The organism is Streptoalloteichus tenebrarius (assembly GCF_024171885.1).
GTDB classification, from domain to species: domain Bacteria; phylum Actinomycetota; class Actinomycetes; order Mycobacteriales; family Pseudonocardiaceae; genus Streptoalloteichus; species Streptoalloteichus tenebrarius.
In genome coordinates, this window is record NZ_JAMTCP010000035.1 from 1 (window position 1) to 55,638 (window position 55,638).

Here is a 55,638-nt window from a genome sequence, read left to right on the forward strand (position 1 = left end):
GCCTCGTCCAGGTAGTGGGTCGTGTACACGATCGTCTTGCCGCGCTGCTGGATCACCCGCAGCACGTCCCACAGGTTGCGGCGCGACTGCGGGTCGAGCGCGGCCGTGGGCTCGTCGAGGAACACGATGTCCGGGTCGTGGGCCAACGCGCAGGCGATCGACAACCGCTGGCGCTGACCACCGGAGAGCTTGTCCTCCCGGGTGTCGGCCTTGTCGGCCAGCCCGACCACGTCGAGCATGTCGGCGGCGTCGCCGCGCGAGACGCCGTAGAGCGCGGCGAAGGTCTCCAACTGCTCCCGGGCGGTCAGCTTGTCGAAGAACGAGGACGCCTGGAGCTGCACCCCGATACGGGGCAACAGCCGGGGGTTACGCGGCCAGGGCTTCTCCCCGAGCAGCAGCACGCTGCCGGAGTCGGGCTCGCGCAGCCCCTCGACGATCTCCAGCGTGGTGGTCTTGCCGGCCCCGTTCGGGCCGAGGATGCCGAAGAACTCCCCCTCGGCGACGGTGAACGAGACCCCGTCCACCGCCTGGAGCTCCCCGTAACGCTTGCGCAGATCGGTCACCACGATGGTGCCGTCCGCTCCCCCATTCGACGACATGCGACGCACCGTAGTCGAATGGGGGAACGTAAATCCGCTGCTCAGGGGAAAATCAGGGTGAACCCTGAGTCCGTTTCCCCCGAAACGTCACCACACGTCGTTACCGGTCGCCGTCGTGCCCCGAAACGGTGTCCGCGCGCGCGTCGCCCGCACCGGCAGTGCCGTCACCGCCCTCACCGCCGCCGGCGGCGCCCGTCGGGTCGTTCTCGGTGTCCCAGTTCCACGGTTCGTCGAACTCGCCGTCCTTGGCCCCCTCGACGAAGGCGTCCCACTCGGCGTGGGTGAACACCAGCACCGGGCCGTCCGGGTCCTTGCCGTCCCGCATGACCACCACGTCCTCGACGAAGGCGATCTCCACTCCCGGCGTGCCGTCCTCGGTGGTCTCGATCCACTCCGCGTGGGTCAGGTCCGGCACCGGCTTGATCTGCGACGGGTCCGTCGGCTGGTCAGTCACGCCGTGACCTTATACCAGGAGTCACGAAGCAATCACTCTTCTCGACGGGAGAACGCGCCCGTCGACCACGAACGGGCAGGCCGCGCCCCGGGCGGCCGGAGCGGGCGCGACGACTTCCACCCGTCTGAGTGATTGGGGCGGACAGGGCCCCCGCCCTCGCCGCGCTGGCGCTGGCGCTGGTCAGCACGCGGCGCGGCGCGCGTCTCCCGCACCGACCGACGGTCGGCCCGTCCGCGCCGACCACGGCGGGGCCGCCGTCCACGTAGGATCGGACAGCGCCGAACCCTGGAAGGGGCTGTTACCCATGGCAACCGGCGTGCCGAAGCCGGTCCCGATGCGCCTGGACCACATCGCGGGCGTGCTGGAGCTGGGCCACCGCGTGTTCGACGTCTCGGCCATGCCCTACACCTCCTGGTCGCTGTCCAGCCTGGCCGTCCACCTCGACGCCCAGCCGGACGCGTGCTGGGTGGTGGAGGAGGGGGACCGCGTGGTCGCCTTCGTCCTCGGCTCGCTGTCCTACGACGAGCGGGAGGACTGGGGCTACCTGGAGTGGATCGCGGTGGACCCCGACCACCAGGGCCGAGGACTGGCCCGCGCGCTGCTGGAGGCGTGCTGCGAGGCGCTGTTCGCGGCCGGGGCGACCCGCGTCGTCACCGACGTCGAGCAGGGCAACGTCGCCTCCGCGCGGCTGATGCAGAACAACGGGTTCACCGACAGCGTCACGGTGACCCTGTTCGTCCGGCACGCGCCCGAGGCCAGGGCGGCCAGGGCGCCCCGCGCGGGCGGGCCGGCCAGGGACCCGGCCAAGGCCCGGCTCCAGGCCGCGACCCGCAAGACGACCGGCGCCAGGACCGGCTGACCGCTCAGCCGGCGCCGCCGGCGGCCGCCTCGGGCAGGCGCCTCGGCCGCTCCAGGTACTGGTCATTGGGCGGGGCGAACCCGAACTTCGCGTACAGGCCGTGCGCGTCGTTGGTGTGCAGCATCCACCGCAGGGTGGCGCCAGGCCCCTCGTCGACCATGGCGCGCACGAGCGCGACGCCCAACCCGTGTCCCCGGTGCTCCGGCAGCACGTACACGTCGGCGAGGTAGGCCACCGAGACGCCGTCCCCGGCGGCCCTGGCGAAGCCCACCATGCGGCCGGTCGCCCGTTCGTACACGCCGACGACCCGCCACGCCGCGTCGAGCTGTCGCTCCACGACGGCCCGGTCGCGCCACCGAGCCCAGTACGCCTGCTCGGACAGGAACGCCCACAGGGCGTCGCGGTCCACCCTCGCCGGATCGTCGTCCAGCTCGTAGTCCGGGGGAACGGTCGCGGGCTCGGTCATGCCCTCATGGTCACGGTCCCGCGTCGCCCGGGACAAGGGGTCGGGGACGACGCGGGACCGCTGCTCCCCAGGAAGGACCGGGGGACCGCCGGGTCAGGCGGTGGCGACGGAGAAGACGTGCAGGCTCCCGCCGCGAACGGACTTCGGCAGGGTCACGCTCCTGACCTGCTTGCCCTGCTGGAGCGCGATCGGCGCGGTGGCGAAGACGTAGACCTCCAACCGTTGGGAGTTGCCCCCGGTGGTGTTGCGGTACGGCATCTTCGCGGCGACCCGGTTGTCGAACGCGACGGGCTCACCTGTCCCCCCGAGGGCCCAGTCCGAGAAGCCGATGTCGACGTTCTGGGTGGTGCCGTCGGTGTAGGTGATGGTGAGCGTCCCGCTGGCCTTGCCGTCGGTGGCCGAGCCGAGCAGCGAGAGCCGTGTCGCCCCGGGGGCGGGCTGGACCAGCACCGTCTCGCCGTTCGACAGGACGTTGTCCGGCTCGCCCACGGCGACGGTGGGCCACCGGTGCGACACACCGTCCACAGTGACCGTCCCTCCTGGACGAATGCCCGCCGCCTCCAGCGCGTTGCGGGAGTAGCTGTACCCGAAACCGTCGTAGTTCGCGGATGCCTGCCGGTCGTCCGGGCTCGCCCCAACGTTGTTGTACGCCGAGCGCAGGCTCCCCGGCTCGGCGACCATCACCTGGAGCGAGGTGGCGGGCAGCGCCCGACCGTCCGCCGCGGTGAAGGACACCGGGATCCGTTGCGTCCCCTCGCCCGTGTTGGCCGCGACGGAGACGCCGACCTCCTGGGTCGCGCGCCCGCCGGCCGGCACGGTGATCTCCCCGGACGCAGGGTTCAGCGTGATGCCCTGCGGCGCGGTGGCGGTCCACCGGACCTTGGTCCCCCGGCCCGAGAAGTCCTGCGCGCCCACGGTGGCCTTGCCCGCGCCACCGGCCGGAACCACGACGCGGCCGGGTTCGACGTAGCCGCGTTGGCCGACCTCGCCCTCGCGGAACGACGGCGGCGCGTCCGCCGGTTCGCTGCCCCACCGGGGGTCGGCGGAGTTGGACAGGACGAAGTCGACCACGCCTCCCCGCTCCACAAAGGACTCCGGCAACCAGGTCCTGGTCGTCGGAGCGCCGTCGATCGAGAGACCGCTGACGTACGGCCTGTCCGCCGCCGCGCCCCGCGCCCGCACCACGATCCGCTGCCCGCCGGGCCGGGTGACCACGACCTCCTCGAACAACGGGCTGTTGAGGACCAGCTCCGCGCGGCCGGGGATGGCCGGGTACATGCCCATCGCGGCCCAGACGTACCAGGACGACATCTGACCGAGGTCGTCGTTGCCCATCAACCCGTTCGGGCCGGGGCCGAACAGCTCGTTGACGGCGCGGCGGGTCACCGCCTGCGCCTTGTAGGGCGCGCCCGCGTAGGCGTAGATCCACGGCGTGTGCATGATCGGCTCGTTGCCGAGGAACGCGTAGGGCTCCCTCGGCCCGGCGTTGAGCTTGGTGAAGAGGGTGTCGAGCCGCTTCACCACCTCCGCGTCCCCGCCGAGCGCGGTGATCAGACCCCGCACGTTGTGCGGCACCATCCACGTGTACTGGGCGGCGTTGCCCTCGACCCAGTTGCTCGGGCTGCCCGGGTCGAACGGCTCGGCGAACGATCCGTCGCGGTTGCGGGCCTGGAGGTGTCCGGTCGCCGGGTTGTACAGGTTCTGCCAGTACTGGGAGCGCTCGGAGAAGACCCGCCACGTCGCGGAGTCCCCGAGCCGGCGGGCCAGCTCGGCGATGGCGAAGTCCGCGGTGGTGTACTCCAACGTCGTCGCCGGCGGACCCCAGACGCCCTCCGCGCCGAGCGGCACGTAGCCCAGCTTCTGGTAGTCCTCCAGTCCGGGCCGCTCCCGGTAACCCTGCGTGGGCACGGTCGCGCCCCGCACCATGCTGCGCAACGCCGCCCTGGCGTCGAAGTCCTTCGCACCGAAGGCGTAGGCGCTGGTCACCATGACGTGGTAGGGATCGCCCACCATGACCCCGGTGTAGTCGTTGGCCACGGTCCAGCGGTCCCACGCCCCGCCCTGGTCGGCGAACGCGGCCAACGAGCGGATCATGTCCGACGTCTCGCGCGGCGCCAGCAGCGCGAGGAGCTGGATCTCCGAACGGTAGACGTCCCATCCGGAGAAGTTGCTGTAGGCGGCATGGCCCTTCTCGGCCCGGTGGATCCGCCCGTCGAATCCGGCGTACTGGCCGTCCACGTCGGAGAAGACGTTGGGCTGGAGCAGGGAGTGGTACAGCGCGGTGTAGAAGGTCGTGCGTTGCGCGTCGGTCCCGCCGCGCACGCGCACCTGGTTGAGGCGCTCGTTCCACGCCCCCCGCGCGGCGGCGTGCACGTCCTCGAAGCTCCGGTTGTCGTTCTCGGCGCGGAGGTTGCGCCTGGCTCCGTCGATGGACACGAACGAGATGGCCACCCTGGCCGTGACCGTCCGCTCCCGCGCGGTGTCGAAGGTGACGTACGCGCCGGTCCCCGGTCCGGAGACGGTGGTCTCCTGACGTCCCGAGGTCCCCGCGCCCGGCTGCGCCTCCTCGGCGCGGGCCTGCGCGGCGCGCGCGTTCTTCGGCGGCTGGCTCCGCTCCAGGTCGATCTTGGGTTCCGCGCCGCCCCGCTCGGTGGTGGCTCCCGGGGTGACCGCGCCGTTCTTCCAGGTCCCGACGGAGGCGAACGGCTGGTCGAAGGTGACGTGGAAGTACAGGCGGTACCGGTGGTTCACGCCGCAGAACCGGCCGCTGGTGACCCAGCCGCTCATCGAGTCCCTGCCGACGGTGACCTCGGCGTCGTCCGCGCCGGCGATCGAGCCGGAGACGTTGACGAGCAGGGTGGCCGGTCGTCCCTCGGGGTAGGTGAACCGGCCGACACCGGTGCGCTGGGTGGAGGTCAGCTCGACGTTGGCGCCGTTGTCCAGCGCCACGGAGTAGTAGCCGGCCGTGGCCTTCTCCCTGGCGTGGGAGAAGGTCGAGACGTACCGGCCGGGGTCGGTCGCGGGCGAGGTGGTCACCTCGCCGACGAACGGCATGATCGGGACGTCCTGGTAGGTGGAGCAGCCGGGGCCGGACAGGTGGGTGAGGCTGAATCCCCTGATCCGGTTGTCCGGGTAGTAGTAGCCGCCGTGCTGGTGGGTCACGGTGTCGGGGCTCCACTGGAGCAGTCCGAAGGGGACGGTGGGCCCGGGGAAGGTGTTGCCGGCGCCGCCGCCGGTCCCGTGGTCGGGGCCGCCCGGCTCGGTGCCGACGAACGGGTTCACCCAGCGGGCGAGGTCCTCCGGGGCGGCCGACGCGTCCTGTCCCCGCTGCGCCAGCGCCGGCGGGCTCGGGGCCAGGGCGGCCACGACGACGGCGGCCAGCGCGGCGCCGAGCGCGCCCGTGATCCGGTGACGGGTGGAGCGGGGGCGGTGGGCTCTGGGTCGCGGATGGGGTCTTGATCCGGTCATGCGCTGCCTCCCAGCGCGGCGCCGCGCTGCGCGGCTGGCGACGCCGCGCGGGGCCGCTTCCTGACAACCTTGTCGGGGGTTCACCGGTTGTGCACGTCACAGTGCGGAGGGTGGCGAGGAGGCGTCAAGTCCTGATCGGGCGAGATGCCCCGATTCCGCAGGGAGATCCCCCGTAAGCAGGAACGACACGTCGGGGATCGGTCGGAGATCACCCGAGCCGGGCATGAGATCACACTGACCGTGATCGAATGATGACCTGGACGGTGTTGACACCGGTCACAGTCGCGGGGTCGAATTCCGCCGCTATGACAACGTTGTCGGGAGCCGGCCCCCGCCAGGTGAAGCGAGCCACGATGAGCGACGTGGCGCGCCTCGCCGGCGTGAGCATCAAGACCGTCTCCCGCGTCGTCAACGACGAGCCCGGGGTGCACCCCGGCACCGCCGAGCGCGTGCTCGCGGCCATCGAGCAGCTCGGCTTCCGCCGCAACGTGGGCGCGCGCAACCTGCGCAGGGGCTCCTCCACCGGCACGGTGGGGCTGATCCTGGAGGACGTCGCCAACCCCTTCTACTCCCTGCTCACCAGGGCGGTGGAGGAGGTGGCGCGCCAGCACGGCCGGCTGGTGCTCACCGGGTCCTCCGACGAGGAGCCGGCCAGGGAACGCGACCTGGCGCTGGAGTTCTGCGCCCGCAGGGTGGACGGCCTGCTGATCGTCCCCGCCGGGTTGCAGCACGGCTACCTCGTGCCCGAGATGCGGGCCGGCACGCCCGTGGTGTTCCTCGACCGGCCCGCCGGGGACGTCGTCGCCGACACGGTGCTGGTCGACAACATCGGCGGCACGGCGGAGGCGGTGCGACACCTCGCCTCCTTCGGGCACCGCCGCGTCGCGTTCCTCGGCGACTCCCCCGGCATCTACACGGCGGTGGAACGGCTGCGCGGCTTCCGCGAGGGCTGCGCCAGGGCCGGCCTGCGGTACGACGACGACCTCGTCGTCATGGGGCCGCCCGACGAGCGCGGCGTCGCCGCCGCGCTGCGCCGCCTGCTCTCCGGCCCCGACCCGGCCACGGCCGTGGTGGCCGGCAACAACCGGATCACCGTCCACGCGGTGCGGGCCCTCGCCCACCGGCCCGACCGGCCCGCGTTGGTGGGCTTCGACGACTTCGAGCTGGCCGACCTGCTGGACCCCCCGGTGACCGTGGTGGCACACGACACCGCCGCCCTCGGTCGGGTGGCCGCCGAGCTGCTGTTCGGCCGGCTCGACGGTGACAGCTCACCGCCGCGCCGGGTCGTGCTCCCGGTCCGGCTGGTGGCCCGTGGTTCCGGAGAGGTGAGGCTTTCGTGAGACCCGTCCGGCTCGCCGCCAACCAGCCGCCGCGGTTCTACCGCGGCGGCGCGGCCATCGCCGACCTGCGTGACGCGCCGAGCGCCGTCGAGTTCGGCCCCGAGGACTGGGTGGCCTCCACCACCACCCTGTTCGGGATGCCCGAGGAGGGGCTGTCCCGGTTGCCCGACGGGCGGTGGCTGCGGGACGCGGTGCGCGCGGACCCCACGGCCTGGCTGGGCGAGGAGCACGTGGCGACCCACGCCGACGACCCCGCCCTGCTGGTGAAGCTGCTCGACGCCGGCCAGCGGCTGCCGGTGCACTGCCACCCGTCGGACGCCTTCGCCCGGGCCCACCTGGGCTGTCGGTTCGGCAAGACCGAGGCGTGGGTCGTCGTCGGCACGTCGGGGCCGGACCCGCTGGTGCACGTCGGGTTCCGCGAGGACGTGGACGCGGGCACGGTCCGCGCCTGGGTGTCCACACAGGACACGGCGGCGATGTTGGGCGCGCTGAACGCGGTGCGCGTGCGGCCCGGCGACACCGTCTTCGTGCCGGCCGGGTTGCCGCACGCGATCGGCGAGGGCGTGTTCATCGTGGAGCTCCAGCAGCCGACCGACCTCTCCGTGATGCTGGAGTGGCGGGGGTTCGCCGAGGACGAGAGCGCGGGACACCTGGGGCTGGGCTACGAGACGGCACTGGCCTGTGTGGACACCTCGGGTTGGTCGGCGGAACGGCTGGCCGGCCTGGTGCGCGGCACCGGCGACCGGCGAGCCCCGGCCGTGCCCCTGCTGCCGCCCGAGGCGGACGAGTTCTTCCGCGCGGACCGGCTGCACCCCGACCCGGTGGTGGAGCTGGAGCCGTCGTTCGCCGTGCTGGTCGTCCTGGAGGGCGCGGGCGTGCTGCGCGCCGACTCGGGGGACCTCGCGGTGCGCCGGGGAGACACGGTCGTGGTCCCGCACGGCGCGGGCGCGGCGCGGTTGGAAGGCGACGTGGTCGCGGTGCGGTGCCGGCCGCCGGCACCGGGGAGGAAGTGATGAGCGCGCTGCTGGAAGCACGCAACCTGGTCAAGCGCTACGGCTCGGTCGAGGCGCTGCGGGGCGCCTCGTTCGAGGTGCGGGCCGGCGAGGTGGTCGCGTTGATCGGCGACAACGGCGCCGGCAAGTCGACGCTGGTGAAGTGCCTGTCCGGGGCCGAGCGGCCGGACTCCGGCGAGATCCTGCTGGAGGGCCGGCCGGTGGTGCTGGACTCGCCGACCACGGCCCGCCAGCTCGGGATCGAGACGGTGTACCAGGACCTGGCGGTCGCGCCGGAGCTGGACCCCGCCGCGAACCTGTACCTGGGCAGGGAGCTGCGCAGGGGCGGGCTGCTCGGCCGGCTGGGCATGCTGGACAAGGCGGAGATGCGGCGCAGGGCCGCCGAGCACTTCCGGACGCTGGGCGTCCAGGTGCAGAGCCTGGACGTGCCGATCGGCGCGTTGTCCGGGGGGCAGCGGCAGGGTGTGGCGGTCGCGCGGGCGGTGGTCTGGGCCAACAAGGTCGTCTTCATGGACGAGCCGACCGCCGCGCTCGGCGTGGTGCAGCGGGAGCGCGTGCTCGACGTGATCCGGCGGGTCCGCGACACCGGGGTGGCCGTGGTGCTGATCAGCCACAACATGCCCGAGGTGCAGGCGGTGGCCGACCGGGTCGAGGTGCTGCGGCTGGGTCGCAGGGTGGCCCGGTTCACCGCGGCCGACGTCTCGCTGGAACAGCTCGTCGGGGCGATGACGGGCGCGCTGTCGCAGGAGGACGCGGCATGAGCGGCGACGCGGAGACGACGAACGGGACGGTCGTGACGGGCGAGACGGCGGGGACCGGCGCAGGGAATTCCACTGTGGACAACGAGGGCGGCGCGGGGCTGCCGCGCAGGACGGCGTGGCAGCGGCTGGTCGGCGCGAGCACGTTCTGGATCGGGCTGGTGCTGGTCGCGCTCTACGCCGTGTTCAGCGCGCTGAGCCCGAACTCCTTCCCCACGCTGTACAACTTCCAGACGTTGCTGATCGAGGCGGCCGTGCTGCTGGTGCTCTCGGTCGGCATGACGTTCGTGATCATCACGTCCGGGATCGACCTGTCGGTGGGGTCGGTGCTGGTGTTCGCCGGCGTGGCCGGCGCGATGACCATGGAGGCGGTCAGCCCCGGCGGCGACGCCACCCAGGCCGGCGTGGGCACCATCGCGCTCGGCCTGCTGCTGTCGCTGGTCAGCGGCGCGGCGTGGGGCCTGCTCAACGGCCTGCTCATCGCCAGGTTCAAGATCCCGCCCCTGATCGTCACCCTCGGCTCGTTCGGCGCGGCCCTCGGCGCGGCGCAGCTCCTGACCGGCGGCGTGGACGTGCGGACCGTGCCGGCGGCGCTGCGCGACTCGCTGGGGTTCGGCCAGACCTTCCAGGTGCCGCACATGGTGCTGGTCGCGGCGGTGGTGACGCTGTTCGGGGCGTGGCTGCTACACACCACCACGTTCGGCCGCTACACCTTCGCGATCGGCTCCAACGAGGAGGCGGCGCGCCGCGTCGGCATCTCGGTCACCCGGCACCTCGTGTTCGTGTACACGTTCGTGGGTCTGCTGGCCGGCCTCGCCGGGTTCATGTCGCTGGCCTACTTCGGCACGACCACGATCGCGGGGCACAGCACGGACAACCTGAACGCCATCGCCGCCACGGTCCTCGGCGGCACCAGCCTCTTCGGCGGTGTCGGCTCGGTGCTGGGCACGGTGATCGGCGTGTTCATCCCCGCGGTGTTGCAGAAGGGCTTCGTGATCGTGGGGGTGCAGCCGTTCTGGCAGCCCATCGCGGTGAGCGTGGTCCTGGTCGCCGCGGTGTGGTTCGACCAGAAGCGACGCCGCGCGCGGGACAGCGGCCGATGAGGCGGGGCGGCACGCGCGCCGCCGGCGGACGGCCGTGGTCGGCCTCGGCGCGCGGGCAGCGACCGGCGGGTACCCCACAAGGAGGAGGCAGAGGAATGGCAGGGGCGAAGGCGCTGCGGCTCGGCGTGGCGGTGCTCGCCGCGGTGACGCTGGCGGGCTGCGGTGGCGGCGGCACGATCGGCGGAGGAGGGGACTCCTCGGGACAGGCCAGCAAGAAGCTGGTGCTCATCCCCGGCGTGAAGGCCGAGCCGTTCTACATCTCCCTGCGCTGCGGCGCCGAGGAGGAGGCGAGGAAGCGCGGCTACGAGCTGTCCGAGCAGGCTCCTGACAAGTTCGAGGCCAGCCTCCAGACGCCGATCGTGACCGGCGTGCTGGCCACCAAGCCCGGCGGCGTGCTCATCGCGCCGACCGACGACAAGGCCATGGCCCGGCCGATGGCGGACCTGAAGAACGCGGGCATCAAGGTCGTCGAGGTGGACACCAAGGTGACCGACGCGTCCATCTCGGTCGCCAAGATCTCCTCCAACAACGAGCAGGGCGGCAGGAAGGCGGCCGAGACCCTGGCCAAGCTGGTCGGCGAGAAGGGGTCGGTGCTGGTGCTCAACACCAAGGCCGGGACCTCCACCACCGACATGCGGGCCAAGGGCTTCGAGGAGGAGATCAAGAAGTACCCGAACATCAAGTACCTCGGCCAGCAGTACACCGACAACGAGCCGGCCAAGGCCGCGCAGATCGTGTCGGCGACGCTGTCGGCCAACCCGGACCTGGCCGGGGTGTTCGCCACCAACCTCAACACCGGCGAGGGCGCCTCGACCGGGCTGCGCAACGCGGGCAAGACCGGCGCGGTGAAGCTGGTCGGCTTCGACGCCAGCCCCAAGCAGGTGGACGAGCTGCGCCGCGGCGGCGTGGACGCGTTGATCGCGCAGGACCCGGCGGGCATCGGCCGCAGGGGCGTCGAGCAGGCGGTCGCCGCGATCGAGGGCAAGCCGACCGAGGGCGACATCCAGACCGACCTCGTGGCCATCACCCGGGACGACATGGACCAGCAGTCGAAGTACTTCTACAAGACGAGCTGCTGACCCCTGACGCGCGCCGTGGGCCGGCTCCCGTGCGGGGAGCCGGCCCACGGCCGTCTCGCGGGCCATGTCCGCGCATGTCCATCCATCGCCGCACCGCCCTTCCCCCGTCGTCCGTCCGCTCCTGGTTTCGCCTGGCCGGCCCGTTCCTCCTGCTTCGGCCCGTTCCTGATGCGGTGCCGGGCCGTTCCTGATGCGGTGCCGGGCCGCTCCTGGTTCAGCTCTCGGCCCGTTTCTGGATGGCTGATCGGCCCATTCCTGGTTCGGCGCGGGAACCGGCCCTGGTGCGGTGCGCGGACCTGTCCTGGTGCGGACCGGGCAGCCCGTGCCGCCGACACCGCCGACGCGGAGTGGTGGGCGTCGGGAGGCAGGACGAGGTGGAACGGCCTAGCGTCGCTTCCTGTCACGTCCCGATGAGAGGCCGCCGAGAGGACCGACCATGCGGATCAAACTGGCCGAGATCTACGTCGACGACCAGGACCGGGCGCGGACCTTCTACACCGAGGTGCTCGGCTTCCAGGTCTCGGTGGACGCGTCGTACGGGGAGAACGCGCGGTGGCTGGCCGTGGTCTCACCGGAGGACCCCGACGGCACGCAGTTGCTGCTGAGCAGGGCCGACGGGCCGTCGCGGGCGTTCCAGCAGGCCGTGCGGGCGGCGGGCTCGCCGGCCACCGCGCTGACCACCGACGACTGCGAGGGCGACTACCACCGGCTGTCGCGGCGCGGGGTCGAGTTCACGATGCCACCGACGAGGATGGGCTACGGCGGCATCGACGCCATCTTCGACGACACCTGCGGCAACCTGATCTGCCTGCACCAGGACTGACCGCCCTGATCCCCCATCCACCCCAGCGCAGCCCCCACCCGCCCTGGGGGGCGAGCCCCGCTCCAGCCTACCGCCGCAGCACCCCGGGCACAGCGCCGCACCAGTCCTCTGTGGACAACTTCGGCGCCTGTGGACAACCCCGTCACCCAGCACGGCGACAGGGTTGACACCGCACGGAAAACAGGGTCAAACACCCTCATCGCCGGAGGCCGGAGAACAAGATCACCTGAGAACTACCCCCCACCCGCCCTGGGGGGCGAGCCCCGCTCCAGCCTATCGGCCGAACACGGGCCGCGACCAGCCCATCACGCCAGGCTGTGGATAACTCGGGGCCGCTCCACGACTTGTCCACAGATCAGCTCCATGCCCTTGACAGCAGGGGCCGCGACACCCGCCACGAAAGAGCATCAGGACCTCGCCGAGACAGGTGACGCACCCGCGAAGGACCAGCACCACCACTCGTGCCACGCCCCGGACCAGGGCGTCACAACCCCGGGGCACATCCCGACTCGGCATCAACCCAGCACTGATCCAACTCAGCGCCGAGGCCGCCCCCCAGGGCGACCCGGCGCTGACCCTCAGCGTCCGGAACCGTTCCGGAGCCGTTCCGGAGCCGTTCCGGAGCGGTTCGGGGCCTCAGCGTTGGTCGCGGAGCGTGGCGATCAGCTCGTCGGCCGCCCGGTAGGGGTCCAGCTCGCCGGCGACGACCCGCTTGGCCAACCCCTCCAGCGCCGCGCCGCCCAGCACGTCGCCCAGCTCGGTCCGCAGCCGCTCCACCGCGATCGCCTCGATCTCGGCCTCGGCCCGGCGGCGCCGACGCCGCTCCAGCTCGCCGTGCGCGACCATCCACCCGTGGTGCTCGTCGATCGCCGCGACCACCTCGTCGAGCCCCTCTGCCCTGGCCGCCACGGTCTTGACGATCGGCGGCCGCCAGATCGCGCCCTCCCGCTCCCTGCGCCCCAGCGAGATCATGTACTTCAGGTCGCGCACGGTCTGGTCGGCGCCGTCCCGGTCGGCCTTGTTGACCACGAAGACGTCGGCGACCTCCAGGATGCCGGCCTTGGCCGCCTGGATGCCGTCGCCCATGCCGGGGGCGAGCAGCACCAGCGTGGTGTCGGCCAGCGAGACCACCTCGACCTCGGACTGCCCGACGCCGACGGTCTCCACCAGCACCACGTCGCAGCCGGCGGCGTCGAGCACGCGCAGCGCCTGCGGGGTCGCCCACGCCAGGCCACCCAGGTGCCCCCTGGTGGCCATCGACCGGATGAACACCCCGGGGTCGGTGGCGTGCTCCTGCATCCGCACGCGGTCGCCGAGCAGCGCGCCGCCGGAGAACGGCGAGGACGGGTCGACGGCGAGCACGCCGACCCGCTTGCCCTGCCGCCGGTAGGCGGACACCAACGCCGAGGTCGACGTCGACTTCCCGACGCCGGGCGAGCCGGTCAGCCCGATGACCCTGGCCCGCCCCGTGTGCGGGGCCAGCGCCTCGGCGACCTCACGGAGCTGCGGACTGGCGTCCTCCACCAGGGAGATCAGCCGCGCGAGCGCGCGCGGCTGCCCCTCCCTGGCCCGGGAGACGAGGTCCGCGACGTCGACCGTGCGCGCCATCAGCCCTGCTTCGGCACCCGGATGATCAGCGCGTCGCCCTGACCACCGCCACCACACAACGCGGCCGCGCCCACGCCGCCGCCGCGCCGCCGCAGCTCCAGCGCGAGGTGCAGCGCCAGCCGGGCGCCGGACATGCCGATCGGGTGGCCCAGCGCGATCGCGCCGCCGTTGACGTTGACCTTCTCCTCGTCGACGCCGAGCTGCCGGGCGGAGACGAGGCCCACGGCCGCGAACGCCTCGTTGATCTCGACGAGGTCGAGGTCGGCCGGGTCGATCCCCTCCTTGGCGCAGGCCGCCCTGATCGCGTTCGACGGCTGCTCGTGCAGGCTGGCGTCCGGGCCGGCGACCACGCCGTGGGCGCCGATCTCGGCGATCCAGTCCAGGCCCAGCTCCTCGGCCTTGGCGCGGCTCATCACGACCACGGCGGCGGCCCCGTCGGAGATCTGCGACGCCGAGCCGGCGGTGATGGTGCCGTCGGCGGCGAAGGCCGGCCGCAGCTTCGCCAGACCCTCCACGGTGGTGTCCGCGCGCACGCCCTCGTCGGTGTCGAACACGACCGGGTCACCCTTGCGCTGCGGGATCTCCACCGGGGCGATCTCCTCGGCGAACACGCCGTTGGCCTGCGCGGCGGCCGCCCGCTGGTGCGACCGCGCGGCGAAGGCGTCCTGCTCCTCGCGCGTCAGGCCGTAGCGGGAGTTGTACTTCTCGGTCGACGCGCCCATGGCGACCTGGTCGAAGGCGCAGAAGAGGCCGTCGTAGGCCATGTGGTCGACCAGTTGCGTGTCGCCGTACTTGAAGCCGGAACGGGACTTGGGCAGCAGGTGCGGCGCCTGGGTCATCGACTCCTGGCCGCCGGCCACGACGACGTCGAACTCGCCGGCGCGGATGAGCTGGTCGGCCAGGGCGATGGCGTCGAGGCCGGACAGGCACACCTTGTTGATGGTCAGCGCGGGCACGGTCATCGGGATGCCGGCGGCCGAGGCGGCCTGCCTGGCGGGGATCTGGCCGGTTCCCGCCGTGAGCACCTGTCCCATGATCACGTACTGCACCTGGTCGGGGGCGACGCCCGCCCGCTCCAGCGCGGCCCTGATCGCGACCCCGCCGAGCTGGGCGGCGGAGAAGTCCTTCAGCGACCCCAGCAGTCGCCCCATCGGGGTGCGTGCCCCCGCGACGATGACGGAACCGGTCACGGTTGCCTCCAGTGCTCCAGCGGGACACCCGCACCCGGCCGGCGCCCGCGCGTGGTGGGCCGACCAGTGTCGCCCACGGCCGCCTCCGGTAGCGGTGCTAGCGGTTGTTAACTGCGGACCATACCCGTGATCTCCCGACCCGCTCCGTGTGAGGAGTCGCACACGGAGCGGAGCGGGGGACGACCTACCCTCCCAGCATGCCTGACCTGCTGAAGCCCTTCGTGACGGCGGTCGACCACGTCGGCGTCGCCGTGCCGGACCTGGACGCGGCCATCGCGTTCTACCGCGACACCTTCGGCTTGGAGGTGGCGCACACCGAGACCAACGAGGAGCAGGGTGTCCGGGAGGCGATGCTGCACGCGCCCGGCGACCGGGACGGCACCGCGATCCAGCTTCTCGCACCGCTCTCGCCGGAGTCGACGATCGCGAAGTTCCTCGACCGCAACGGCCCCGGCCTCCAGCAGCTCGCCTACCGGGTGAGCGACATCGACGCGGCGTGCGCGGCGCTGCGGGAGAAGGGCCTGCGGGTGCTCTACGACGAGCCGAGGCGGGGCACGGCCAACAGCCGGGTCAACTTCGTGCACCCGAAGGACGCCGGCGGCGTGCTCGTGGAACTCGTCGAACCGGCCGCCGACGGGAGCCACTGAAGAAGTATTCGCGGTCACCTCCGCGGACCAGGCCGACCAGGATGGATCGGCACGCGCCCGCGTCGGCCAGCGCCGACCGGCGCCCACCACCGCCCGGACCGGCCGGCGCCGCACGGCACTGTGTCGCCACTGGTCGTCGCCACTGGTCGGCCCTGACCCGCGGCGTTCGCGGCCCGCACGACCGGCGTCGTCCGTGATCCGCACGGCCGGCGTCGTCCGTCAGCGCGCGGCAGACCCGGGCGCCGGCGAGCCGGAGCCTCCCCGAGGCGCGGCGGACCCGGTGACGGGTGGCCGGGGGCAGCCCGCGCCGAGCGTGAGCGCGTCCGCCAGGAAGCTCAGCTCCCGCTCCAGGGGACGGACGCGCTCTCCGCGCCGGGCGAGCGTGTGCCGGTAGCTGACGGCGGCCGCGAGCAGACCGGCCGCCGAGTCGACGTCGGCGCGGCGCGCGGTGGGCGGTCGCGCGGCGGTGATCACGCCTCGCACCTGCTCGACGATCCTGGCGAACCGGCGGCGCAACGCCTCGCGCACGGCCTCGTGCCGGTCGGCCTCGCGCCACAACAGCCGCGACAGGGCCCAGGAGGCGCCGAGCCGGGCGTCCAGCGCGGCGACCAGTCGTCGCAGGCTCTCCGCCACGTCCCCGGGGACGACCACCCTCCGGTGGTCCACCAGTTCCTCGGGCAGGCGTTGCACGAGGGCGGCGAGCAGGTCCGGCTTGTGGCGGAAGTAGTAGTGCACGAGGCCCTTGGGCACGCCGGCGCGTTCGGCGATCCGCGAGGTCGGGGTGGCGTCGAAGCCGACCTCGGTGAAGAGTTCGCCCGCGGCGCGGAGGATGCGGTCCCTCGCCGACGCCGCGCCACCGCCCGCGTCCTCAACGCCACCGGCTCCGAGACCGCCCACCGTGGCTCCGGGACCGGGACCGGGACCGCCGGCCGCGCCGGGGCACGACTCACCGACCGGGCTCCCCCGCGGGGCGTCCGCTGTGCCTTCTCGTGCGGTGCCTTGCTGTGGGGTGTCCACCGCGAGGTTCCGCGGGGCACCTGGTTGCGGGGCGCCCACCCCCCGGTCCTGTGGGACACCCACCCCCGAGGTCATGGCGTCGACCCCTCACGTCGGGCCCGGCGGCCGTCAGCGCGGGCGGTCCGCACGACACGCCCACGTCGACGGCCACGCGGTTCGGCCGTCACGGGCGAGCACGGATGCCGTGACGAGGGCACCCGTGCCCCCGTCGCCCGAGCAGCGGTCAGCGTCAGTGCTGCCCGGCGACGCCGCGGTGCGCGGCGTTGGCCGCGGGAACGGCCGCGAGGCCGACCGCCACGGCGAGCACGCCCACGATCCACGACGTCCAGGACGCCTGGGTGTAGTCGCTGTACCGCATCACCCACGGCGCCAGGAACAACAGGACCCCGAGCACGACGTGCGAGTACTCGCTGACCACCGAGCCCGGCGCGGCCAGGGACCACAGCCCCGTCACCGCCAGCAGCGCGCCAAAGACGATCATGGTCCACATGGCGCTGGTGTTGGTGTCGGTCCACAGCGGCGCCAGGAGCGTGTAGACCCCCAGCACCACGGACGCCCAGTCCTGCCAGCGGCTCCACGGCTTGGTCGTGCCAACCGGTCTGGTCATCCCAACCACCTCCGCGTCCGAAGAGGACTCGGTGGGCTCCGGCGGACCAGCCAGGCCCACCACGCCCAGCGTGCGCTTTGGCCGGCCGGCCGGTCAAGGGGTTGTCGTCGCAGGTAGAAGCGGGAATTCGGGCTCTGGCCCCGCCCGCTCCCCCGCCGCGGCCGCGGCCGCCGACCACTCCTCGGGAGCGCGGCCGCCGCGCCGACGCGGCGGCTGCTCTGCCAACGATCGGGGGATAACGACGTGGAGTGGCTCACACCACGCTCCCCTGGATCGTTACTCGTCGGTAACCTCCGCCCAACCTGCGCCGACGCTCCGCTCTCCGGCGCGATCCCTCGGTGCTCACCCTCGGCGTTCCGCAAGCCGAACAGCCCTGGAACAGGGAGGTACCTGCCGTGCAGAAGATCCTCGACGCGATCATGGCCGACGAGCTGGACGCACTCGCCTCGATCCCGGTCCCGGAGTCCTACCGCGGCGTCACCGTGCACGCCGACGAGGTGGACATGTTCGAGGGCGTCCCGCACAAGGAGAAGGACCCTCGCCGCTCGCTGCACCTCGACGAGGTGCGGACCCCCGAGCTGGGGCCCGGTGAGGCGCTCGTGGCGGTCATGGCCAGCGCGATCAACTACAACACGGTGTGGACCTCGATCTTCGAGCCCGTCCCGACCTTCGGCTTCCTCCGCCGCTACGGCAGGACCTCGCCGCTGGCCGCCCGGCACGACCAGCCGTTCCACGTCGTCGGCTCCGACCTCGCCGGCGTCGTGCTGCGCACCGGGCCCGGCGTGAACAACTGGAAGCCGGGCGACGAGGTGGTCGCGCACTGCCTGAGCGTCGAGCTGGAGCACCCCGACGGGCACGGCGACACCATGATGGACCCCGAGCAGCGCATCTGGGGCTTCGAGACCAACTACGGCGGCCTCGCCGAGATCGCTCTGGTGAAGACCAACCAGCTCATGCCGAAGCCGGCGCACCTGTCCTGGGAGGAGGCCGCCGCCCCCGGCCTGGTCAACTCCACCGCCTACCGGCAGCTCGTGTCGGCCAACGGCGCGGCGATGAAGCAGGGCGACGTCGTGTTGATCTGGGGCGCCTCCGGCGGCCTCGGCTCCTACGCCACGCAGTTCGCGCTCAACGGCGGCGCCATCCCGGTCTGCGTGGTGTCCAGCAAGGAGAAGGCCGAGATCTGCCGACGGATGGGAGCCGAGCTGATCATCGACCGCGCGGCCGAGGGCTACCGCTTCTGGAAGGACGAGCACACCCAGGACCCCGGGGAGTGGAAGCGGTTCGGCGCCAGGATCCGCGAGCTGACCGGCGGCGAGGACCCGGACATCGTCTTCGAGCACCCCGGCAAGGAGACCTTCGGCGCCAGCGTCTACGTCGCGCGGAAGGGCGGCACGATCGTCACCTGCGCGTCCACCTCCGGCTACATGCACCAGTACGACAACCGGTACCTGTGGATGAGCCTGAAGCGGATCATCGGCTCGCACTTCGCCAACTACCGCGAGGCGTACCAGGCGAACCGCCTGATCGCCAAGGGAAAGATCCACCCCACACTGTCCAAGGTGTACCCGTTGGCCGAGACCGGGCAGGCGGCGCTGGACGTGCATCACAACAGCCACCAGGGCAAGGTGGGCGTGCTGTGTCTGGCTCCCGAGGAGGGGTTGGGCGTGCGCGACCACGAGCTGCGGGCCAGGCACCTGGACGCGATCAACCGGTTCCGCGGCGTGTGACGGCGACGGACAGGGGCTGACGGCATCGGACGGCCCGACCTCGTTGCCCGGGTCGTCTGGGTTGTCCGCGCGGAACGCCGTTGTCCGTGGCTGACGGCGACGGACAGCGACTGACGGCGTCCGCCGCGCCGCCCGGAGATCTGACGGGTCCTGGGTTCGGTCACCGCCGGCTGACGTCCCCGTCGCGCCCGCCCGACCGGATTCCCCTCCGAGAGTGGCCTCCGCGTTTCACCCGGCGCGGAGGCCACTCTTGCGTTACCAATGCCGTGTCACCCGCGGTGCGTCACCAATCACCCACCACTCCCAGGTAGCGTGAGGAATATGGGCCTTGCCGACGACCGTGACCTGGTCCCGCTCGGGGTTGGATTCGACATCGCCCGGCGCGGGTACGACCGCGCGCAGGTGGACGAACACCTCGAACGCCTCGACGCCGACCTGCGCATCCTGGCGGCGGACCGCGACGCCGCGGTCTCCCAGGCGGCGGATCTCGCGCGGCAGTTGGAGGTGGCCCGCACCGAGATCGAGAGCCTGCGCGGCCAGGTGGAGCGGCTGGCCCAGCCGCCCACCACGGTCGAGGGGATGAGCGAGCGGCTCCAGCGCATGCTGCGGCTGGCCCAGGACGAGGCCGCCGAGATCAAGTCCAGGGCGCAGGCCGAGGCCTCGCACATCAGGGCCAAGGCGGAGCAGGAGGGCGCCGAGCTGCGCGCCCGCTACGAGAAGCTCATCGCCGACATGGACGCCCGGCGCACCGAGATGGAGGCCGAGCACCGCGGCGTCCTGGAGCGGGCCAGGGCCGAGGCGGAGCGCATCACCCGCGAGGCCAGCCAGCGCCAGCAGCACCTGGAGGCGGAGGCCGCGGCCCGCCGCAAGCAGGTGGAGGAGGACTTCGAGATCGCGATGGCCGGCCGCAGGGCCGAGGCCATGCGGTCGCTGGCCGAGCAGGAGGCCGCGAGCAAGGCCGAGGCGGAGCGCCGGGTGCGGGAGGCCACCGAGGAGGCCAACCGGCGCGTCGAGGAGGCCACCCGCCGCCTCCGGGAGGCCACCGAGGAGGCCAACCGCAGGGTGGCCGAGGCGACCCAGCAGGCCAACCAGAAGCTCCAGGAGGCGACGGCCGAGGCCAACCGCAGGGTGGAGCAGGCGGGCCAGCGCCTCCAGCAGGCCACGGCCGAGGCCAACCGCAGGGTCGCGGAGGCGACCCAGCAGGCCAACCAGAAGCTCCAGGACGCCACGCAGCAGTCGAACCAGAAGCTCCAGGACGCCACGAACGAGGCCAACCGCAGGGTGCGGGAGGCCACCGACGAGGCCAACCGGCGCGTCCGCGAGGCGACCGAGGAGGCCAACCGCAGGGTGCGGCTCGCGACGGACGAGGCGACCAGGCGGGTCGCGGAGGCCACGCGGCGCGTCTCCGAGCTGCGGGAGCTGCGGGGCAGGATCCTCGACCAGCTCCTCGGCACGCAGAGCCACCTGCGGGCGATGCAGACCGAGATGCAGAACCTCCAGGGCGAGATGCAGACGCTGCACGGCCTGGTCAACGAGGCCGCGCCGAAGCTCGCCCCGGACGCCGACGAGGAGGACGTGCTCGCCGGCCGGACCAAGGTCGACGAGGAGTCCCCGAAGGCCGAGGACGGGACCGCCGCCGTGGCGGAGGAGAGCGGCGACGCGGCGGACGCGAAGGGCGACGGCGAGGCCGGCGACAAGAAGGCCGCGACGAAGGGCGAGGCTCCCGACGCGGCCGACGAGGCTGGCGACGCCGACGGGGCCGACAAGCCTGAGAAGGCGGAGAAGGCTACGGACAAGGCCACGTCCACCGACGCCAAGGGCGGGGACGACAAGGCGGCGTCGGCCGGCGGCACCAGCGCCGCCGGCAAGCCAGGTGCCGAGGCTGGGAAGGCCAACGGGCCGGAGCAGGGCGGCGCCAAGTCGGACGACAGGGACGGCGAGGCCGGCGTCAAGGGCGGCGCCAAGGTCGGCGACAAGGGCCCGGACGCCGGCAAGGCGGTCGGGAAGACCGAGGACGGGGCGACGGCGGCCAAGCCGGCCGATCCGACGTCGGCCGCCGCGAAGCCCACCGATCCCAAGTCGACCGATCCCAAGTCGGCCGATCCGAAGTCGGCCGATCCGAAGTCGACCGATCCCAAGTCGACCGATCCCAAGTCGGCCGATCCGAAGTCGGCCGATCCGAAGTCGACCGACTCGAAGCCGACCGGTCCGAAGTCGACTGATCCCACGTCGCCCGGCCCCCAGGCGGACACGCCGAAGTCGGGGCAGCCCGCCACGGCCGCTCCCGCCGAGGCGGCGAAGAAGAACCAGGGCCAGCAGCCCGCTCCGGCGGCTCCGGCCGCTCCGGCGGCTCCGGCCGGTCCGGCCGGCTCCGGCAGGCAGCCGGGCGGGGACAACGCCGGCAAGCAGGCCGAGGCCGGGGCGGAGAAGACGGAGAAGGTCGACGCCGCCAAGGCGGACGCCGCGACCAGGAACATCGACGGCCCGACCAAGAAGCTGCCCAAGCCGACGCTGGAGCAGTTGGACCCGCCGACCAAGCGGATCCAGCTCCCGACGCCGCCGCCCGGCCCGCAGCCGGCGCAGCGCGTGACGCCGCCCCCGGTCCGGCCCGGCGGCCCGAACAACCAGCCGCCGCGCCCCCCGGTGCCCGGACCGCCCCCGGGGCACCAGCCCCCGGGGCACCCGCAGGCGGGACCTGGTCACCAGGGTCAGCAGCCCCCGCAGGGCCAGCAGCCGCCGCGGAACAACAACCCGCAGCAACAGCAACAGCAACAGCCCAACCCCCAGCGGGGCGGCAAGCCCGCTCCCCCTGGGCGGGCCAGGACCAAGCGCTGACACGCGGCGCACCCGGATGACCGGACGGCCCCGCATCCAGTCCACTGAGGACGGATGCGGGGCCGTTCGGCGTTCTCGCCGCCAGGAATGCCCTCTCGCTTCCGAGAATCCGCGCGAGAACCGGGACCTCCTGCTGTCGGGATGGCGCGCCGCCCTGCTCTCTGGTTGAGAAGGCCAGGGGTGCGCACACCTGGACAGGGGTTCGGGGAGTCTGAGATCGCTCAGGTCGAGGCGGCGAACGACGACGTGTGCCCGGTGGTGCTCCCTGCGCTCACCGGGACTGAGAAGTAAAGAAGCCGGGATGGTGCCCGCTGGCGTCGACCGCTTCTCCGGTGGGAGGGGCGAGGTGTCGACGTGGGGCGCACGAACCAGCACGAACCGACAGGAAGGGCACAATTTCGCCCCGAGTGGCAGCAAATTCAGCCACTCTGCCCGCAAATCCGCCCAAAACAGCGTTACTAGGGGGACCCCCTGTTTTAAGAGTTGCAGGTGGGTCTGACAGTTTGTGTGGGTGGCGCGGGTCGCCGCGTCGATGTCACCGGATCGTGGTCAGTTTTCGTCCACACCACGGGTGTCCGGCCGTGCGGGCCTCCCTCCTCCCCCGTTGCGTTGTGAGCAGCGGCGGAACGTCCGGTCATCGCGTCAGCCAAGCGCTCGGGGAAGCCAGTCGAGGACGGCGGCGGCGAACGCCTCCGGAGCCTCCACCGGGGCGAGGTGGCCGCAGCGGGGCAGGACGACCAGCTCCGAGCGGGGCATCAGGCCGACGAGGTCCCGGGCGACCTCCGGCGGCGTGAGCCGGTCCTCCTCGCCGGCCAGGACAAGGGCGGGAACGCGCGCGGACCTCAGCGTCTCGGTCGAGTCTGGCCGGGCCGCCATCGCGCGTTGCGCCCACGCCACGCCCGTCGCCGGCTGGCGTTCCACGAGCGCCCGCACGGCGGCGACGACGTCGGGGCGCTCCGCGTGGCTGGTCTCCCCGACCAGGGTGGGCAGCACCGAGTCCGCCAACCAGCCCGCCGTGCCGTCCGCCTCGGCCCTGGCCGCCACCGCCAGCCGGGCGGCGCGCTGCTCCTCGGTGTCGGCGACGGCCTTGGTGCTGGCCAGGACCAGGCCCGCGACCCGTTCCGGCGCCTTCCTGAGCACGGCCATGGCGACGTACCCGCCCATGGAGCAGCCGCCGAGGATCGCCCGGTCGATCCCGAGGTGGTCGAGCAGGCGGAGCAGGTCTTCGGCGACGACGTCGAGATCGGGGGCCGGGAGCTGGCCGTTCTCGTCCAGGGGTGTGCGGCCCAGTCCTCGCTGGTCAGGAGTGACCAGACGGACGCGTTCGGCGAGCGGGGCGCGCACGGCGTCCCACATCCCGGCGTCGGCGGGGAAGGCGTGCAGGAGCACGAGCGCGGGGCCAATTCCTTTGTCGATCATGTTCACCCTTCCTATCCTGGCGCGCATGCCCAGCCCGCACCTGATCGTCGTCACCGGGATCTCCGCCAGCGGCAAGACGACCGTCGCCCGCCTGCTCGCCGAGTCCTTCCCGCGCGGCGCGTTCGTGGAGGGCGACCTCGTCCGCGAGATGGTGCGGACCGGCCGTGTCGACATGTCGCCCGAGCCCTCCGAGGAGGCGCTCGCCCAGCTCCGCCTGCGGTACCGGCAGTCCGCGGCGCTGGCAGACTCGTTCCACGAGTCGGGTTTCGACACCGTGGTCGAGGACGTGATCATCGGCGAGGAGCTGCCCGGTTTCCTGGCCGCGCTCCGCACCCGCCCGGTGCACCTCGTCGTCCTCGCGCCGAGTCCGGCGGCGGTCGTGGGCAGGGAGCGCGACCGCGCCAAGACCGGCTACGACATCTGGTCGATCGAGGCGCTCGACGCCGTCCTGCGGGAGCGGACGCCGAAGCTGGGCCTGTGGCTGGACACCTCGGAGATGACTCCCGACGAGGTGGTGCGCGAGGTGTTGGCCCGGCTGCCGGAGAGCCGTCTGGACTGAACCGGGCGCACACCGGGCCACGCCCGAAACGTCCATTGAGGACATTGACGCGAGCTGGTGGGCGACGTCGGCGGTGCGTGTCGGAAGGGGGCTGGCTCTCCCGAGACGGAGAGCCTTCGTCCCCACGAGAACGCCCCTCTCAAGGTGCGGTCCGTGGAAAACCGCGTGAGTTCCGTCAGCGCCCGTCACTAGGGTGCCGGCATGGCCGGTGCTCCCGAAGAGATCCGAACAGAACGGCTGGTGCTCAGGAGGCTCGTCGACGCCGACCTCCCCGCGATGATCGAGGTGCACGGGGACGCGGAGACCAACCGGCACAACCCGACGGGGCCGCCCACGCTGGAGGAGATCAGGGAGAACCTGGCCGCCTGGCAGCGCGACTGGGTCGAGCACGGCATCGGCTACTGGGCGATCGAGGACGCGGGGACCGGGGAGGTCCTCGGGTTCGGCGGGCTGCGTCAGTTCGACTTCGACGGCCGGCCGGAGCTGAACCTCTACTACCGCTTCCGCCCGACCGCGTGGGGCCGCGGCTACGCGACCGAGATGGCCAGGGCGGCGGTCGACTGGGCGCACGCCGCCCGGCCGGAGCAGACGGTGGTCATCCGCACCGCGACCACCAACGCGGCCGCGGTGCGGGTCGCCGAGCGCCTCGGCTTCACCCTCCTGGGCACGAGGGACCTGGAGGGCGTTCCGGCCTCCGTGTTCACGAGTCGACGATCGTGACCTGTCGGGTCTCCGACGGCCCGTCCCAGGTCCGGGGCAGCGGCGTCGGCACGTCGGGGGCGACCCGGGCGACGAGCGCGTCCAGGACGTCCTCGGCGCGGCCGACCCAGAGGTGCTTGGCCCCGGCGAAGGGCACCACCTCCGCCTGGGGGATCGCCGCGAACCGGGCGCGCGCGTCGTCCGGGCGGAGGTAGTCGTCGAACTCGGGCACGAAGCAGTGCACGGGCTTGCCCGACTCGGCCCAGACGCGGAGGTGCTCGGGCTGGCTGAAGCGCAGCGGCGGGGAGAGCAGGACCGCGCCCCGCACGGCCGGGTCGCAGCCGTACATGAGCGCGAGGTCGGTGCCGAACGACCAGCCGAGCAGCCAGATGTTCGGCAGGTCGTGGAACTCCGCGTACTCCAGGGCGGCGGCGACGTCGAACCGCTCGCCCACGCCGTTGTCGAAGGAGCCCTGGCTGCGGCCGGCCTCGCTGGCGGTGCCCCTGGTGTTGAACCGCAGCACGGCGATGTCGGCCAGCGCGGGCAGTCGCCACGCGGCCTTGCGGTAGACGTGGGAGTCCATCATCCCGCCGTGCGTGGGCAGCGGGTGCAGGCAGACCAGCGTCGCGCGCGGAACACCGGACTCGGGCAGCGACAGCTCGCCGATCAGCTCCAGACCGTCCGCGGTGTGCAGCGTGATCGGCTCCCGGCGCGCGGGCAGCACGGTGTTGGCGCGAATCTCGGTGCTCACAACCCCCGATCCTGCCACCGGCTCTCACTCGACCCGGTGTCGAGACAGGGGTGGGTGTGAGCGACGTCGCCCCGCCGGGCGGTCCCGGTCACCACCACCGGCGGGTCGGGCGGCGGTGGCGGCGTCCGTTCCAGCACCCGCTGTGCCAGTGCCGGCGGTCGGCCGCCGACCCGTACTCGTCGGCCGGCCAGGCGACCACGTGCGGCGTGCCGGGCGTGATCTCGTGGTCGCAGCCGGGGCAGCGGTAGGTCTTCACGGTCTGGCTGCCGGCGACGGTGCGGACCAGCCAGTCGCCGTCCGGTCCCGACTCACGACGCGCCCAGCTCGCCGCGCCCAGCGGGCGGGGCTCGTCACCCCCGGACCCTGCTCCGGGGCGTCGCGGTCGGTTGCGGCGGGGCACGGCAGAACGGTAACCCGTCGGCTTCACCCGGTTGGGGCACGCACCAGGTTCCTCGCCCGCCAGCTCCCCGGCGACGGCCGGACCGGGGGCTGACGGTCCAGCCCGGTCCGCCGTCGCCGGTCCGGAGCCCGACGGTCTTCCTGGTGGGCGCGGGTTGGGCACAATAGGCCCATGCCGAGGTACGAGTTCCGTTGCCGCGCCTGCGGAGACACGTTCGAGGTCAACCGCCCGATGAGCGCGTCCTCCGACCCGGCGGTCTGCCCGTCCGGACACGACGACACCGTCAAGCTGCTCTCCACCGTCGCCGTCACCGGCCGAGGGAGCAGCGCCAGCGCCCCGGCGCCCAGCGGTGGCGGCTGCTGCGGCGGGGGTTGCTGCGGGTAACCCGTTCGTGACACGGGTGCGTGCGGCACCGAGGATCAGCACGACGTTGGTCCGGGGGTGAGCACGTGAGCGCCGCTCCGCACGACCCGCTCGGGCCCTTCACGTGAAGGACTGGCTGGGACTCGACCCGCGCCCGGACGGCTCCCGCGTCGAGCTGATCTTCGGAGAGTTCTCCGCGTCGCCCCCTCCCGCCCTGCACCATCGGGGACTTGCTCCAGATGGAGCTGACCGTCGCGATCCGCGAGGCCGGCCGCTCGGATCTCTTCGCGGTGACCGCGATCGGCGTCGAGATCAGCGCGGAACGCCGGAACGCGTTCATCCCCGACGTCGCCGTGATCGACACCAAGCCGATCGGCGGGGTCCTGAAGCCGGAGAACCTGCTCCTGGCGGTGGAGATCTGGTCTCCTGGCGACAGCCGGCGTGAACGCGAGGACAAGCGGACCGGCTACGCGGAGGCGGGAATCCCCTTCTTCTGGACGGTGCACCAGGAACGGTTCCCCTCCGCGCCCACCGTGGTGGCCCACCGGCTCGACGGCGAGCGGTACGTCGAGGACGTCACCGCCGTCCCAGGAACCAGCGTGACCATCACCGCCGCGCCCGTTCCCGTGACGTTCGACCCCGCGAATCTCTGGCCCTAGTGTCAGCCCCCTCCCGCCCGGGGGGCGAGCCCCGCGACCAGCCTATCGCCCGAGCCGGGCGGGAAAAACCCGAACAAGGCCGGCTGTGGACAACTTTCGGGCATGTGGATAACTCCGAGCCCGAAAGGGTGAACATCACCAGAGGATTCCCTGGGTGTGGTTCAGTGAAAGGTTGTCCTCCTGACAGCCAGTCGCATCGGACTGCCGCCGCCCACCACCTCGACAGCGGCCGGTAACACGACCGGCAGGGAGCCGGCGGGTAACGCGACCGCCGGGGAGAGGACCCACCAGCGCGACCACCGCGTGCTCTGGCGCCCGTCTCGCTCCACTCCGCCGATCTCCCTCTGTGGAGCGAGCGCGCTCCCTCCCTGGGACGAGAGGAAACCATCGCCAACGGGAGGTGGCGGCGTGCGGTGACAACGAGAGTAGGGAACACACCGAGGCGGGAACCCAAACAGTCCACAGTTGAACAGATAAACGTCCACAGTGGTCAATCGGGTCACTACGATCGCCCGAGCGCGTCAGGAGACCCGAGCACCACGAAGTCGAGGGCTTCGATGTGAACCGTATCCGAGGAGGACCTCATTCCCAGTCCTCAGAAGCGGCGCGATCGTCGAGCCGGAGTCGTGCTCACCGGACTGACCGCCGCCCTCTCCGCCGTCGCGGTCACCGCGACCGGCGCCAGCGCCGCGCCCGCCGCGCCTGCCACACCCCCGCGCCCGCCGCGCCTGCCACGCCCCCCGCACCCGCAGCGCCCGCGGCGTCCCCGGCCGATTCGCACCTGGTCGGCAAGGGCGGCGGCAAGCTGCACACGCCGGGGTCGGAGAACCACCGGGTGCTGTTCGAGATCAACGCGCACGGGAACCCGGCGACGAGCCGTGGCACGTTCCGCGTCACTCACCACCTGCCCGACGGCACGCTGTTCGCCGAGTTGGACGGCGAGGTGGACTGCCTGATGACCGGCGGGAACACCGCGGTCACCACGGGCGTGATCAAGCGCGCCAACCTGCCGGGGCACCCGGAGGTCAACCTCGTCGGCAGGCGGGTCGGCTTCACCGTGCAGGACAACGGCCGCGCGGACCGCGTCGGTTGGAGCTGGGCCGTCAACGGTTTCGAGGAGAGCGCGCCCCGGTGCTCGGGGCCCGCGCCGTTCTACAAGATCGAGGAGGGCGGCTACGTCGTGCGGGGCGTCGACCTCTGAGCGAGGGGACCGGGGGTGGTGCGGCCGGAACGCCCGGAGCCGCACCACCCCTCCCTCGTCATGCGGTGTAGTCGCGGAACCCCTTGCCGGTCTTGCGACCCAGGCGGCCGGCGGTGACCAGGTGCTCCAGCAGCGGCGCCGGGGCGAACCCGGCCTCGCGGAACTCCAGGTAGAGCGTGCGCTGGATGGCCAGGGCGACGTCGAGGCCCACCACGTCGAGCAGCTCGAACGGCCCCATGGGCATGCCGCAGCCGACCTTCATCGCGTTGTCGATGTCGTCGGCCGACGCGTAGTGCGCCTCCAGCATCTTCACCGCGTCGTTCAGGTACGGGAACAGCAACGCGTTCACGATGAAGCCGGCGCGGTCGCCGCAGGACACCGGGTGCTTGCCGAGGCTGGCGCACACGGCCTTCGCGGTGTCGACCACGTCCTGGTCGGTGGCGATGGTGTGCACGACCTCGACGAGCTTCATCACCGGCGCGGGGTTGAAGAAGTGCATCCCGACGACGTCGCCGGGCCGCGAGGTCGCGGCGGCGCACTCGATCACCGGCAGCGAGGAGGTGGTGGTGGCCAGCACGGTGCCCGGCTTGCACACCTCGTCCAGCGTCTCGAACACGGCCTTCTTGACCGCGAGCTCCTCGGCGACCGCCTCGATCACCAGGTCGCAGTCGGCGAGGTCGTCGAACCGGACGGTGGTCTGGATCCGGCCCAGCGCGGCGTCCCGGCTCGCGTCGTCGAGCTTGCCGCGCACGACGGCCTTCTCCAGCGAGCGGCGCACGCCCGCCAGGGCCGCCGCCGCCTTCTCGTCGCTGCGGGCCCGCAGCACGACGTCGTAGCCGGCCTTCGCGAAGACCTCGACGATGCCGGTGGCCATCGTGCCGGTGCCGACGACACCAACCCGCTGGACCGGCCGGGTGACGGGAGCGGCCGCCGGCGCGCCCTCGCTCGGGGTGTGCACGTCCGGCACGACACCCGGCGAGTCGGGCTCGTCGTAGGTGTAGAAGCCGCGGCCGGTCTTCCTGCCCAGCAGCCCGGCCGTGATCATCTGCTTGAGCAGCGGCGCCGGGGCGTGCAACCGGTTGCGCGACTGGTGGTACATCGTGTCGAGGATCTCGTAGGCCGTGTCCAGGCCGATCAGGTCCAGCAGTTGCAACGGCCCCATCGGGTAGCCGCAGCCCAGCCGCATCGCGGCGTCGAGGTCCTCGCGCGTCGCGTAACGCGACTCGTACATGCGCACGGCGTGGTTCAGGTAGCCGAACAGCAGGGCGTTCGCGATGAACCCCGCGCGGTCGTTGATCACCACCGGGACCTTGCCGAGCCTCCTGGCCAGCTCCACGACGTCGTCGACGACGTCCGGCTCGGTGACGACGGTGCGCACGACCTCGACCAGCTTGAGCACCGGGGCCGGGTTGAAGAAGTGCATCCCGACGACCTTGCCGGGTCGGCTGGTGTGCACGCCGATCTCGGTGACCGACAGCGACGAGGTGTTGGAGGCGAGCACGACGTCCGGCCGGCACACGCGGTCCAGCTCGGCGAAGACCTTGGCCTTGAGCTCCATGCGCTCCGGGACGGCCTCGACCACGAAGTCCGCCTCCGCCAGGTCGTCCATCGAGGTGCTGTAGCGGATGCGGTCCATCAGGGCGCGCTGCTCGCCCTCGTGCAGCTTGCCGCGCCGCACCGCGCGCTCGGTGGAGTGCACGATGTGGCCGCGCCCGCGCTCGACGCCCTTCTCGTTCGCCTCGACCGCGATCACCCGCAGCCCGTTGCGCGCGAACACCTCCGCGATGCCGGCACCCATGGTGCCCAGGCCGACGACGCCCACCGTTGTGATCTCCCGCGCCAAGGCCATTCCTCCCGCTGCGTCGAGGGTTGGGGTACTCGCCGACGACCGGTCACCCTACGCGTCGGTAATGTCCGTGATCCTGCCACGACGTTCTCCGGGACCGAGGTGAGGTTCGCCACCCGGCTCCGGCGTGCCGGGGCTACTCCGGCTACTCGTCGAAGCGCCGCTCGGCGAGTTCCTGGACCCGCCGGAGGGCCTGGTCCGCCTGCCTGCCCCACGCCCGCACGGTGACGGTGTCGCCGCCCCGCGCGTTGAGGCCCATCAGCGCGAGCACGCTGCGCGCGTCGACAGCCGCGCCGGCGTACTCCACGACCACCTCGGCGTCGAGGTCGGCGACCGAGCGCGCGAGCAGCGCGGCGGGTCGCGCGTGCAGGCCGACCTCGTTGCGCAGCACCACCTCGGCCGACAGCCCCGGACCCCGCTCGTCGCCGCCGGCCTCGGGTGTCCCGGCCTCCGTCGTCGGCGCGGTCGTCACGGCGGCCGCTCCCGCCGCGAACTCCGCCTCGGGGCCGCCGGCCACGCCCCCGGCCACGCCCCCGGCCTCCCCCGCGGCCGTGGCCGCCGCGGCCACGACGCCGTCCAGGTCCGCCCCGCCCTGCGCGGCGACGGCCGCCGCGACCGCGCCCTCCACGAACGGCGCCTCGACCACGTGCGCGCGCCGGGGGTCGTTGAGGCCCTCCACCACCAGCTCCGCGGTCATCCGCGCGCTGCCGAGGTCGTAGAGCAGGACGACGCCGTCGCCTCGGTCCGCCCGGTCCACGGCGGCGCCCACCGCGTCGTAGTCGGTGCCGAGGCCGCCGTCCGGCGCGCCACCGACCGGCAGGACCGGCACGTCCGGCGCCATCTGGGCGGCCAGCTCGGCCAGCCCCTCCGCGAGCTTCGCGCTGTGCGAGACGAGGACCAGTCCGACGGTCATCGCGCACCCGCCGAGGAGGCCAGGGCGCGCAGGATCAGCGCGGTGGAGCGCGCGCCGGGGTCGAGGTGGCCGGCGCTGCGCTCGCCGAGGTAGGAGGCCCTGCCCTTGCGGGCCACCAGGGGGGTCGTGGACTCCGCGCCCCGGTCCGCGGCCTCGGCCGCGGCGGCCAGCACGGCCGCCACGTCGCCGCCCGCCTCCGCGGCGGCGACGGCGGCATCCACGGCGGGCGACAGCGCGTCCACCATGGTCTTGTCCCCGATCTCGGCCCTGCCCCTGGCGACGACGCCGCCCAGCGCGGCGCGCAACGCCTCCGCAGCGGCTGGGCCGTCCACTTCGGACTTCTCAGTGACGGCGTTGGCGGCCCTCAGGAAGGCGGTGCCGTAGAGCGGGCCGGAGGCGCCGCCCACAGTGGAGATCAGCGTTGTTCCGACCGCCTTCAGCACCGCCGTGGGCGTGTCGAGGTCGGCGCTGTCCACCTTGGTCACGACCGCGAGGAAACCGCGACGCAGGTTCTCCCCGTGGTCGGCGTCCCCGATCACCCGGTCCAGCTCGGTCAGCTCGGCGCGGTGGTCGGCCACCGCCGCCGCGACCGCGCGCAGCGCGCGGACCAGGTCCTCCGCCGTGCACGTCATGCTCACACCCCCCACCGCAGCGCCGGCGTCCGCACCGGCGCGTCCCACAGCTCCGTCAGCTCGTCGTCCAGCCGCAGCAGGGTCAGGCTCATGCCCTGCATCTCCAGGCTGGTCACGTACGGCCCGACCAGCCTCCGCTCGACCCTGATCCCCCGCTCGGCGAGCAACCGCTCGGCCACGCCGTGCGCCAGGTACAGCTCGACCAGCGGGGTGCCGCCCATCGAGTTGGTGAACAGCAGGACCCGGTCGCCCTCGACGAACGGGAGGTCCTCGACCACGCCCTCGACCAGGCGGCGGACGATCCCGTCGGCCGGCTCCAGCGGCACCCTGGCCCTGCCCGGCTCGCCGTGGATGCCGATGCCGATCTCCATCTCGTCCTCGGCGAGGGTGAAGGTCGGCTCGCCGACGTGCGGGACGGTGCACGCGGTGAGCGCCATGCCCAGCGACCGCACGTTGGCGACGACGCGGCGGGCCAGCGCCTCGCACGCGTCGAGGTCGTCGCCGCGTTCCGCCGCGGCGCCGACGATCTTCTCCAGCAGCACGGTGCCGCCGACCCCGCGCCGGCCGGCCGTGTAGGTGGAGTCCTTGACCGCCACGTCGTCGTCGATCACGACGGTGCGCACGTCGATGCCCTCGGCGGAGGCCAGCTCGGCCGCCGTCTCGAAGTTCAGCACGTCGCCGGTGTAGTTCTTGACCACCAGGAGCACGCCGGCGTCGCCGTGCACCGCCTCGACCGCGGCCTGCACCTGGTCGGGGGTCGGCGAGGTGAACACCGCGCCGGGGCAGGCGGCGTCGAGCATGCCCAGCCCGACGAAGCCCCCGTGCAACGGCTCGTGGCCGGAGCCCCCTCCGGAGACGAGCGCGACCTTGCCGCGCCTCGGCGCGTCCGCCCTGGCCACGTACGCGGGGTCCTCGTGCACCCGCAGCAGGTCGCCGTGGGCGGCGGCCAGGCCGCGCAACGCCTCGGCCACCACGGTGGACGGATCGTTGATGATCTTCTTCACGGCGGGTCTCCTTGCCGAGCAGCCGGCGAACACGCGTGCGCCCTTCCTACCCCAGCCGGGGCCGGCCTCCAAGCGCTCCCCGGCGCCCGCCGGTCCCCGGCGGTCCGTCCACCCAGGACCGGAGGTTAGGCTCACCTAAGGGAGTGAAGCCGCTGGTCGCGGGGGAGGAGCGGCCGGGGGCCCGAGGAGGAGTGACGAGTGTCCCGTTGGATCAGACGGGCGGCCGCCGTGGTGGCCGCCTCGGCCGTGTTGTCCCTCGCCGCGTGTGGCGGGGGCGAGCAGCGGCCGCCGCAGAGCCAGCCCCAGGTCGCCCAGGGCAAGGACGGCTTCCGGGACGCCGACAAGCGGACCGCGGAGTTCGGCACCGCGGCCAAGCCCGGCGAGTTCCCCAGGACCATCCGGCACGCCAAGGGCGAGACCCGGCTGGAGAGGAGGCCGGAGCGGGTCGTCGTGCTCGACACCGGTGAGCTGGACAACGTCGTCGCGCTCGGCGTCCAGCCCGTCGGCGTCGCCTACACCGAGGGCTCGCCGACGATGCCGTCCTACGTGGGCGACCGGGGTGGCCAGCCGGTCACCGTCGGGACCAACAACAACCTGAACTTCGAGGCGATCCAGAACCTGCGCCCCGACCTGATCCTGGGCTCGGTGCTGCGGCTGGACGCGCAGTACGACAAGCTGGCCGCGATCGCCCCGACGGTCTTCACCCTGCGGCCCGGCTTCACCTGGAAGGAAAACTTCCGGGTGAACGCGGCCGCGCTGGACCGCTCCGCCGACGCCGACCGGCTCATCGCCGACTACGAGCGGCACGCCAAGGAGGTCGGTCAGCGCGTCGAGCAGAAGCTGGGCCACCGGCCGTCCATCTCGATGCTGCGCTTCATGACGAACAAGGTCCGGCTCTACGCCGCCAAGTCCTTCGTCGGCACCATCCTCAACGACGCCGGCCTTCCCCGACCCGAGAAGCAGCGGGTGGACGACCTGGCGGTGGAGATCAGCACCGAGAACCTGTCCATGGCCGACGCGGACTGGATCTTCGTGGGCAGCTACGGCGATCCCACCAAGACCGGGATGGACGCCGCGCTCGCCGGTCCACTGTGGAGCCAGCTCGGCGCGGTGAAGGCGGGTCACGCGCAGAAGGTCGCCGACGAGACCTGGTTCCTCGGCCTCGGCCTGCTCGCCGCGAACTCCGTCCTCGACGATCTCGAGAAGCGGCTCACCCAGAGCTGAGCCCCGACGAACAACCGGCCGGGAGGGCACGCGCGCGTGCCCTCCCGGTGTTGTCAGCGGCCGTAGCGGAGTCGGATGAGGCGCACCAGGCGGCGCACCGTGCGCGAGCCCCGGTCGAACGTCATGGGGTGCAGGAGCGCCGCGAACCGACGGCGGGTCACGGCCTGCGCCCTGGTGAACTCCCGCAGGCCGTCGTCCCCGTGGATGCGGCCGAAACCCGAGTCGCCGACCCCGCCGAACGGCAACGCGGGCACGGCCACGAACGACAGCACGGAGTTCACCGCCACCATCCCGGCCCTGAGCCGGCGCGCCAGCTCGGCGCCCCTGGCACGGGAGAACACCGCGCCGCCCAGTCCGTAGCCGGTGCCGTTCGCCCTCCGCACCGCCTCGTCCACATCGGACACCCGGTTGACGACCACCACGGGACCGAAGGTCTCCTCCGCGACGGCGGGGGCGTCCTCGGGCACGTCGACCAGCACCACGGGCTCGACATAGGGCGGGCGCACCGAGTCCCGGCCGCCCACCACGGCCCGCGCGCCCCGGTCCAACGCCTCGCGGACGTGCCGCCGGATCACGTCCACCTGCGCCGGCATCGTGATCGGGCCGAGGTCGGCCCCCGGCTCGCCGCCGGGCCGCAGCCCGGCCGCCTTGGCCACCAACAACTCCACGAACCGGTCGGCCACCGGCTCCACCACATACACCCGCTCGACGCCCACGCAGGTCTGGCCGGCGTTGGACATCGCGCCCCACAACGCCGCGTCGGCCGCCGCGTCGAGGTCGGCGTCCCCGTCCACGATCAACGCGTCCTTGCCGCCGCACTCGACCAGCACGGGCGTCAGGGTCTCCGCGCACGTCGCCATCACGCGTCGGCCCGTCGCGGTCGAGCCGGTGAACGCGACCTTGTCCACACCGGACCGGCACAGCGCGGCCCCGGTGTCGCCGAAGCCGGTGACCACGGTGAACACCGGGTGTTCCGGCACCACCTCGGCGAACGAGGCGGCCAGCCACTCCCCCACGCCCGGCGTCAGCTCGCTCGGTTTGAACACCACGGCGTTGCCGGCGGCGAGGGCGTAGGCGATCGAGCCCATCGGCGTGAACGCCGGGTAGTTCCACGGACCGATGACCCCGACCACGCCCAGCGGCAGGTACTCCAGGGTCGCCACGTGGTTGTACATCAACAGGCCGGTGGGGACGCGCCGCCGACCCAGCACCCGCTCGGCGTTGTGCGCCGCCCAGTGCAGGTGGTCGACCACCATGACCAGCTCCAACCGCGCGTCGTCCAGCGGTTTGCCGGTCTCGGCGCAGATCAGCGCGGCGAACTCGTCGAGGCGGCCGACCAGCAGGCGGCGCCACGCGGTCAACCGGCGGGCGCGCTCCGCGAAGCCGAGGCCGGCCCACCAGGCGCCGGCGGGGCGTGCCGCGCGGACCGTCGCCGCGACCTTGGCCGGACCGTGGACGGGATGGGTCCCCACGACCTCTCCCGTCCGGGGATCGATCGAGACGAAGGTGTCCGTCCCGTCCTCGTCCGCCGTGTCGCCGCGGATCACCGTTCGTCCCTGTGCCGTGGGGCTCATCGACGCGCCTCCCTCGGGGCCGGCGGACGGGTTACTGAAGCGTAAAGCAGGAGGGAAGAGGTGGGGCGCACATTTCGCGCGCGCCGCGCTTCCAGCAGCGCGCGGGTTACCCCGCGAGGCGCCCACCCGACGCCGCTGTCCACCGAGCCGCTCCCTGCCCGCCCTCACGGCCGGAGCGACCTGGCCTGGGTCAGCGAGGAAACCCGAGCCACGAGCTAGACGGTCCCGAGTCTGGCTAACCAACGCATCGCGCCCTCCGGCAGCCATGTCGGGTGCCGCGGCCGGTCCACGATCAAGGCCATCGCCCCGGGCTCCGCCGGACGTCAGCCCTTCGGCAGCTTCGGCAACATCGCCTTCGCCGCGCCGATGGCCTTCGCGCACGGGTCGACGTTCGCCTTCTTGATGTTCTGCATCTCAACGCGGACCGTCTCGGCGCGGTTGCCCGCCGTCTTCCGGTGCTCCCAGAAGATCTGGCAGGAGGGGTACACACTGGTGTCCTTCTTGCGCTGCTTCGCCTTCACACCGTTCACGTCCACGGGGTCGCCCGTGTCGCCGAAGCCGGCCGAGGTGAGGAGGAGGTTGACCGAGACCTCCATCCCCGACGCCGACCAGGTGCACTCGTTCAGGCCGTTGCGTCGCTCGGTGGTCTCCCCGCCCAGCGCCTCGGCCCTGCCCGCCTGGTCGAGCAGCGAGCACGGCTCGATCGTGGCCAGGGTGCCCGGCTCGGCCGCGCGCTGCGGGGGCTGCTTGCGGACGCGCTCGACGACGTACTCCACGATCCGGCGCCCTGGCGCGCAGGCGTCGCCCTCGTCGACGCCGATCTGGAACGTCAGGCCCATGGGCATCTTGCCGCCCTGGGTGACGGCCTTGACGAAGCAGGTCTTCCCGATCGACTCGCCGTCGACGTGGGCGTGCAGGCCGGCCACCTCGGCGTTGGTCTTGACCCCCAGCAGCGACTCGCCGATCGTCATGGACACGCTCAGCTTCTTGCCGGCCTTGTCCTTCATGTAGTTCGAGCACTTGCTGTAGCCGCCCAGCGTCGGCTCGTTGGGCGTGCCGAGCTGGCTGAGGAACTCCTTGTCCAGCAGCTTGCACGGGTCGATCGCGCGGAGCTTGTCCAGCGCGAAGGCGGGCTCGACCGGCCCCTCCGGCAGGTTCGGCGTCGTTCCCGTGGTGTTCGCGGCGCCGGCGGCGGGCACGGTGCTGCGCGGGTAGGTGACCTTGGCCAGGTCCTCGGACGAGCCGCAGCCGGCGAGGACGACGGCGGCGGCGGTCAGGACGACGGCGAGCGACGCGGAGCGGGTCGAGCGGGGCACGACGAGCACCGTAGCGAGCCGCGACCGTGTCCGGAGGCAGAACGGGCGATTACCCCAGATGGCCGATACCGGCGGCGTGGTCGGAGTCACGCTCCGGAACGGGAACGATCCAGAAGATCAACACGCTGGTACTGGTGAGGGCAACGGGGCCCGACACATCCGGTTCGAGCACCGAGGAGCACCGCCTGTGACGAGCGACCAGACCCGTCGTGCCCGTCAGCACCGAGCCCCGCTGCGTGGCGCCGTGGCCAGGGCCGTCCGCCGTCTCGACGCGTGGACGTTGGAAGCCTTCAACCCGGTCTTCCCCCACCGCGGCCGCCGCCACTGACAGCACCAGCGAGAACACACAGCGCCCGTGCGCCACTCCCTCTCGGGACGGCGCACGGGCGCTGTCGCATACGCCCCGCAGGCCGCCGGACCTGGTGGAGGGCGTGAGCCGCGACCTGGTTCCTTTTCCGTCAGGAAGGGCGGAGCCGAGCGGATCGCGGCAGTCGCAGGGACGAACAACCCCGCATGAACCACGGCGCCCGTGTGCCGCCCCCTCCCGAGGGACGGCGCACGGGCGCCGTGTCACGTGCCGCGCTCCTGTCGGCGGAGACGGTCGTCAGTGGTGGCCGTCGATGCCCGGCGGGGGCTCCGGCAGCTCCTCGGCGGGCGCGGCCGCGGGCACGGCGAGCGGGCGCAACCCGGCCCACAGGCCGAAGACCACCGCCGTGGCCAGCATGGCCAGCCCGCTCCACAGGTTGATGTTCACCCCTGCCGACTTGCTGATGTCGGCGTCGGTGGTGAACCCGAGTCCCAGCACGGTGAGGACCACGCCGTAGACGGCGAACAGGAACCCGATGATCCAGCGCAGGTCGAACAGGCCGGCCCGGCGCGGGGCGGTCGGGGTGGCGGTCCGGTCGGTCACGTCGTCCTCCTCCCTCAGGCGAAGATGATGTTGAGCACGAGGGTCAGCACGAGCACGCCGCCGGCCAGCAGGTAGGGCGAGCGGTACCAGCCCGCGTCCTCGCCGTGCGTGGAGTGCGTGCGCTGCTCCTTCGGCGTCAGGCCGTAGACGAAGCCGACCAGCTCCGCCTCCGGCTTCGGCCGGGTCGCCAGGCTGACGACCACGCTCACCGCGATGTCGAGCACGAACGCCACGCCCGCGCCGAGGAAGCTGGCGCCCTGGCCGGGCAGGCTCAGCACGCCCACCTCGTTCAGGACGAACACCGCGACCGCGCCGAGGGTGCCGGCGACCAGGCCGCTCCAGCCGGCCGCCGGGGTCATCCGCCGCCAGAACATGCCGAGGATGAAGGTGGCGAACAGCGGGGCGTTGAAGAAGGAGAACAACGCCTGGATGTAGTCCATGATGTTGCCGTAGCCGGAGGCGATGAACGCGGTGCCGATCGCCACCAGCACGCCGGCCGCGGTCGCCCACCGGCCGACCCGCAGGTAGTACTCGTCCGGCTTGTCCTTGACGACGTAGTCCTGCCACAGGTCGTAGGTGAAGACCGTGTTGAAGGAGCTGACGTTGGCCGCGACGCCGGCCATGAACGAGGCCAGCAGGCCGGTGATCGCCACGCCGAGCACGCCGTTGGGCAGCAGGTCCCTGATGAGCAGCGGCAGCGCGTGGTTGAACTCCAGCCCCGCCTCACCGTGCCCGGCCTTGAGCGCGGCCATCTGCGGCACCGCGACCGCGGCGATCATGCCGGGGATGATCACGATGGCCGGGATCAGCGCCTTCGGGTACGCGCCGATGATCGGGGTGCGCATGGCGGCGGACATGCTCTTGGCCGACATGGCCCGCTGCACCTCGGCGAAGTTGGTCGTCCAGTAGCCGAAGGACAGCACGAAGCCGAGACCGAAGACGAGGCCGATGACGCTCATGGTGGCGTTGCCCAGGCCCGTGAGGTCGGTCGCCGGCCACGCGGAGAGCTGCTCGCCCCCGCCGGGGGAGTTGGTGATCTTGTCGACCAGGCCGCTCCAGCCGCCCACCTTGACCAGGCCCACGATGGTCACCGGCAGCAGCGCGGCGACGATCACGAAGAACTGGAGCACCTCGTTGTAGATGGCGGCGGACAGCCCGCCCAGCGTGGTGTAGGCGAGCACGACCAGCGCGGCGATCACGATCGACAGCGGGATCGGCCAGCCGAGCATCAGGTTGAGCAGCAGCGCCAGGGCGTAGAGGTTGACGCCGGCGATGAGGACCTGGGCGCAGGCGAAGCTGATCGCGTTGACCAGGTGCGCGCCCTTGCCGAAGCGCCGCCGCAGGAACTCGGGAACGCTGCGGACCTTGGAGCCGTAGTAGAACGGCATCATCACCAGGCCGAGGAAGACCATGGCCGGGATGGCGCCGATCCAGTAGTAGTGCACGGTCGGGATGCCGTACTGGGCGCCGTTGGCGGCCATGCCCAGCAGCTCCAGCGCACCGAGGTTGGCCGAGATGAACGCCAGCCCGGTCACCCACGCCGGTAGCGACCGCCCGGACAGGAAGAAGTCGAGGCTGGTCGACACCGAACGGCGGGCCAGGTACCCGATGCCCAGGACGATCACGAAGTAGAACGCGAGCAGGGCGTAGTCGAGGGGGCCGGCGTCAAGCCGTAGATCCGATGCCGCGAGCACGGTCACCCAACCCCACCTCCCAAAGTCAACAACGTTGTCAACAGGACCGAACAGCAATCACCAGATCCGGTGAGTGGTGGCGGACACTACCGCACAGACTGTGACATTCCTAGGCCCGTCCCGCCGCTCGGGGCGAATTTGTTGTGAGCGAAGACTAATTCGTCCCGGTGACGATGCCATGTCGACCCGGTGACACGCCAGCCACGGACGCGGTCGGACGGGACCAGGACAGACGGGCGGACACGGCAACCAACCGGCCTGTGCCACCCCCGCGACAAACCCCTCGCGACCGAGCGCGGGGTCGGCGAGGGCGGGCGGGAGGCCCGGAGCGATCACGGGAAGTAACCGTTACGGATCGAACACGGGCGTGCGACGCCACTGGCGCGGGACACACGGAAAACACGAACGGCCCGCCGCCGCGAGCACCGGGGGGTCGTGCTCGGCGGCGACGGGCCGCGGGGGCGCCGGGAGGCGCTCCGAAGGAGGGCGGAGGAGGCGCGCGCGGGGGCGCGCGCTCAGACGCCGATGGTCACGATCACGGAGGTCTCGTTCCTGCCCCGCCGACCGGTCTCGGTCCCGGTCGGGGCCGAGGGGGCCACACCGGCCCAGTTCAGCTCCACCTCACACAGCCTCTTGGTCTTGCGCCCCTCGTCGAGCCGCCAGACCGCGACGAGTCGCCGGCCCGCCGGCCGCCCCCATCGGCCCAGGTAGTCCTCGGCGACGGTGAGCGCGTACTCCTTCGCGCCCCTGGCCACGTACGGACCGTGGTCGTCGATCTCCTCGACGTGTTCGAGGACCCGCTGCCCCCGCACGACGCGGTACAGCTCAACCCGGTGCCAGTAGCTCCACGCCATGAGTGAACAGTCCCCCTGACCGGGGCCGTGACCAGGCCGACGACGACCGCGCACGGTCGGGCCGATCAGGGCGCCCTGAGCGAAGCGCTGTAACGTCCGAGTGCGCGCCGTGACGAAACAGCACTGTCCGTAATGGCTCCGCACAGTAGTTGGCAATTGCCGAGCGGCACATGCGCCAGATGGGTGGCATCGCCATCCCTGGCGAGACACGCCGCTAACGGGTGACAAGTAACCCGATCAGGTGCCCCGCATGAGCACAGGAGGTTGTCGATGACGACCGAGAGCCCCACCGTCCGCCGGCGTCGGCTCGCGATGGAGCTACGCCGACTGCGGGAAGCCGCCAACCGCACCAACGAGGAGGTGGCCCGCCACCTCGGCTGCTCCCCCTCCAAGATCAGCCGGATCGAGCTGGGGCGGCGGCCGGCCAGCCCCGGCGACGTCCGGCTGCTGCTCGACTTCTACGGGGTGAACGGCAGCGAGGCGGACGCGCTGGTCGCCATGGCCAGGGCCGCCCGGCAGAAGGGCTGGTGGCACGTCTACGAGGACGCGTTGCCGGAGAGTTTCCAGGTCTTCGTCGGACTGGAGAGCGACGCCTCGGCCATGCGCACCTTCGAGCCGCTGCTGGTTCCCGGTCTGATGCAGACCGAGGACTACGCGCGCGCGGTGCTGAACACGGCCATCGGCGCCGACCCCTCGGACGTGCAGCGGCGCGTCGAGGTGCGGATGAACCGGCAGAAGATCTTCCGGCAGCGGCAGCCCGTGCACCTGTGGGCGCTGATCGACGAGGCCGTCCTGCACCGCCCGGTCGGCGGGCCGGCGGTGATGCGGGAGCAGTTGGAACGACTTCTGGAGGAGGCCAGCAACCCGAATATCACGTTGCAGGTGCTGCGCTTCGAGGGAGGCGCGCACCCGGGGATGTCCGGCTCTTTCGTGATACTTGAGTTTCCTTCGCCCACCGATCCCGCCATCGTGTACTTGGACAGCCTCACCGGCGGCCTGTATACGGAAAAGAGCGCTGAGGTCCAGCGTTTCTGCTTGGTGTGGGAGCACCTGCGGGCGAAAGCGTGTGCTCCCGACGAGTCCGCCGCGCTCATCGCGGCGAGGGCGAAGGAGTATGGGTGACCGATGGCGGCGGCTGGCGGCCGGGATCCTCCCGGCCGCCTGCTTCCTGGCGGAAGAGCAGCTACAGCGACAACCTGGGCAACTGCGTCGAGGTGACGGCCGGTCCCGGCGGGGTGGCCCTGCGGGACTCGAAGAACCCGCGCGGGCAGGGTCTGCTGTTCTCCGCGAGCACGTGGCACGTCTTCATCCACGGGACGAGGTCCGGTGAATTCGACCTGGGGTGAACGCGTCCGAATAGGGGGAGGGGCGGCCGGACCGGCCGCCCCTCCCCTCTTTTCACCCTGCCCACCCAGCCCGTGGACAAAACCCTCCAAACCCACATGGGTCATGATCGGCGGTCATTCCGGGAAATCATGAAGGGCTGTTTTCCGGAACCGGGTTGTTTTTGGCGTCGGCTAGCCGTTCAGAGCAGCGCGCACGGCCGAGGCGATCCCGTCCAGCTCGTCCCGCGGCCGCACCCTCAGGTCGGCGCTGAGCCGGAAACCGTCCCCGGCGTGCCTCGGGAACACGTGCAGGTGGACATGGGGGATCTCCTGCCCCGCGGCGGCGCCGTCGGCCAGGAAGAGGTTGACGCCCTCGCAGCGCAGCTCCGACCGCCGCAACGCGCCGGCGAGCCGCTGCGCGACCCGGAACATCCGTGCGCCGACGTCCGGAGGCAGGTCGCCCAGCCCCACGGCGTGCTCCCTGGGGAGCACCAGGAGGTGCCCGGTGGTCACCGGGCGCAGGTCGACGATGCCGAGCAGCTCGCCGTCGTCGTGCACGACGCTGGCCTCGGCGCGCCCGTGCGCGATGGCGCAGAAGACGCACTCACCGTTGACGGTCGTCGGTAGCTCCACACGCTCGCTCATGACCTCCGACGCTAGGGGCGGGACCCGGACGCGCCCAAGATCCACTCGGCGGGAAGATCCTTTCTTGCGCGGTTATGCAGCTTCAGCAACTTATGCACGTGCATGATCTTCTGCTACCGTCGGTCGCCGACGATGACTCCCGGATCGGAGGAAGCCCGATGAGCGCGTTGTTCGAGCCGATCACGCTGCGCGACCTCACCATCCCCAACCGGGTCTGGATGTCGCCGATGTGCCAGTACTCGGCCGCCCACGACGGCCCGATGGCCGGGGTGCCCCACGACTGGCACCTCGCGCACCTGGCGAGCCGGGCCGTGGGCGGCGTCGGGCTGGCCATGGTCGAGGCGACGGCCGTCAGCCCCGAGGGCAGGATCACCCCCGGCGACCTGGGGCTGTGGAACGACACGCAGCGGGACGCCCTCCGCGCGGTGGCGGCGATGCTGGAGTCCCACGGCGTCGTCCCCGGCATCCAGCTCGGGCACGCCGGCCGCAAGGCGTCCACCCGCGCGCCGTGGGACGACGGGGGTTCCGCGCTGCGCCCCGAGGAGGGCGGGTGGCGGACGGTCGCGCCCAGCGCGGTGCCGTACGGCTCCTTCCCGACGCCGGACGAGCTGGACCGGGACGGGATCGTTAGGGTCGTGGCCGACTTCCGCGCCGCCGCCCGCCGGGCCCTCGACGCCGGCTTCAAGGTCGTCGAGCTGCACGGCGCCCACGGCTACCTGATCCACTCCTTCCTCTCCCCGCACAGCAACCACCGCACGGACGAGTACGGCGGGTCGTTCGACAACCGCGTCCGGTTCCCGCTGGAGGTCGTCGACGCGGTGCGCGGGGTGTGGCCGGAGGACCTCCCGGTGCTGTTCCGCGTCTCGGCCACCGACTGGCTCAGCGAGAACGAGGACGACGGGCGCGAGGGCTGGACCGGGGAGGACACGGTGCGGCTGGCCGAGCGGCTCCAGGCGCACGGCGTCGACCTGCTCGACACCTCCACCGGCGGCATCGCGCCGGACGCCCGCATCCCGGTCGGCCCCCACTACCAGACGCCGTTCGCCACCATGGTGCGGGAGCGGGTCGGCCTGCCCGTGGGCGCGGTCGGGCTGATCACCGACCCCAAGGAGGCCGAGCAGGTCGTGGCCACGGGGCAGGCCGACGTCGTGCTGCTCGGGCGCGAGCTGCTGCGCGACCCGTACTGGCCGCGTCGCGCCGCGCTCCTGCTGGACGGCGACGCCGGCTGGCCGCGGCAGTACGGATGGGCCATCTGACGGCAGGTCGGCGCGAGGGGCGGTCGGGTTCTCCCGGCCGCCCCTCGTCGTGCCCGCCGGAACACCGCCCTTGTGATCTTCTTCCTCGCCCGCCCCGAGAACCCGACGGCGACGGACGATGGGGGTGTGGGGCTGGTGGTGGCGGTGAACGTCGCGCGGACGGCGCGGAGCGGGTCATGGGCCGGGAGGTTGGGCCGGACCGGGATCGACAAGCATCCCGTCGACGGCCCGGTCCGGTTCACGTCCCACGGCGTCGCGGGCGACACCGTGTGCGACCGGAGGGACCACGGCGCGTGGTACCAGGCGGCGTACGCCTACGACGAGGACGAGCTGGCGTTCTGGAGCCAGGAGCTGGGCATGGACCTGCGCCAGGGCAACGCCGGCGAGAACCTCACCCTGCGGGGCGTCGGCTGCGACGACGCCGTGATCGGCGAACGCTGGTCCGTGGGCTCCTCCGTGCTCCGGGTGACCGGCCCGCGCACGCCGTGCCGGGTCTTCGCCGGCTTCTGGGGCGCCCACCAGTTCGTCCGCCGGTTCACCGAGCGCGGGCGACCCGGCGCGTACCTGGCGGTCGAGACCCCGGGGCTGGTCTCGGCGGGCGACGAGGTCCGCGTGCTGGACCGGCCCGCCCACGGCGTCACCGTCGCGGAGCTGTTCGCGTTCACGATGCGACGCCGACGGGAGCTGGCCGAACGCGTCGCGGGAGCGCTGGGGGACCTGCCCGAGAAGTGGGCGGGCGAGGTCGCCGCGAAGATCATCCGGTCCTGAGCGGAGCCGGCCGCACCCGCCTCACCGCTGGGCGGCGGCCAGTCGTCCGCGCCGACGCGCGCCCAGCCAGGCGAGCCAGGCCACGCCGCCGAACGGGATCTCGATGGCGTAGGTGAAGAACGAGAACAGCAGGACGGCGGCGGCCACCGGCCCGGGGGCCGAGCCGAACGCGACCAGCAGGGCGGCCGTGCCGTTCTCGCTGACGCCGACGCCGCTCGGCGTGATCACGGCGGTGGTGAGCAGCCGGCCCAGCGCGAAGGCGGCCACGGCGGGGCCGAACGCGACGACGGCGTTCGTGGCCTCCAGGCACCACCAGAAGAGCACGCCCTGGAGCCCCAGGTAGGCGAGCATGCCGAGGCTGAGCTGGAGCCACGCGGTGCGCATCAGGTCGACCGTGTCGTGGCGCGTCTTGTGCAACGCGTCGACGATCCGGCCGGGGGCCGGCCGCCACCGCGACGGCAGCACGCGCGCGCAGCGCTCCAGCAACCCGCCGATGCGGCGGCTGGCCGCGTCCGAGACCAGCACGGCCACCAGCACCCCGAGCCCGGCGACCAGCGTGCCCACGGCCACCCCGGCCGCCACGGTGAGCCGGCGGTCGGGCAGGTGCCCGGAGACGATCAACGCGAGCAGGCCCACCGCCGGCAGCGCCAGCCGGGAGAGCATGTTCCACACGCCGCTGACCACGGTGGAGATGGCGATCGCCCGCCTGCGGTGCCCCCAGGTGCCGGCCATGGCGAAGGTCACGGCCACGCCGGCCGCCCCGCCGAAGGGCAGCAGGTTGCTCACCGCGCTGCCCACGGCGTTCATGGTCAACGCCTGCGCGTTGGTCAGGCCCGGCAGCGAGCCGGTGAGCACGTAGGTGTACGCCCACAACCCGGCGAACCAGAGCACGACCAGCCACAGCGCCATCGGCACGCTCATCGAGGTGAACTGCTGGGCGATCGTCTCCCAGCTCACCCCGACGATCTCCGGCAGGGCGACCGCGATCAGCGTGACCGCCAGCGCGAAGGACGCGGCCGTGGCCGTGATCCGCACCCATGGTGCGCGCAACGTGCTCACTCAGCTCTCCATCTGTGTTCTTTAACCACCGACTGGACCGACTGGGCCCGATGCGGACTTGGGTGCCCACACCGGTTCGATCCGCACCTGCGCCTCGCCGCCAGGCTCCGCAGCAGGGATCACCCAGATCGTGCGGATCAGCCGTCGGAGCACCGCTCGCCGACGCGGCACCGCGAGGGTCTCCCACTCTTCCAGCAGACCACGGGCCGCCGTGACTGCCTGCGCCGCGCCCTCGGCGCTGCGCTCCACGGCCTGCTCGGCCTCGGCCAGGCGCAGCTCGGCCGCAGTTCGCTCCGCCAGCAGGTGGTCACGCAGCTCGATGTACACGGCCTCGGGGATGACCTCGGCGATGTGCTGTCGGGTGAGGGTCATCATCTGCCGGTCGATGCTGGCGAGGTTTCGCAGAGCCGCTGTGCGCGTGGACTCTGCGTCGACTGCGAGGGCCTGGACGTCGCGGAGCCGGTCGGCCTCGGCGCTCACCTCATCGGCGATCTCGGCCAGCCACGCCAGGATAGCGCGGATGATCTTACGCTCGCTCAGACTCACCCGCACCCCGAGGCCGCGCAGTATGGCCTCGCGGCAGCGCATTGACCCGTAGGTGTTGCTTGTTGAGCGGGTCATGGCGTATCCGCAGTCACCGCATCGCACCAGTCCTGACAGGACATACCGCGCCTCACGGGTACGAGGTGGCTCCAGAGCCGCTGCCATTCGGGCAGTCCGGTACGCCTCCCACATCTCTGGGTCAATGATTCGCGGCTGCGCACCTACATCCCAAACCAGCTCGCGAAAGGGCTGGTGTATCCTTTCCCCTTCTGCATCGACAGGCACGCGGACAAGAAGGCCGGCCGCGAACCCGGAATCGAGCGTGAGGGTGAGCGTTCTCGGTATCCACGGGCGGCCGTAGGTGTTAGATATGCCGCGTGCATTGAGGTCTCGACATACGGCCGAAAAACCCATTCCGTCGATGATCGACTGGTATGCCCATTTGAGCACTTGCGCCTGGTCGTCGCGGATCTCGTACCGCTCCGGCTCTCCGGGTACACGAATCCAGTTGTACCCGTATCTACTACGGCCCGTCGCCGGTAAACCGCGCGCGCGACGCACGGCATGCGTTTCTTTCCACACCTCCCCAATCTGGTCAGACTGATATTCCGCGAAATCGATGTGAATATTTCGATTAAATCGACCGGAAGCGGTTTTCAGGTCGACCTCTTCGGTTGCCGCCTCAATGCGCCCTCCGACTTCCTCGGCCTGCGTCTCAGCGAGAATCCAATGTCGCCGCCGTCGCGACAAACGGTTCCATTGCCACAGGACAATGACGTCTGCACGCCCCTCGCGGAGCCACGCCATTGCCTCCTGCACGCCTTTTCGTTTGTGCCAGATGCGCCCAGTGTGCTGCTCCCAGACGACATGAACAACTTCGTAGCCCTGTCGAGCGCAGTATGCGCGGTCGGCCGCCTCCTGAATTTCGTCAGAAATGGTTTCCTCTTTTTCGAGGGACTGTCTCATGTATAGCACCGCCCTCGGGCGGCGCTTCAGTACATCGCGCGAAAGGATCGTTTTCTTCATTTCACCTCACGTTTCCTGTTTCGGGCACGAAACACCTTGGTGGGAAGTTCACAGGGCGCGGTGCCACAGCCCGGCGCGCCGCACCGCACTCCGGATGTAGGCGTGGTCCGCCGCTGTCAGATGGTCGAGGCGAACGCTGAGCGTGTACTGGTCGACGTCGAGCACGTCGGCGAGCGCCGGCCTCGACGACGGCCCCTCGTCGCCGACCACCCGCACCGCGTACGCGAGCGCGCACACCGGGAGCAGCCGCGCCGCCGCGCACTCGTGCACCCGCAGCTCGCCACGCCGCTCGTGCCACGAGGTGCAGTAGGCGCCGTCGTCCCCGCGCTCGTGGTGCACAATCTCATGCGCGATGGTGACGCGGCGCTCGACGGTGGTCAGGGCGGGGTGCAGCCGGATGACACCCTCGCGGTAGTCGCCCCAGCCGTCGACGGCGTGGGACTGCACGATGGTCAGTCCGAGGCGTCGGGCGTGTGCCACGGGGTCGTACGGGGGGTGCCCGCGGGTGCAGGCGATGGGTGGAACGCACGACACGGATGGCACCCCCCGGTGACCTCGGGGAGGTCACCGCCTATGCGTCTCCCCACTCCCACTGCTCTTCCTGGACGTCTCGCGTCCGCCGCTGTGGCGGCCGGAACGCTGCCCTCACGGTAGTAGAGTCCTCAAGCACCTTTCGGTCACTCGGCTGTTCGGGGGATGGTCGCCGACGCGTCTCGGCCTCGCCCAGGTGGCCTACATGGCCCTGTGTATGCCGCTCTGCGAGGCGGCGGGCCAGCTCGCCGAGCAGGGCCGTGTCGGTCAGGGCGGTGGGGTCCGCTGGCCGGGTCTGCGGCGCAGCCTCGTCCTCGGTGAGGACTCCGGCTTGGACCAGAAGCTCCTGTAGCGACACGTCGAGAGCACGCGCGGCCTTGCGGGCGGTGCGCACGTCGGGGACCGTCCCCTCGCTGATCCATCGGCCGACCACGCTGCGCTGGACGCCTGAGGCGCGCGACAGGTCGACGGGTCGCCAGCCGCGCTGCGCCAGCTCGTGTCGTAGCCACCGCTGCCAGGGGGTGTCGCTGTTCGTCATGACTGCCCATCGTAGTAGCGCGCATGCTACAGCCACCGGGCAGGGCAGGAACCGGACAGAGGAGCGCGAGGGGGTTGCGCACCATTGTGACCTGGGGAATCACCCAATCAGCGCTGTAGCGCGTGCGCTACTTGTGTTGCGTGCACGCTACCGACCGGTGTAGCGTGGGACCTACAGCAGCCCCGACCGAGCTACAGGAGGTCACACGAATGGCCGCTGTCATCACGCTCCGTAGAACCCGCCTAATGGCCTATCTCCGCTCCGCCAACCTGAGCAACACGGCACTGGCCGACCGGATGGGCATCCACCGCACCACCCTCCAGAGACACCTCGCCGGCGTGATCCGGCCCGGCGAGGACTTCATCGGCGCGCTGCTCCTCGCGCTGCCGAAGGCTCGCTTCGAAGACCTGTTCGAGGTCGCCCCCGCTCGGGAGGCATCGTGACCCGCGTCGACGCCATCCGCGCCGCCGCGCAGGTGTTCGCACAGGCCCGGGCCGACCGCGACGCCCTGCCGCCCCGCCTCGCGGCCGAGGCCGCATGGCAGGCGGGCGGCCCGTCCGTCGAGGAGATCGAGGCGAAGATCCGCGCCCTGCGCGGCCTCGCCACCGCCGTCGCCCTGCCGGGGGCGGCATGACCACCGCCCTGGACATGACGGACCCCCGCCACGTAGCTGGCCGGCCAGCAGCGGGGGTCCTGGAGACGACCGACCACCACAGTGGCCCGTCGCAGCCCTCAGCCTACGGCCCTCACGACATTCCGTGGATCGCCTCGCTGCTGGGCGAGGAGGCCGTCACCGTTACCCGCATCCTGAGGAAGCAGCCAACATGAAGCTCGGGACCTTCGCCCCACCTGACTCGCCGGTCGTCGACCCGCTCGCCGACACCCTCCGCCACGTCATCACCACCGCCGCGCACACCGCGCCCCGCTCACTCCAGGTCGCCCTCGGCCCGTCCGAGATCGGGGAGCCGTGCGCCCGGCGCCTGGCGTATCGGCTGATGGACGAACGCCGCGTCAACGGCGGCGGCGACCCGTGGGCCTCCATCGTGGGCACGGCCGTACACGCCTGGCTCGCTGAGGCGTGCCGCGCCGAAAACGACCGGCTCGGCCGCATCCGGTACCTCGTCGAACAACGCGTCGAGATCCGGCCCGGGGTGGCGGGATCGTGCGACCTGTACGACGCCGACGAGGCCACAGTGATCGATCACAAGGTGCTCGGCGAAACCACCATGCGCCTGTACAAGCGGGGGGGTCCGCCCGACCAGTACCGAGCCCAGGCGCACCTCTACGGCCTCGGCCTCGCCCGCCTCGGCCTCCCGGTGCGCCGCGTCGCCCTCGCGATGTACCCCCGCGCCGGGCTCCTGTCCGGCCTGCACCTCTGGTCAGAGCCCTACGACCCCGCCGTGGCCGACGCCGCGATCGCCCGCCACGACCAGATCCTCGAAGCCGCCTGCGCGCTCGACGTCACCGACCACCCCGAGCGGTACCAGCACATCCCACGGACCGCGTCCCGCCGCTGCCGCTACTGCCCCTGGTACCGGCCCGGTGCCGACACCGGGGCGACCTGCCCTGGCGACACCCCCTGACACCCCGCCCCATGGCGGAACACAGAAGAAGAAACGGAGAACCCGACACATGCAGCTCGGAACCTTCACCCCCAACGCCCGATCCGTCGGCGACCAGTGGCCCGCCAAGGAGGCCGTCGACCGCCCGCTGGTCGTGCTCGTCCGCGAGCACCGCAGCGGGATCGTCACGAAGTACAAGCCCGAGGGCGCGGCGGGCGTGGTCGTGGACGTGGTCGACCTGTCCACCGGCGCGGTCTACATCGACGTGCTGTGGATGAACGGGGCCGTCGTCGACGCTCTCGCGGCCTACGTGGGTCAGGCCCTGCCGATCCGGCTGGTGTGGACCCCGTCCGCGCGCGGCGGCAACCCCTACATCGCGGTCGCGGCATTGGATGGCTCGGATCTCGCGCTGGCCCAGCAGTGGGCCAGCGCCAACCCCGACCGGGTCGACCGGGAGCGGGCCGCGCGCAAGAACGGCGGAGCGACCACCCCGGCGGCCGTGACCACCCCGGCCCCGGCGGCCCCAGTCGCCCCGGCGGCGGACCCGGCCGTTCAGGCGCTGCTCGCGCAGATCGCCGCCGGGGGCGCGCCGACTGCGTGACGACGTGACCTGACCAGTGCTGTCCCGCACCGGCCCCGCACGGGGCCGGTGCGGGACGTCATCGGCCAAGCCACGCCCCCTCTTCGCCTCATCGCACCGTGGAGGCTCCACAGTGGACCCAGACATGCTCTCCGCTGCCCTCGACTGGTACGACGCCGGCTGCTCCGTGGTCCGCGTCGCCACCGACGGCACCAAGGCCCCCGCAGGGCAGTGGAAGGAGTACCAGCGCCGCAGACCCGGCAGGGACCAGGTGGTGACCTGGTTCGCTGACGGGCACCCCGGCATCGGCGTCGTCTGCGGCCCCGTCTCCGGCGGCCTGGAAATGCTCGAGCTGGAAGGCCGCGCCGTCAGCGAGGGCCTGGTCCTCGCCCTCCGCGAACACGTGGAGGGCGCCGGGCACGCCGAGCTGTGGCAGCGGATCGCCACCGGCTACACCGAGACCAGTCCCAGCGGCGGCCTGCACATCCTGTACCGCGTCGACGGCGGCCTGGTCGACGGCAACACCAAGCTCGCGGAACGCCCCGCGCGCGACGATGAGCTGACCCACGACGACCACGGTTTGCTCGCCACCAAGGGGAAGCGCCCCCGAAGGACCTTGCTGGAGACGCGCGGCCGCGGCGGGTTCGTCGTCGTCGCCCCCTCCCACGGCCCCGTCCACCCCACCGGCCGCGCCTGGCGCACCGTCACCGGCACCCCCGCCACCATCCCCACCATCACCCCCGACGAACGCGACGTGCTCCACGCCGCCGCCCGGGCGCTCGACCAGCTCCCGCCGCCGCCACCGATCCCGGACCCGGTCCCCCTCGACCCCGACCACCGCCGCGGGGGAACGCCCCCAGGCGAAGACTTCAACCAGCGCGCCACCTGGAATCAGATCCTGGAGCCGCACGGGTGGCGGGTCGCCTACCAGCAGGGCACCCGCACCTACTGGACCCGCCCCGGCAAAGCCCACGGCGTCTCCGCCGTCACCGGCGGCGACCACGGCGACTACCTCTACGTGTGGACCACCAGCACCGAGCTACCCGCCGAGACGGCACTGTCGAAGTGGCGCACCTACGCCCTGCTGAACCACGACGGCGACTGGTCGGCCGCCGCCGGCGTGTTGCGCCGCCAGGGCTACGGAACCCCCGCGCCCGAACCGGCCCGGCCCGTGCTGGCACCGCTGCCCACCATCACCGCCACGCCCAGCGCGGCTGGGACCCTCGCCATCGTTCACCAGCCACCCGACACCGAGGTCGAGAGCACCTACGCCCGCTCCGACGACGGCAACGCCCTGGCCCTCATCGACCGGTACGGCGCCGTCCTGCGGTACTGCCCCGAACGTGGCCGCTGGCTGCACTGGACCGGGGTCCGCTGGGAATGGTGCGCCTCCGGCGGCGGCCACGCCCGCGAGTACGCCAAGAGGATCGCACGCGCACTCCCCGAAGACGACCAAGCCGCGATCCGGCACAAGGCTCGCAGCCTCGGCGCCGTCGGCACCACCGCCATGCTCACCCAGGCCGCCACCGATCCCCGCATCGTCGTGGGCCTCGACCAGCTCGACGCACACCCCTACGAGTTGAACACACCGACCGGGATCATTGACCTGCGCACCGGCACGCTCACCCCACCCGACCCGGCCCGCCTGCACACCCGCATCACCGCCGCCGCGGTCGACGAGGCCGCAGACCCGATCCGGTGGGCGGAGTTCCTCGGCGACACCTTCGGCAACGACCAGGACCTCATCACCTACCTGCAACGCCTCGTCGGCTACTCCGCCTGCGGCCGCGTCCGCGAACACGTGCTGCCCTTCGCGTTCGGGTCCGGTGCGAACGGCAAGGGAGCGTTCTTGGAGACCGTGACCCACGTGTTGGGGGACTACGCCACCACCGCGCCCGCAGGGTTCCTGATGGCCAAGAACTACGCCAGCCACGACACCGAGATCGCCCGCCTCGCCGGCGCCCGCATGGTCGTATGCAGCGAAGTGAACGAACAGGATCGGTTCGACGAGGCCAAAGTCAAGGCCCTGACCGGCGGCGACACGCTGACCGCCCGGTTTATGAGGCAGGACCACGTCACGTTCACACCCACACACACGCTGTGGCTCATGGGCAACCACCAACCCGCCGTCACCAGCGGCGGCCACAGCTTCTGGCGCAGACTCCGGCTGGTCCCCTTCACCCGCACCGTGCCCGAGGAACGCCGCGTCGACGACCTCCAAGGAATCCTCGCCCGCGAACACGGAGCGGCCGTGCTGGCGTGGATCATTGAGGGTGCCCGCGACTACGCCACCAACGGGCTGCCCACCCCCGCCAGCGTCAAGGCCGCCACCGCCGAGTACGAGACCGCCCAGGACACCGTCGCCCGGTTCGTCGCCGACTGCTGCCACATCGGGGGCGCCGACCACGTCACCACCACCACCAGCGCGCTCCGCGCCGCCTACGAACGCTGGTGCCTCGCCGAAGGCGAAGCGGCCGTCAGCCCAAAACGTCTCGGTCTCGAACTCCGCCGCCTCGGCATCGACCCAGCTCGCACCGGACGAGCCCGCCTCTACCGGGGTGTCGCCCTCATCGCCGACGAGAACACGTCACCCGACGCCGGGAGGCTCGACCTCGCATGAGCGCCCACAACCTCATGGGCCGCCTGGTGGTGACGCATCAACGCGTCACCACCGTGACGCGTGGTGACGCGTTTTCCAGTTATCGGCCCTCGCGTGCGCGCGCGCATACGCACGCGGAGCAACCAACCCAACAACGCGTCACACGTGTCACCAGGAGCCCCCTGTTGATCTTCGCGACGACCCGCCCCACCCCCACCCCCTGCCCCCGCTGCGGACGCCTCCACCTCACCGGCCTCGACGAAGGTGTGCCGTACCGAGTCGACCCCGCCCCCATCACCCTGTCCGCCGAACTGCACGCCCGCCTCGCCGGGCGCCGCACCTACGCCCTCATCGCGGGTCGCCTCGCTCTCCGCACCCCCAGCCGCATCCGCGGCGACCACCGCGGTCGGCCGCCCGTTCTGCCCGCCCACCAGTGCGCCCACCCCGTCACCCCCGACCAGGTCGAGGTCGACCAGGTGGTGGCCGTCGCCCGACTGCTCGCACCCAAACGAACGGCCCCGGCCCCGGTTCCGACCTCGGGGTTGGAGGCCGTAGCGCTCGACCTACTGAGCGAGCACCTGGGCGCCAGGGTCATGTCCATTGACCCGCCGCCGCCGTTCTGAGGTCTGACCTGCGGGGAACGTTCGACGAGGGGGAACGCGCGGGGGGATGGGTAGGGAAAATCCGACGCGAACTTGTAGCGTGTGCGCTACCAACTGCGGTAGTGTGTGACCTACACCGGCAGTGTGCCGGTGAACGAATGGAGACGACCGATGAAGACGACGACCACCCGCCGCCTGGCCAGCGGCCCGCAGACCTGGGTGCTGCCCGCCCACGTGGCGCTCACCCGCCTGGCCACCCACGCGGGGCTGCACCGCCTGACCCTCGACACCGTCGACGTTGGCGTCCCCCTCTACGGCGCGTCCGACACCCCGCCCTACGGCCTGGCCATCCTCTGCGCCTCCGCCCGTGACCTGACCGCATGGGCGCGCAGCATCCCCGGCGCGCAGCTCATGCTCCGCGTGCACGCCGAGCGCCTAATCCTGGGGCTCTACGGCGAGATCGACACGATGCCCGTCCGCGTCCGCGTGCTGCTGCGCCGGGACTACGACGTCACGGTGCCGGACGGGGCCGAAGACGGGTACGTGCGGATCGCGATCGACCAGGTGGTCGCGTTCGCGCAGTGCACTGGGAGCGCCCAGTGACCGCCACCGTGCCGCCGGCCGCCTGGTACGTCATCCCCACCCGGTCCGCCCGGCTGACGGAAAGCCACGACGTGCTCGGTCCGTACACCCAGGACCACGCCGAGGAGGTCGCGGCCCAGTACCGGGCCGACGGGGTCCTGGCCCAGGCGCACAAGAGCGCTGGCCGGCCGCGCTGGTTCCCGGTCCGGCCCGCCCACCACGTCCCGCCAGGTGAGGCCCAGTCCGCGAGCGACCACGTGTTTGTTGTGAGCAGCAGTCGTGCCCGGTGCCTGCGCTGCGGCATCAGGACCAACCTGCTCGGCCCGTGGCGCGTGATGAGCACGTGGACCGACTCCCCGTGCCGGCCGGGACGCGGTCCAGGCGACCCGATCACGGACGCGGCCATGGTCTACGCCGAGCGCCTCCGCGACACTCACCCCGCCGTCGCCGAACTGATCGCCTCGGTGGCCACCGGCCATCGGCCCACCCCGGACCGGCCGACCACGTGCCGCGCCTGCCGGCTCCCTCTCTCGGCGTGCCCGGAGCGGGAGGCGCTCGCCGCCGTGGCCGAGGAGTGGCGCGAGCGGACCGAGGGGGAGCAGTGACCCTGCGGCCCACCGACACCCAGCACGCCCGCGCCCTGGCGGCGCTCACCGGCCCCGCGCCGCTCACCCCCGAGCAGCGTGAGGCCCTGGCCGCCCTGCTCCGCGTCATCGACCGCGCCGAGCTGCTTCCCACCCCGGTCGCGGTGACCGCCCTGGCGGCGGTCCGCGCCCTGGCGGACACGAAGGAGGTCGCGGCGTGACGCCGACCCGGGCGCTGATCGTCCGCCTGCACTCGCTGCCGTGCGCCGTGTGCGGCCGCCCGGCCGCCGGGGTGGCGCTCTACCCGGATCAGCACGTGGTCGCGCCGTGCAGGTGCGTGATCCCCGTCCCCTGGCCGCCGACCACGCCGCCCAACCAACAGTGAGCCAGTGCCGCCGGCCCCACGCCATCACAGCGGGGCCGGCGGCACCCTCACCGTCCACAGTGGAGACGACGTGATCGACCCCCAGAACACCACCGCAAGCAGCCCTCCCGTGGTCGCGCGAGTCAGCCGATACGAGCTGTCCTGCCTGCCCGACGACCACCCGGCACGCGACCGATACACCCTCGCCGTCGAGTACCGAGGGAAGTCCCGCCAGCGCCACGACGAGTGGGCCGTGCTCCACGGCCCGTGGGCGCTGTCCCGCGACGGCCACTGGGACTACGAACCGCCATCGACCTGCCGCCGCACGGTGATCGCCCAGTACCGGTACACCCTCGACGACGCGCTGGAAGCCGCCCGACGGGAAGCACCTCGCCTGGCCGCCGACGGTTGCGCGGTCGCGGACGTCCTCCGCGCCGCCGCCGTGACTGACCACCCGTCCGGGTGCCGCTGGTGCGGCGTCCCCCACCGCGAGCACTCGCAGCGGTGGACCCCCGAGACCGGATGGCACGAGTGGACGGCCCCGACCATGAGCCAGATCAAGACCCGCATGCTCGCCCGGCGGCACCACCACGAGGAGACCCAGTGACTGAGACCCCCGACGCCGCCCTGCTCGCCGCCCTCGGCCGCATCCTCGACCACCTCGCCCAGACCGGCGCGCAGTGCCTCGCCGCCCACCACGACCGCGACCTCGCCACCGCCGTCGCCCTGATCGCCGACCTCGTCGACGTGCGCGGCTGCTGCCCCAGCACCGACGACTGCCACGTCCACCAGGCCGCCGGCGACGGCCCCTGCCCCCACGGCCGCGCCTCGGCGTGGCTGGACACCATCACCCGCCGCTGGATGACCGACCAGCAGTAGCCAGCGCCCGCCCAGCGCGGTCTTCCGCGCCGGGCGGGCCACCTCATGCAGGAGACCCCATGACCACGACCGACGTGTCCGCCCGCGGCCGCGCCAACCGCCGCCGCGGCGCCGACGCCGAACGCGCCGTCGCCGCCTGGCTCCGCGGCCACGGCTGGCCGCACGCCGAACGCGCCGTGCGCACCGGCTACCGCACCGCCACCCGCACCAGCGCCGACCCCGGCGACATCACCGGCACCCCCGGCATCGTCTGGCAGATCAAGGACGTCGCCCGACCCGACGCGGCACGGTGGCTCGACGAGACCCGGCAGCAACGCGACGCCGCCGGCGCCGACCACGGCATCCTCGTCATCCGCCGCCGAGGCACCACCGACGTCGGACGCTGGTGGACTCTCCTCACCACCAGCGACCTGCTCCGCCTGGTCCACGCCACCCGCCCCGGCCTCCTGTCCGCCCCGGTGATGATGGAGCTGGGCGACGTCGCCGCGCTGCTCCACGCCGCCGGCTACGGCACCACGCCCGAGGCGATGGCCGGATGACCACCTGCGTGATCCCCGACTGCCGCCGCGATCCGGGCCGCGACC

The 55,638-nt window shown here is 72.2% G+C and carries 60 protein-coding genes and 1 pseudogene (1 of these 61 only partly in view); 36 read left to right on the forward strand and 25 right to left on the reverse strand.

Annotated features, from left to right (window positions below; genetic code table 11):
- Both LX15_RS23720 and LX15_RS33235 read right to left on the reverse strand, forming a co-directional pair.
- On the reverse strand, positions 1 to 599 hold a 599-nt coding region (locus LX15_RS23720; RefSeq protein WP_253671856.1), incomplete at its 3' end, for an ABC transporter ATP-binding protein.
- 100 nt (positions 600 to 699) lie between these two features.
- Positions 700 to 1,053, reverse strand: coding sequence for a DUF397 domain-containing protein (locus tag LX15_RS33235; RefSeq protein WP_308213511.1), 354 nt, complete (start codon positions 1,051 to 1,053; stop codon positions 700 to 702).
- Positions 1,054 to 1,357: 304 nt separating this feature from the next.
- Here LX15_RS33235 and LX15_RS23730 point away from each other — a divergent pair, with 304 nt between their 5' ends.
- Complete coding sequence (locus LX15_RS23730; RefSeq protein ID WP_253671857.1) at positions 1,358 to 1,912, forward strand: GNAT family N-acetyltransferase; 555 nt, start codon at positions 1,358 to 1,360, stop codon at positions 1,910 to 1,912.
- Between the two features lie 4 nt (positions 1,913 to 1,916).
- Here the strand turns inward: LX15_RS23730 and LX15_RS23735 are convergent, their stop codons facing one another.
- Complete coding sequence (locus LX15_RS23735; protein ID WP_253671858.1) at positions 1,917 to 2,378, reverse strand: GNAT family N-acetyltransferase; 462 nt, start codon at positions 2,376 to 2,378, stop codon at positions 1,917 to 1,919.
- Positions 2,379 to 2,471: 93 nt separating this feature from the next.
- A complete protein-coding gene (locus tag LX15_RS23740) occupies positions 2,472 to 5,846 on the reverse strand; it encodes a GH92 family glycosyl hydrolase (RefSeq protein WP_253671859.1) in 3,375 nt (1,124 codons plus the stop codon).
- Positions 5,847 to 6,199: 353 nt separating this feature from the next.
- On the opposite strand from LX15_RS23740, the gene LX15_RS23745 reads away from it, so the two are divergent.
- The 6 genes from LX15_RS23745 (at position 6,200) to LX15_RS23770 (ending at position 11,962) form a co-directional block, all read left to right on the forward strand.
- Positions 6,200 to 7,186, forward strand: coding sequence for a LacI family DNA-binding transcriptional regulator (locus LX15_RS23745; protein ID WP_253671860.1), 987 nt, complete (start codon positions 6,200 to 6,202; stop codon positions 7,184 to 7,186).
- Entirely contained in the window at positions 7,183 to 8,199 is a 1,017-nt protein-coding gene (locus LX15_RS23750) for a class I mannose-6-phosphate isomerase (protein ID WP_253671861.1), read from the forward strand. The genes LX15_RS23745 and LX15_RS23750 overlap by 4 nt, the downstream gene beginning before the upstream one ends.
- Positions 8,199 to 8,960, forward strand: a complete 762-nt coding sequence (locus LX15_RS23755) for an ATP-binding cassette domain-containing protein (RefSeq protein ID WP_301305155.1) — start codon at positions 8,199 to 8,201, stop codon at positions 8,958 to 8,960. The genes LX15_RS23750 and LX15_RS23755 overlap by 1 nt, the downstream gene beginning before the upstream one ends.
- Positions 8,957 to 10,060 carry an ABC transporter permease gene (locus LX15_RS23760; protein WP_253671862.1) on the forward strand — a complete coding sequence of 368 codons (1,104 nt, stop codon included), beginning with the start codon at positions 8,957 to 8,959 and terminating at the stop codon, positions 10,058 to 10,060. Before LX15_RS23755 ends, LX15_RS23760 begins: the two co-directional genes overlap by 4 nt.
- 95 nt (positions 10,061 to 10,155) lie before the next feature.
- Positions 10,156 to 11,139 (forward strand): ABC transporter substrate-binding protein, encoded by a 984-nt coding sequence (locus tag LX15_RS23765; protein ID WP_253671863.1) that lies wholly within the window; start codon positions 10,156 to 10,158, stop codon positions 11,137 to 11,139.
- A 436-nt stretch (positions 11,140 to 11,575) separates the two neighbouring features.
- Positions 11,576 to 11,962, forward strand: coding sequence for a VOC family protein (locus tag LX15_RS23770; RefSeq protein WP_253671864.1), 387 nt, complete (start codon positions 11,576 to 11,578; stop codon positions 11,960 to 11,962).
- A gap of 636 nt (positions 11,963 to 12,598) precedes the next feature.
- On the opposite strand, the gene meaB is transcribed toward LX15_RS23770, so the two are convergent.
- Positions 12,599 to 13,570: a methylmalonyl Co-A mutase-associated GTPase MeaB gene (gene meaB, locus LX15_RS23775; RefSeq protein ID WP_253671865.1), complete on the reverse strand. Its 972-nt coding sequence runs from the start codon at positions 13,568 to 13,570 to the stop codon at positions 12,599 to 12,601.
- A complete protein-coding gene (locus LX15_RS23780; protein WP_253671866.1) occupies positions 13,570 to 14,760 on the reverse strand; it encodes an acetyl-CoA C-acetyltransferase in 1,191 nt (396 codons plus the stop codon). The genes meaB and LX15_RS23780 overlap by 1 nt, the downstream gene beginning before the upstream one ends.
- A 197-nt stretch (positions 14,761 to 14,957) precedes the next feature.
- Between LX15_RS23780 and mce the strand changes: the two genes are divergently transcribed.
- Positions 14,958 to 15,407 carry a methylmalonyl-CoA epimerase gene (gene mce / locus LX15_RS23785; RefSeq protein ID WP_253671867.1) on the forward strand — a complete coding sequence of 150 codons (450 nt, stop codon included), beginning with the start codon at positions 14,958 to 14,960 and terminating at the stop codon, positions 15,405 to 15,407.
- Between the two features lie 219 nt (positions 15,408 to 15,626).
- Here mce and LX15_RS23790 read toward each other — a convergent pair whose 3' ends face one another.
- Together LX15_RS23790 and LX15_RS23795 are read right to left on the reverse strand one after the other, a co-directional pair.
- The gene (locus LX15_RS23790; RefSeq protein WP_253671868.1) at positions 15,627 to 16,304 is read right to left on the reverse strand and encodes a TetR/AcrR family transcriptional regulator; all 678 of its coding nucleotides are present in this window, start codon (positions 16,302 to 16,304) and stop codon (positions 15,627 to 15,629) included.
- Between the two features lie 349 nt (positions 16,305 to 16,653).
- Entirely contained in the window at positions 16,654 to 17,031 is a 378-nt protein-coding gene (locus LX15_RS23795) for an SPW repeat protein (RefSeq protein WP_253671869.1), read from the reverse strand.
- 419 nt (positions 17,032 to 17,450) lie between these two features.
- Here LX15_RS23795 and ccrA point away from each other — a divergent pair, with 419 nt between their 5' ends.
- The gene (gene ccrA, locus LX15_RS23800; protein ID WP_253671933.1) at positions 17,451 to 18,758 is read left to right on the forward strand and encodes a crotonyl-CoA carboxylase/reductase; all 1,308 of its coding nucleotides are present in this window, start codon (positions 17,451 to 17,453) and stop codon (positions 18,756 to 18,758) included.
- A gap of 321 nt (positions 18,759 to 19,079) precedes the next feature.
- Complete coding sequence (locus LX15_RS33240; RefSeq protein WP_308213512.1) at positions 19,080 to 21,593, forward strand: coiled-coil domain-containing protein; 2,514 nt, start codon at positions 19,080 to 19,082, stop codon at positions 21,591 to 21,593.
- Positions 21,594 to 22,235: 642 nt separating this feature from the next.
- Here the strand turns inward: LX15_RS33240 and LX15_RS23810 are convergent.
- Entirely contained in the window at positions 22,236 to 23,012 is a 777-nt protein-coding gene (locus LX15_RS23810) for an alpha/beta fold hydrolase (protein WP_253671934.1), read from the reverse strand.
- Positions 23,013 to 23,037: 25 nt separating this feature from the next.
- Here LX15_RS23810 and LX15_RS23815 point away from each other — a divergent pair, with 25 nt between their 5' ends.
- Both LX15_RS23815 and LX15_RS23820 read left to right on the forward strand, forming a co-directional pair.
- Positions 23,038 to 23,571 (forward strand): AAA family ATPase, encoded by a 534-nt coding sequence (locus LX15_RS23815; RefSeq protein ID WP_253671870.1) that lies wholly within the window; start codon positions 23,038 to 23,040, stop codon positions 23,569 to 23,571.
- 201 nt (positions 23,572 to 23,772) lie between these two features.
- Entirely contained in the window at positions 23,773 to 24,291 is a 519-nt protein-coding gene (locus LX15_RS23820; RefSeq protein ID WP_253671871.1) for a GNAT family N-acetyltransferase, read from the forward strand.
- Here LX15_RS23820 and LX15_RS23825 read toward each other — a convergent pair.
- Entirely contained in the window at positions 24,272 to 25,021 is a 750-nt protein-coding gene (locus LX15_RS23825) for an alpha/beta hydrolase (RefSeq protein ID WP_253671872.1), read from the reverse strand. The genes LX15_RS23820 and LX15_RS23825 overlap by 20 nt on opposite strands.
- 88 nt (positions 25,022 to 25,109) lie before the next feature.
- On the reverse strand, positions 25,110 to 25,421 hold the full coding sequence (locus LX15_RS23830; protein ID WP_253671873.1) for an Rv1322 family protein: 312 nt from the start codon (positions 25,419 to 25,421) through the stop codon (positions 25,110 to 25,112).
- Between the two features lie 171 nt (positions 25,422 to 25,592).
- Here LX15_RS23830 and LX15_RS23835 point away from each other — a divergent pair, with 171 nt between their 5' ends.
- The 3 genes from LX15_RS23835 (at position 25,593) to LX15_RS23845 (ending at position 27,644) form a co-directional block, all read left to right on the forward strand.
- Positions 25,593 to 25,805, forward strand: coding sequence for an FmdB family zinc ribbon protein (locus tag LX15_RS23835; RefSeq protein WP_253671874.1), 213 nt, complete (start codon positions 25,593 to 25,595; stop codon positions 25,803 to 25,805).
- A gap of 218 nt (positions 25,806 to 26,023) precedes the next feature.
- The gene (locus LX15_RS23840; RefSeq protein WP_253671935.1) at positions 26,024 to 26,443 is read left to right on the forward strand and encodes a Uma2 family endonuclease; all 420 of its coding nucleotides are present in this window, start codon (positions 26,024 to 26,026) and stop codon (positions 26,441 to 26,443) included.
- 835 nt (positions 26,444 to 27,278) lie between these two features.
- Positions 27,279 to 27,644: a hypothetical protein gene (locus tag LX15_RS23845; RefSeq protein WP_253671875.1), complete on the forward strand. Its 366-nt coding sequence runs from the start codon at positions 27,279 to 27,281 to the stop codon at positions 27,642 to 27,644.
- Between the two features lie 58 nt (positions 27,645 to 27,702).
- Here LX15_RS23845 and LX15_RS23850 read toward each other — a convergent pair whose 3' ends face one another.
- The 4 genes from LX15_RS23850 to dhaK all read right to left on the reverse strand — a co-directional run bounded on the left by LX15_RS23850 (position 27,703) and on the right by dhaK (position 32,039).
- Positions 27,703 to 29,487 carry a 3-hydroxyacyl-CoA dehydrogenase family protein gene (locus LX15_RS23850; RefSeq protein WP_253671876.1) on the reverse strand — a complete coding sequence of 595 codons (1,785 nt, stop codon included), beginning with the start codon at positions 29,485 to 29,487 and terminating at the stop codon, positions 27,703 to 27,705.
- 148 nt (positions 29,488 to 29,635) lie between these two features.
- Positions 29,636 to 30,403, reverse strand: coding sequence for a dihydroxyacetone kinase phosphoryl donor subunit DhaM (gene dhaM, locus LX15_RS23855; RefSeq protein ID WP_253671877.1), 768 nt, complete (start codon positions 30,401 to 30,403; stop codon positions 29,636 to 29,638).
- Positions 30,400 to 31,035, reverse strand: a complete 636-nt coding sequence (gene dhaL, locus LX15_RS23860) for a dihydroxyacetone kinase subunit DhaL (protein ID WP_253671878.1) — start codon at positions 31,033 to 31,035, stop codon at positions 30,400 to 30,402. The genes dhaM and dhaL overlap by 4 nt, the downstream gene beginning before the upstream one ends.
- A gap of 2 nt (positions 31,036 to 31,037) precedes the next feature.
- Complete coding sequence (gene dhaK / locus LX15_RS23865; protein WP_253671879.1) at positions 31,038 to 32,039, reverse strand: dihydroxyacetone kinase subunit DhaK; 1,002 nt, start codon at positions 32,037 to 32,039, stop codon at positions 31,038 to 31,040.
- 198 nt (positions 32,040 to 32,237) lie between these two features.
- Between dhaK and LX15_RS23870 the strand changes: the two genes are divergently transcribed.
- Complete coding sequence (locus LX15_RS23870; protein ID WP_253671880.1) at positions 32,238 to 33,263, forward strand: ABC transporter substrate-binding protein; 1,026 nt, start codon at positions 32,238 to 32,240, stop codon at positions 33,261 to 33,263.
- A 53-nt stretch (positions 33,264 to 33,316) separates the two neighbouring features.
- On the opposite strand, the gene LX15_RS23875 is transcribed toward LX15_RS23870, so the two are convergent.
- Positions 33,317 to 34,837, reverse strand: coding sequence for an aldehyde dehydrogenase family protein (locus LX15_RS23875; protein ID WP_253671881.1), 1,521 nt, complete (start codon positions 34,835 to 34,837; stop codon positions 33,317 to 33,319).
- Positions 34,838 to 35,160: 323 nt separating this feature from the next.
- Complete coding sequence (locus LX15_RS23880; protein WP_253671882.1) at positions 35,161 to 36,153, reverse strand: hypothetical protein; 993 nt, start codon at positions 36,151 to 36,153, stop codon at positions 35,161 to 35,163.
- A gap of 187 nt (positions 36,154 to 36,340) precedes the next feature.
- On the opposite strand from LX15_RS23880, the gene LX15_RS23885 reads away from it, so the two are divergent.
- Positions 36,341 to 36,481 (forward strand): hypothetical protein, encoded by a 141-nt coding sequence (locus LX15_RS23885; RefSeq protein ID WP_253671883.1) that lies wholly within the window; start codon positions 36,341 to 36,343, stop codon positions 36,479 to 36,481.
- Between the two features lie 276 nt (positions 36,482 to 36,757).
- On the opposite strand, the gene LX15_RS23890 is transcribed toward LX15_RS23885, so the two are convergent.
- From LX15_RS23890 to LX15_RS23900, 3 genes are all read right to left on the reverse strand, one after another.
- The gene (locus LX15_RS23890) at positions 36,758 to 37,063 is read right to left on the reverse strand and encodes a hypothetical protein (protein ID WP_253671884.1); all 306 of its coding nucleotides are present in this window, start codon (positions 37,061 to 37,063) and stop codon (positions 36,758 to 36,760) included.
- Positions 37,064 to 37,077: 14 nt separating this feature from the next.
- Entirely contained in the window at positions 37,078 to 38,763 is a 1,686-nt protein-coding gene (locus tag LX15_RS23895) for a sodium:solute symporter family protein (RefSeq protein ID WP_253671885.1), read from the reverse strand.
- Positions 38,764 to 39,272: 509 nt separating this feature from the next.
- Positions 39,273 to 39,611, reverse strand: a complete 339-nt coding sequence (locus LX15_RS23900) for a hypothetical protein (RefSeq protein ID WP_253671886.1) — start codon at positions 39,609 to 39,611, stop codon at positions 39,273 to 39,275.
- A gap of 270 nt (positions 39,612 to 39,881) precedes the next feature.
- On the opposite strand from LX15_RS23900, the gene LX15_RS23905 reads away from it, so the two are divergent.
- Entirely contained in the window at positions 39,882 to 40,733 is an 852-nt protein-coding gene (locus LX15_RS23905) for a helix-turn-helix domain-containing protein (protein ID WP_253671887.1), read from the forward strand.
- Entirely contained in the window at positions 40,730 to 40,957 is a 228-nt protein-coding gene (locus tag LX15_RS23910) for a DUF397 domain-containing protein (RefSeq protein WP_253671888.1), read from the forward strand. Before LX15_RS23905 ends, LX15_RS23910 begins: the two co-directional genes overlap by 4 nt.
- Positions 40,958 to 41,128: 171 nt before the next feature.
- On the opposite strand, the gene LX15_RS23915 is transcribed toward LX15_RS23910, so the two are convergent.
- On the reverse strand, positions 41,129 to 41,581 hold the full coding sequence (locus LX15_RS23915) for an HIT family protein (protein ID WP_253671889.1): 453 nt from the start codon (positions 41,579 to 41,581) through the stop codon (positions 41,129 to 41,131).
- Between the two features lie 158 nt (positions 41,582 to 41,739).
- On the opposite strand from LX15_RS23915, the gene LX15_RS23920 reads away from it, so the two are divergent.
- Entirely contained in the window at positions 41,740 to 42,837 is a 1,098-nt protein-coding gene (locus LX15_RS23920) for an NADH:flavin oxidoreductase/NADH oxidase (RefSeq protein ID WP_253671890.1), read from the forward strand.
- Between the two features lie 126 nt (positions 42,838 to 42,963).
- Positions 42,964 to 43,605: an MOSC domain-containing protein gene (locus LX15_RS23925; RefSeq protein WP_253671891.1), complete on the forward strand. Its 642-nt coding sequence runs from the start codon at positions 42,964 to 42,966 to the stop codon at positions 43,603 to 43,605.
- A 21-nt stretch (positions 43,606 to 43,626) separates the two neighbouring features.
- Here LX15_RS23925 and LX15_RS23930 read toward each other — a convergent pair whose 3' ends face one another.
- From LX15_RS23930 to LX15_RS23940, 3 genes are read right to left on the reverse strand one after another with little or no spacing between them, the layout of a single operon-like run.
- On the reverse strand, positions 43,627 to 44,664 hold the full coding sequence (locus LX15_RS23930; RefSeq protein WP_253671892.1) for a lysylphosphatidylglycerol synthase transmembrane domain-containing protein: 1,038 nt from the start codon (positions 44,662 to 44,664) through the stop codon (positions 43,627 to 43,629).
- A 21-nt stretch (positions 44,665 to 44,685) separates the two neighbouring features.
- Entirely contained in the window at positions 44,686 to 46,233 is a 1,548-nt protein-coding gene (locus tag LX15_RS23935; RefSeq protein ID WP_253671893.1) for a recombinase family protein, read from the reverse strand.
- 48 nt (positions 46,234 to 46,281) lie between these two features.
- Positions 46,282 to 46,713: an ImmA/IrrE family metallo-endopeptidase gene (locus LX15_RS23940; protein WP_253671894.1), complete on the reverse strand. Its 432-nt coding sequence runs from the start codon at positions 46,711 to 46,713 to the stop codon at positions 46,282 to 46,284.
- 256 nt (positions 46,714 to 46,969) lie between these two features.
- Between LX15_RS23940 and LX15_RS23945 the strand changes: the two genes are divergently transcribed.
- Positions 46,970 to 47,116: a hypothetical protein gene (locus tag LX15_RS23945; RefSeq protein WP_253671895.1), complete on the forward strand. Its 147-nt coding sequence runs from the start codon at positions 46,970 to 46,972 to the stop codon at positions 47,114 to 47,116.
- Positions 47,117 to 47,164: 48 nt separating this feature from the next.
- On the opposite strand, the pseudogene LX15_RS33645 reads toward LX15_RS23945, so the two are convergent.
- Positions 47,165 to 47,302, reverse strand: a pseudogene (locus LX15_RS33645) (hypothetical protein); the annotation flags it as partial.
- A 245-nt stretch (positions 47,303 to 47,547) separates the two neighbouring features.
- Here LX15_RS33645 and LX15_RS23950 point away from each other — a divergent pair.
- From LX15_RS23950 to LX15_RS24015, 14 genes are all read left to right on the forward strand, one after another.
- Positions 47,548 to 47,745, forward strand: a complete 198-nt coding sequence (locus LX15_RS23950; RefSeq protein ID WP_253671896.1) for a helix-turn-helix domain-containing protein — start codon at positions 47,548 to 47,550, stop codon at positions 47,743 to 47,745.
- Entirely contained in the window at positions 47,742 to 47,936 is a 195-nt protein-coding gene (locus LX15_RS23955; RefSeq protein ID WP_253671897.1) for a hypothetical protein, read from the forward strand. Before LX15_RS23950 ends, LX15_RS23955 begins: the two co-directional genes overlap by 4 nt.
- 190 nt (positions 47,937 to 48,126) lie before the next feature.
- The gene (locus tag LX15_RS23960; protein ID WP_253671898.1) at positions 48,127 to 48,885 is read left to right on the forward strand and encodes a PD-(D/E)XK nuclease family protein; all 759 of its coding nucleotides are present in this window, start codon (positions 48,127 to 48,129) and stop codon (positions 48,883 to 48,885) included.
- Between the two features lie 49 nt (positions 48,886 to 48,934).
- A complete protein-coding gene (locus LX15_RS23965; protein ID WP_253671899.1) occupies positions 48,935 to 49,465 on the forward strand; it encodes a hypothetical protein in 531 nt (176 codons plus the stop codon).
- A gap of 124 nt (positions 49,466 to 49,589) precedes the next feature.
- The gene (locus LX15_RS23970) at positions 49,590 to 52,064 is read left to right on the forward strand and encodes a phage/plasmid primase, P4 family (RefSeq protein ID WP_253671900.1); all 2,475 of its coding nucleotides are present in this window, start codon (positions 49,590 to 49,592) and stop codon (positions 52,062 to 52,064) included.
- A 164-nt stretch (positions 52,065 to 52,228) separates the two neighbouring features.
- The gene (locus LX15_RS23975) at positions 52,229 to 52,666 is read left to right on the forward strand and encodes a hypothetical protein (protein WP_253671901.1); all 438 of its coding nucleotides are present in this window, start codon (positions 52,229 to 52,231) and stop codon (positions 52,664 to 52,666) included.
- A gap of 150 nt (positions 52,667 to 52,816) precedes the next feature.
- Positions 52,817 to 53,248, forward strand: coding sequence for a hypothetical protein (locus LX15_RS23980; RefSeq protein ID WP_253671902.1), 432 nt, complete (start codon positions 52,817 to 52,819; stop codon positions 53,246 to 53,248).
- Entirely contained in the window at positions 53,245 to 53,832 is a 588-nt protein-coding gene (locus LX15_RS23985) for a hypothetical protein (RefSeq protein ID WP_253671903.1), read from the forward strand. The genes LX15_RS23980 and LX15_RS23985 overlap by 4 nt, the downstream gene beginning before the upstream one ends.
- Positions 53,829 to 54,032 carry a hypothetical protein gene (locus LX15_RS23990; RefSeq protein ID WP_253671904.1) on the forward strand — a complete coding sequence of 68 codons (204 nt, stop codon included), beginning with the start codon at positions 53,829 to 53,831 and terminating at the stop codon, positions 54,030 to 54,032. The genes LX15_RS23985 and LX15_RS23990 overlap by 4 nt, the downstream gene beginning before the upstream one ends.
- Positions 54,029 to 54,196, forward strand: coding sequence for a hypothetical protein (locus tag LX15_RS23995; RefSeq protein WP_253671905.1), 168 nt, complete (start codon positions 54,029 to 54,031; stop codon positions 54,194 to 54,196). Before LX15_RS23990 ends, LX15_RS23995 begins: the two co-directional genes overlap by 4 nt.
- 70 nt (positions 54,197 to 54,266) lie before the next feature.
- Complete coding sequence (locus LX15_RS24000) at positions 54,267 to 54,782, forward strand: hypothetical protein (RefSeq protein WP_253671906.1); 516 nt, start codon at positions 54,267 to 54,269, stop codon at positions 54,780 to 54,782.
- Complete coding sequence (locus LX15_RS24005; protein WP_253671907.1) at positions 54,779 to 55,054, forward strand: hypothetical protein; 276 nt, start codon at positions 54,779 to 54,781, stop codon at positions 55,052 to 55,054. The genes LX15_RS24000 and LX15_RS24005 overlap by 4 nt, the downstream gene beginning before the upstream one ends.
- Positions 55,055 to 55,113: 59 nt before the next feature.
- Positions 55,114 to 55,593 (forward strand): hypothetical protein, encoded by a 480-nt coding sequence (locus LX15_RS24010; protein ID WP_253671908.1) that lies wholly within the window; start codon positions 55,114 to 55,116, stop codon positions 55,591 to 55,593.
- Positions 55,590 to 55,638, forward strand: the 5' portion of a protein-coding gene (locus tag LX15_RS24015; protein WP_253671909.1) for a hypothetical protein. It continues 542 nt past the right edge of the window; 49 of the gene's 591 nt are visible here — the first part of the coding sequence; the start codon lies at positions 55,590 to 55,592; its stop codon lies off the right edge, out of view. The genes LX15_RS24010 and LX15_RS24015 overlap by 4 nt, the downstream gene beginning before the upstream one ends.

Coding starts and splice junctions, on each gene's coding strand:
- LX15_RS23730 (WP_253671857.1), top strand. CDS start 1,358: ATGGCAACCGGCGTGCCGAAGCCGGTCCCGATGCGCCTGGACCACATC.
- LX15_RS23735 (WP_253671858.1), bottom strand. CDS start 2,378: ATGACCGAGCCCGCGACCGTTCCCCCGGACTACGAGCTGGACGACGAT.
- LX15_RS23740 (WP_253671859.1), bottom strand. CDS start 5,846: ATGACCGGATCAAGACCCCATCCGCGACCCAGAGCCCACCGCCCCCGC.
- LX15_RS23745 (WP_253671860.1), top strand. CDS start 6,200: ATGAGCGACGTGGCGCGCCTCGCCGGCGTGAGCATCAAGACCGTCTCC.
- LX15_RS23755 (WP_301305155.1), top strand. CDS start 8,199: ATGAGCGCGCTGCTGGAAGCACGCAACCTGGTCAAGCGCTACGGCTCG.
- LX15_RS23760 (WP_253671862.1), top strand. CDS start 8,957: ATGAGCGGCGACGCGGAGACGACGAACGGGACGGTCGTGACGGGCGAG.
- LX15_RS23765 (WP_253671863.1), top strand. CDS start 10,156: ATGGCAGGGGCGAAGGCGCTGCGGCTCGGCGTGGCGGTGCTCGCCGCG.
- LX15_RS23770 (WP_253671864.1), top strand. CDS start 11,576: ATGCGGATCAAACTGGCCGAGATCTACGTCGACGACCAGGACCGGGCG.
- meaB (WP_253671865.1), bottom strand. CDS start 13,570: ATGGCGCGCACGGTCGACGTCGCGGACCTCGTCTCCCGGGCCAGGGAG.
- mce (WP_253671867.1), top strand. CDS start 14,958: ATGCCTGACCTGCTGAAGCCCTTCGTGACGGCGGTCGACCACGTCGGC.
- LX15_RS23795 (WP_253671869.1), bottom strand. CDS start 17,031: ATGACCAGACCGGTTGGCACGACCAAGCCGTGGAGCCGCTGGCAGGAC.
- ccrA (WP_253671933.1), top strand. CDS start 17,451: ATGGCCGACGAGCTGGACGCACTCGCCTCGATCCCGGTCCCGGAGTCC.
- LX15_RS33240 (WP_308213512.1), top strand. CDS start 19,080: ATGGGCCTTGCCGACGACCGTGACCTGGTCCCGCTCGGGGTTGGATTC.
- LX15_RS23810 (WP_253671934.1), bottom strand. CDS start 23,012: ATGATCGACAAAGGAATTGGCCCCGCGCTCGTGCTCCTGCACGCCTTC.
- LX15_RS23815 (WP_253671870.1), top strand. CDS start 23,038: ATGCCCAGCCCGCACCTGATCGTCGTCACCGGGATCTCCGCCAGCGGC.
- LX15_RS23820 (WP_253671871.1), top strand. CDS start 23,773: ATGGCCGGTGCTCCCGAAGAGATCCGAACAGAACGGCTGGTGCTCAGG.
- LX15_RS23835 (WP_253671874.1), top strand. CDS start 25,593: ATGCCGAGGTACGAGTTCCGTTGCCGCGCCTGCGGAGACACGTTCGAG.
- LX15_RS23840 (WP_253671935.1), top strand. CDS start 26,024: ATGGAGCTGACCGTCGCGATCCGCGAGGCCGGCCGCTCGGATCTCTTC.
- dhaM (WP_253671877.1), bottom strand. CDS start 30,403: ATGACCGTCGGACTGGTCCTCGTCTCGCACAGCGCGAAGCTCGCGGAG.
- dhaL (WP_253671878.1), bottom strand. CDS start 31,035: ATGACGTGCACGGCGGAGGACCTGGTCCGCGCGCTGCGCGCGGTCGCG.
- LX15_RS23875 (WP_253671881.1), bottom strand. CDS start 34,837: ATGAGCCCCACGGCACAGGGACGAACGGTGATCCGCGGCGACACGGCG.
- LX15_RS23900 (WP_253671886.1), bottom strand. CDS start 39,611: ATGGCGTGGAGCTACTGGCACCGGGTTGAGCTGTACCGCGTCGTGCGG.
- LX15_RS23905 (WP_253671887.1), top strand. CDS start 39,882: ATGACGACCGAGAGCCCCACCGTCCGCCGGCGTCGGCTCGCGATGGAG.
- LX15_RS23915 (WP_253671889.1), bottom strand. CDS start 41,581: ATGAGCGAGCGTGTGGAGCTACCGACGACCGTCAACGGTGAGTGCGTC.
- LX15_RS23920 (WP_253671890.1), top strand. CDS start 41,740: ATGAGCGCGTTGTTCGAGCCGATCACGCTGCGCGACCTCACCATCCCC.
- LX15_RS23935 (WP_253671893.1), bottom strand. CDS start 46,233: ATGAAGAAAACGATCCTTTCGCGCGATGTACTGAAGCGCCGCCCGAGG.
- LX15_RS23945 (WP_253671895.1), top strand. CDS start 46,970: ATGGCCCTGTGTATGCCGCTCTGCGAGGCGGCGGGCCAGCTCGCCGAG.
- LX15_RS23950 (WP_253671896.1), top strand. CDS start 47,548: ATGGCCTATCTCCGCTCCGCCAACCTGAGCAACACGGCACTGGCCGAC.
- LX15_RS23960 (WP_253671898.1), top strand. CDS start 48,127: ATGAAGCTCGGGACCTTCGCCCCACCTGACTCGCCGGTCGTCGACCCG.
- LX15_RS23965 (WP_253671899.1), top strand. CDS start 48,935: ATGCAGCTCGGAACCTTCACCCCCAACGCCCGATCCGTCGGCGACCAG.
- LX15_RS23970 (WP_253671900.1), top strand. CDS start 49,590: ATGCTCTCCGCTGCCCTCGACTGGTACGACGCCGGCTGCTCCGTGGTC.
- LX15_RS23980 (WP_253671902.1), top strand. CDS start 52,817: ATGAAGACGACGACCACCCGCCGCCTGGCCAGCGGCCCGCAGACCTGG.
- LX15_RS24010 (WP_253671908.1), top strand. CDS start 55,114: ATGACCACGACCGACGTGTCCGCCCGCGGCCGCGCCAACCGCCGCCGC.